Source organism: Pseudomonas sp. 5Vm1k, assembly GCF_056161485.1.
The window spans coordinates 229738-287408 of record NZ_JBSPCZ010000002.1 but is presented as its reverse complement, the minus strand read 5'-3'; the positions used below and the strand labels follow the sequence as shown (position 1 = coordinate 287408).

Sequence of the window (57671 nt, the reverse complement as noted above, 5' to 3'; positions counted from 1 at the left end):
CGCACAAGTGGGCGGATGCTTTAGTGCCGGTTCCTGTTGGTGCAGGTGTTTGAGTCCAGGAATGACTTTCGAGTCACGGTGACAGGCAGGTTTACCGCGTTATCGTTCTTCGCGGGCAAGCCTCGCTCCTACAGGGGATCTGCGTCGTGCACAAACTGTGTGACCGACGCGATCCCTTGTAGGAGCGAGGCTTGCCCGCGAAGGGGCCCTATCAGGCGATCACAATCCCTGAGCCAGACAAACTCTCCAACCCAACCCCCACTAACGTCACCGAATCCCCGCCAAACGTCAGCACCGTGTCATGCCCGACTGCCGTGGCATGCGCCCGGTAATCATCGTTCGGCGCCACCCCTTGAACCCCGAGAAACACCAGTTTGTCGCTGGCCTGATAGCCCACCACTTTGTCCTGGCCAAACGCGCCGGTGAACAGGAAGGTATTGACCCCTCCCCCCGACTCCATCAGGTCATTGCCTGCGCCACCGACAAACACATCGTTGCCTTTGCCGCCGATCAAATGGTCATTGCCGTCCAGGCCAAACAACCAGTCACCGCTCGCATGTGCGGTCAACGTATCAGCCCCCGCACCGCCCTTCACCGTCGAGGCGTACTGGGTCAGGTTGTTGCCGACTTTCAGGCCGTCAGCCGTCACGCTGTGGGTCACGTCGTCCTTGAACACACCCCACAGGAACGCCGGTTCCTTGGTGATGATGTTGCCGATGTCGCGGGTGATGCTGATCCCGCCATTGGCATCCTTCACGTAGAGGTTGCCGACACCGTCATTGGCAAACACAAAGTTCTTCACTGACTGCTGCAAGTCCAGCACGTTGTTGCCCTTGCCGCCGAGCAGGATGTTGTAGCCGCCGCCGTCGCGGAAAGTGTCGTTGCCATCCCGGCCTTCGAGGTAATCGTTGCCCTGCCCGCCCTGGATCAGGTCGTTGCCGTCGCTGCCGATGATGAACGTACTGCCCTTGTGGGTTTCGGCGTTGCGGTTCAAATCCTGGACCCAGGTGTTGGCCTTCGCCGGGTCCGAAAGGTTGGCAACGATAATGGTCGAGTCTTTGCTGGTGAGGTCGTAGAACTTCGACTCGATCACCCGGTTCATGCCGTCGCCATAAGCGGTCGGCAAATGCGAAATCCAGGTCGGGACGTTAAGAATCGAAAACGGCAGCACGTTCCACGCCGTCGAGGCGTAATGATCGTTGAAGCTGACGATGTTGTCGGTCGTCGAGGCCTTGGCCGCATCGTGCACGCCCACGGACGCCAGGTTGAAAGTCGAGCCGTCGAGGGCCCGGAACACTGGGTCGTTTTCATAACCGACGTTCAGCACTTTATCGTTGCTGCTTTGAGTCGGTGAGGCATAAGCGATGTAGTTCGAGTCCTTGTAGAAGCCGCCCCACTTGTCATTGCTCAGGTCTGCCGCACTGTTGACTGCCAACCCGCCCAGGCTATGGCCGCTGAACAGCACGTCCTTGCCCGACAGCCCATTGGCACTGGCAAACGCCGCGACATTGCCGAGCAGTTTGCCGAAGGCCTCGCCGACGTAGTTCTTGGCGTAATCCTTGGGTCCCAATGCGGCCAGCAGGTCGTTGATCGCGTCGCCGATGGAGTCACCGATCAGGATTTCCCGCGGGCCGCTGGTGCCGCGGAAAGAAACTCCGATTTCCGTGAGATGACCCTGAGCGTCGTACTTGCCGAGAATCTCGACTTGCGCGCTGGTGAACCCGGCCTTCTCTCCGTAAAACGTTCCCCGTGCGTCGGTCTTGCCGTCATAGCCCAACTGCGAGGCTGTGATCGGCGTCCATCCAGCTTTTTGCACGGCTTGCAGCGCGAGTTTTTCGGAATCGGGGTTCCACGGAACACCAGGGATGACGCCTTGGGAATCAGTGCCCCCGATCAGCGCGGTGACCAACGTCGCCGGCAACCCGAGGCCGAAGCCATTGTGCTGATAACCGGCGGCAAAGCCGTTATCGAGGTTGTGATAGGAGTACAGCGTGATGGCCATGGCGTCGCTGAACAACGCCTTGGATTCTGCTGTGCTGAAGTTCTTGTAGTCATACACACCCATTGAAATTGCCTCTCTCTTTGTTGGAATTGTCAGAGATAGCTCACAACCAGGACGCCTCACTGACAAGGCGCCCCGGAGCATTCAGTGCATGCAGCTTTTGTTACGCGAAAGTGATGGTTGAAGCCGACAGGTTATCCAGCCCGACACCGACCAGGGTTACGGCAAAATCGCCAATCTTGAGCACCGTGTCATGGCCGGACTGGGTTGCATGTTGCTTGTAGTCATAGCCCTGCCCCGCACCCTGGACACCCAGGAACAGCAGTTTGTCGCTGCCCTGGTAGCCATTGATCGTGTCGAAACCAAAAGCACCGCTGAACAGAAACGTATTGTTGCCAGCGCCCGACGCATGCATCACGTCGTTGCCCGCGCCGCCAACGAAGGTGACGTGGCTTTTGTCGCTGCGCAGCAGGTCATCGCCGGCATTGCCGAACAACCAGTCGCCATCGACGGTGGCTGCCAGGGTGTTGCCGTAGGCATCGCCGTTGAGCGAGTGGTTGTAGTGAGTCAGCTCACTGCCGTTGAGTAGGCCGTTGGCGCTGACGCTGTAGGTGATCTCCTTGCTGGTCATGCCCCACCAGCCGCTCGACTCCTTGCTTACCAGCGCGCCAATGTCGCGGGTCAGGCTGATGCCGCCGTAGGCGTCGCGCACATACAGCGTGCCGTCGCCGTCGTTGGCAAAACTGAAGTTCTGCAACGGTTTTTGCAGCTCGAAGGTGTTGCTGCCCTTGCCGCCTAGCAGGATGTTGTAGCCCCCGTCATCGCGGAACCGGTCATTGCCGTCCCGGCCCTCGATGAAGTCATTGCCGGCACCGCCCTTGAGCAAATCATTGCTATCGGTGCCGATAATGAAGGTGCTGCCGGTGTGCGGCTCGCCGCTGCGGCCCAGGTCCTCGACCCAGGTTTTGCCCCGGGAATCGACCGCCAGATTGGAGACGATCAGCGTCGAATCCTTGCTGGTGAGGTCGTAGAACTTCGAGTCGATCACCCGGTTCAAACCGTCGGCATAGCCCAGCGAACCATGGGCCGACCAGCTCAGCGGGTTAAGGATGCTGAACGGCGTCAGGTTCTGCGCGGTGGACGCGTAGTGGTCATTGAAGTTGACGATATTGTTGGTCGCCGACGCCTGATAACCATCGTGCTTGCCCACCGATCCGCTGCTGAAGGTAGTGCCATCCAGCGCCCGAAACACCGGGTCGTTTTCGTAGCCGATGTTCAACACGTTGGTCGCGACGCTCTGGGTCGGCGAAGCGAAGGCCACGTAGTTGGCATCCTTGAAGAAACCGCCCCAGTTGCCGCCGCTCAACTCCGCCACGCTGTTGACTCCCAGGCCGCCGAGGCTGTGGCCGCTGATCAACACGTCCTTGGCGCTGACGCCATGGGCAATGGCAAACGCCGCAACGTCCTTGAGCAAGGTGTCGAACGCGTTTTTGGCGTAGTTCTTCGCGTAGTCAACCGGGCCGACTGCCGCCAGCAGGTTGTTCTTGATGTCGCCGAAGGTGTCGCTGTAGCCCAGGCCACCGGTGCCGCGAAACGCCACGCCGATGCCGATCAACTTGCCGGCCGCGTCATACTTGCCGAGCACTTCGGCTTCGGCGCTGGTGTACCCGTCCTTCTCGCCAAAGAACGAACCTTGCGCACTGACCTTGCCCTGATAACCCAGCGCCGTTGCGCCAATCGGCGCCCACCCGGTGGCGGGCAATGGCTGGCCCGTCGGCGTGTAGGCGTAAAGCGTCAGGGCGATGGCATCGCTGTACAACGCCTTGCCGGCCGTACTGCCGGCATTTTTGTAATCAAACAGTCCCATGTTTTTGCTTCCTTAGCGTTAAATCAGAACTGCCAGTCCAGGGTCAGGCCCACGCCGTGGTCCTTCTCGTTGGAACCCAGCAGTCCGTTGTAATCCAGGTTCAGGCGGGTCGCTTTGTTCAAGGCCAACCCGGCGCGCAGGCCGATCACGGCGGCATCGCGATCCATCGACACGCTCTGCACGTTGAACCCGGTGCTGCCGTTGGCGAACGCCAGGTGCTGATCGGTATCGACGCTGCTCAAGTTGTGCTGCCAGCCGAGGCTGCCAGACAGTTCGAGTTGTTTCTGGTCGGACAGCGCAATGGTTTTGCCCGCCCGCAGACCGAGGGTCGAGAGCACCGCGTCGCGATTGTCTTCACCGCTCTTGAGCGCGGCGGCATCACCCTTCTCGGTGAAGCTGTCGCTGTTCAAGTGCACGTAGGCCAGTTTGGCGAACGGTTCCAGGGCCAGGGGTTGCAGGTCCAAACGATAAGCCGCTTCGGTGAACACCTGCGCAGTGGTCGCATCGTGTTTGGTTTTCTGCTTGCCGCTGACATCGGCGAATTGCAGGTCACGTTTCGCATCAATGCGATGCCAGCTGTAGGCACCACCGACGCTCAGGCGCAGCGCATCGATTTCATGCCCCAGGTACGCACCCAAGTGGTAGCTGTCGACATCTGCCGACGAATGCGTGCCATCGCCCATGCTCAACGAGCTGTTGCTATAACCGGTAACGAAACCGAGACGGGTTTCTTCAGCAATCAAGCCATCGCCGCCCACCAGTAAGCCGCCGATTGAGCTGTTGGAACTGGCGTTGTCATTGCCGCCATCGCTCTTGCCCCAGGCGCCGAGGACTTTGACCCACAGATTGCTTTTGTCGTCGGTCGGCGCACCGGCGTCGAACAGATCACGTTCACGCAGACGATCGCTGACCGCGTCACGCAGGTAACGGCTGTCGTTGATCAGCATCGTGCCGATGGCCGGATGAATCTCGCCGGACAGTTGCTGGAATGCTTGCTGGGCGACGGCTGCGGTCGGCGACAACAGCAGGGTTTCGTACAGCGCATTGCCCGCACCCAATTGCTCGGCGGCAGCGGCCACCGCGCGTTGATTCGGGGTTTGGCCGACATCGCTGAAGGACGTTGCGTTACGCTCTACCGCCAGTTGAATACCGTTGGCCGAATAGTCGAGGGCGCCGCCGATAAACAAGTAGTTCGGCAACACTGCACCGAATTGGCCCTGGATGCCGCCCGCCGCTTGCAGGATGTTGTACTGATGGCCGAGCAGGGTTTGCGTCTCGGCGGTGGTCAGCAAGGTCGGGCTGTTTTCCAGAGACAGGCTGACGGTGGCGCCATCGATCACCGCCTTGCCACCCGCGACGATCTGGTCGCTGCTGGTGGGTGACAGTTCCACGGCGTAGGTCGAGCCTGGCTCGAAGACCACGTCGCCGGCCACTTGCAAGGTGCCGATGGAATTGCCAGGTGCCACGGTGCCGCCGCTTTTCGCGGTCAGGGCGCCGATGCGGCCGTTACCGCCGAGGATGCCACTGTCATTGACAGTGACCGCCGACTGCAGCGAACCATTGATCGCCAGTCGACCTTGATTGACCAGGGTCGGACCGGTGTAAGTGTTGGCACCAGTCATCACCAGCGTGCCGATGCCCTGCTTGGTCAGGCCGCCATGGCCAGAAATGTCGTTGCTCCAGGTGTCGAGCCCGCAGTGCACGTCGTTGCACACACGCTCGGTGGGTTTGCCGGCGTCGACAATCGCGCCGATGCCCGGCAGGTCCGCGACAAACTGGGTGGAACCGTAGGCGCCCTGGATGCGGAACTCTTCGGGGATGTCTTGCTCGGTGACGAACATCGCCGGGCCATTGATGCCTTTGCCCAGGTTGATCATGCCCCAGCCGTACAACGCGTCGACACCCGGCGCGCCGAGGTCGGTAGCAGTGGTCCGCAATACGCTGGCGACCTGTGCGCCGGTCATGTACGGGAAGCGTTCCATCAACACCGCCATGGAGCCGGCCACGTGAGGCGCCGCCATCGAGGTGCCGTTGTAGTTGGCGTAGCCGGTGCCGAGGTTATCGGCGCTGGTGCCGGTGATGATCGAGCTATAGATTTTGCTGCCCGGTGCCGACACGCAGTAACTCGCGGTGTAGCCGCAGCGCGATGAGAACACGCTGATGTTGTAGATATCGGCGCTTGTCAGGTCCGGGTTCTTTTGCAGTGCCGCCACAGTGATCCAGTTCGGCGCGATGTCCGGCACGAAATACGCCAGGCCCGCGATGGCATCCGGGTTGTTGAGGTTGTAGTCGTTACCGGCGGCGAAGATCGTGACGATGCCGCTGCGGGCCGCCGCGATGGCGCCGTCATAGGCGCCGCCCGGTTTAGTGCCGAGCAAGGGCTGGATTTCGTTGAACTGCAACTGCGCGTCTTGCACGGTGAAGTGCGGGTACGCCGGGTTTCGGCCACCGAGGTCGAAACGATCGGTAATACCAATGCCCCAGCTGTTGTTGATGATCCGCGCGCCGCTGGCGATCAGCGCATCCCAACCGGCCTTGTAGACCGCGCCGTCGTTGCCGCGAATGATCCCGTCCTCGGGGCCCGGGTCACCGTTGTCGGCACTGATGATCTGCGCGCCAAACGCCACGCCGTGCATCGGCCCGCCATCGCGGCTGCCGGCGGCAATCCCGCCGACGTGGGTGCCGTGGGCGCCGAGCTTGCCGTCGGAACCAACCGAGGGTGCGCCGTCATAGCGGAACGCATCCCCGGCTTTGACCGGGATGTAGGGGTCGGTGTATTCGCGGATGCCGCTGGTGACCAGGTTGATCACCTTGTTGGTGCCGGAGAATTCCGGGTGTTGGGCGTAGACCGGCTGGTCGAAGATCCCCAGTTTCACGCCTTTACCGGTGTAACCGGCGGCGTAGGCTTGTTGGGCATTGATCGCGCCCACGCCCCAATCGGCGTTGAATTCAGCGCTGCGCCAACTGTTGGGATCACCGAGTTTGCCGTTTTCCACGTAAGGCGCGGCGTGGGCGGTGCCCAGGCTGGCCAGGGCGCAGAGCACGGCGAAGTTGAGGGTTTTCAAAGCAAACTTGTTGTTGTTTACAACAGTCATCCAGCTACCTTCCTTAGTTGTGTTGCCAAAATCCGTATGGCCATGCGCCTGGTTTTACCTGTGGGAGCGGGCTTGCTCGCGAAGGCGGTTTTACATCCAACATCTTCGTTGGCTGACACACCGCCTTCGCGAGCAAGCCCGCTCCCACAGGGGGATCTATGCAGCCGGGTGATCCAGTCCGGCGCAGCCACTGTTTAATGTCTTAAAACTGCCAATTGAGGCTCAGCCCCACTCCGTGGCTTTTTTCGCGGCTGGCCAGTTGGCCGGTGTAATCGAGATTCAGTCGGATGTCGCGGCTCAGGGCCAGGCTGGCATGGGCGCCGACCAACGCGGCATCGCGCACCAGCGGCGAACTTTCCACCGAGAACGCTGTGCCGCCGCTGGCGAACGCCAAATGTTGTTCGGAATCGACGCTGCTCAAGTTGTGCTGCCAGCCGAGGCTGCCGCTCAGGTCCAGTTGCTGCTGGCCGGACAGGTTCACGGTTTTCAATGCCCGCAGGCCCAACGTGCCGAGCACTGCATCGCGGGTGTCGCCATGGCTTTTCAGCGCGGCGGCATCGCCTTTTTCGGTGAAGCCGTCGGTGTCGAGGTGCACGTAGGCCAGGTTGGCGAACGGTTCCAGCGCCACAGGTTGCAGGTTGAGGCGATACGCCGCTTCGCCGAACACCTGAGTCGTGGCCGCATCAACCTTGGCTTTCTGCTTGGCACTGACGTCGCCGTATTGCAGATCACGCTTCACATCCGCGCGATGCCAGCTGTAGGCACCGCCCGCGCTCAGGCGCCAGGCACCCAATTCGTGGCCGGCATACGCGCCCAGGTGATAGCTGTCGACCTGCGCCGAGGAATGCGTGCCCGAGCCCATGTTGACCGAGCTGTCGCTGTAACCGGCGACCAGGCCGATCCTGGTCTGCTCATCCACTGCGCCATCGACACCCGCCAACAGACCACCAATCGAGGTGGTGTAGCCCGCCGTGTCGTGGCGATCATCGGTCTTGCCCCAAGCCCCGAGGGCCTTGATCCAGCCGTTGCTTTGCGCACCTTTGGCGTCGTTGAGGCGTTCACCCACGGCATCACGCAGGTAACGGCTGTCGTTGATCAACACCGAGCCCAGCGCCGGGTAGATTTCCCCGGACAACTGCTGGAACGCCTGTTGTGCCGAACTGGCGGACGCCGACAGCAGCAGGCTTTCGTACACCGGATTGCCCGCGCCCAGCCCTTCCACGGCGCTGGCCACGGAGCGCTGGTTCGGGGTCTGGCCGACGCTGGCAAAACTCGTGGCGTTGCGCTCAACGCTCAGCCCGATACCCGTCGCGGAATAATCGAGGCTGCCGCCGATAAACAGGTAGTTGGGCAACACCGCACCGAACTGCCCCTGGATGCCGCCGGCCGCTTGCAGGATGTCGTACTGATGACCGAGCAGGCTTTGCACTTGTTGAGCGCTGAGCAAGGTCGGACTGTTTTCCAGGGACAGGCTCACGGTCGCACCGCTGACCGTGGCCGTGCCGCCGGCGACAATCCGGTCGCTGCTGGTGGGCGACAGTTCCACGGCGTAGGTCGAGCCGGGTGCGAACGTCACATCACCGCTGACTTGCAAGGTGCCAATGGAATTGCCCGGGGCCACCGTCGCGCCCGAGTTGGCCGTCAATGCGCCGATGCGTCCGGAACCGCCGAGGGTGCCGCTGTCATTCACGGTCACGCTGGAGGCCAGTGAACCGTTTACCGCCAGCAGACCGCCATTGACCGTGGTCGGCCCGCGATAGGTGCTGTCGCCGGTGAGCATCAAGCGTCCGGCACCGGATTTGATCAGGCTGCCTTCATAGACGCGGGTGGCCGCTGCGGTATCCCGCGCCATGCCTACTGCATAGTCAGTCTGATCCTGCTGACTGGCGCCGACTGCCAGGCCGTTTTCCCAGCCTTTATCCTTCAGGGTTTGTTGCCAGGCGCTGTGTTCGGCGGCGTCTTCGGACTGACGCTGGATCAACGCTTTGTCGCTGATGCCGTTGCTCCAGACATCGCTCTGTCCAGCCCCCAGATTGGCATCGAACGCGCCGAGCAGTTGCCCCGGCCCATGCATTGCCCGGTCGAGGTTGGCAACGCCCCAGCCGACCTGCGTGTTCGGTGCATCGGTGATCGAACCATCGAGTTGGGTTGCGGTGGTCAACAGCACTTGCAACGCCTGCTGGTTGTTCATGTACGGGTAGCGTTCCATCACCAGCGCCAGGGCTCCCGTGGCGTGAGGCGCGGACATGGAGGTGCCGGACTTGATCGCGTAACCACCACCGGGGATGGTGCTGTCGATCTTCGCGCCGGGGGTGGTGATGCACCAGTATTTGGCGATCCCGCACTGGTTGTACTTTTGCTGGTTGCCTTGATCCAGCCCCGAGACCGCCAGCCAGTGACCTTCAAGGTCTGGTTGGAAGTACGGCAGCGCCGAACGCACGCTGGCGTTGGGGTAACCGCTGTTGCCGGCGCTGAAGACGTTAATCACGCCGCGACGGGAAACGTCGGCGGCGGCATCCAGCCAGGTGCCTTTGTTGAAGTGCTGGGCGTAGGCCGCGTGCAGATCGTCGAGAGTGCGGTAGCTGACACCCGGCGGCTGGCTGCCCCAACTGTTGTTGATCGCGCGCACACCGGCATCCGCCAGCGCGTCGTATGCTGCTTTGAAATAGCGCGGATCGGGGCTGGGGCCGAACAGGAAACTGTCGGTCTTGTTGGTGTTGGCCACATAGAGTTGCGCGTTGTACGCCACGCCGTGCATGCCGGTGCCATCGCGGGAGGCACCGATAGTGCCGGCGACGTGAGTACCGTGGGAGTCGTTGTTGGCATTGAGCGTACCGTTGACGTTGAACGGCGTGCCATCGACGTAATTGCCGCTGGCCGTGACCCCGTGATAACGGTCGGTGGCGAACTCGGGGTGGGCGGAATCGAAGCCGGAATCCAGCTCACCGATTTTCACGCCGTTACCGGTGATGCCAGCAGCGTAGGCTTGATCGGCCTGCATACGGGCAAGCCCCCAATCACGTTGGAACTCAGCCGAACGCCAACTGGCGGCGTCGCCAGGTTTGCCGGTTTCAAGGTATTGAGCCTGGGCTGCCTGAGAAATTGCACAAATCAGGAGCAATAGCGTGCCGACCGAAATCGGCTTGATCTGAACGTCCATGTCTTTCTCGCTTTTTTGTTTTTGTAGGAGCTGCCGCAGGCTGCGATCTTTTGGCGTTTGCAAGATCGCTGGAAAGTCAAAAGATCGCAGCCTTCGGCAGCTCCTACGGGATAGGCGATCTTTCCTTGTGAGATTTATCGGGATTTCGGGCCCTGGCCAAACGCCTCGTCAACCTTCGCCAGATCCTGCTCATTCAACGTCCCGGCGTAGTAATGCAGCTTGGTCCACGCCATCAAGTAGTCGTAGCGTGCCTGAGCCAAATCGCGGCGGGTGGTAAATAGTTGTTGTTCGGCATTCAGTGCGTCGAGGTTGACCCGCTCGCCGCCGAGAATGCTTTGCTTGGTCGACACCACCAGCGCTTCAGCGGACGTCAGGGCCTTTTGATAAGCGCGCAGCTTGCTCACGCCCGACAGACAGGCGCTGAACTGACGGCGCAGTTCGATCAGGGTTTCGCGGGTCTTGCCGTCCAGTTCGTACTCGGCTTGCTCCATGGTGCGGCTGGCCTGACGGGTCATGGCCGAAACCCCACCACCGGCATACAACGGCACGTTGATTTCGATACCAATGGTGTTGGTGTCGTAACGCTGGTTGTAGGTGTTGCCGCTTTCCGATTCGTTCTGGCGCACCGAGGCATAGGCACTGACTTTCGGCAGGTGCCCGGCGCGGTTGCGTTCAACCTCATAACGCGCCACTTCCACGGCCTGGCGCTGGGAAGCCAGGTTCGGGTTGTTGGCCACGGCCATCTCATGCCAGGTGTCGTAGTTGGCCGGTTGCAAAGCGAAGGTCTGGAAGTTCTGATCCAGCGGGGCCAGGTCACCGATGTTGATCGCCGGCACGCCGATCAGCGCGCCCAGCTCTCGTAACGCAGCATCCTGCTCGTCACGGGCTTCGATTTCCTCGGCGGTGGCCAACTCATAGCGAGACTCGGCTTCAAGAATATCGGTGCGCGTGCCCTCGCCCTGGCGGAACATCTGCTCGTTCTGCTGGAACTGCTGCTCGAACGCCTTTTTCTTCGCCTGTGCGATGTCGATCTGATCCTGGGCAAACAACGCCTTGGTGTAGTTATCCAGCACCCGCACCAGCAATTCCTGGCTTTTGCCGCGGAAGGCTTCGTCGGCGAACAGCGATTGCGCGACGCCTTTGCGGTAAGCCGCGTAGGCCTCGTAATCGAGTAACGGTTGTTGCAGGGTCAGGGTCGAGCCGTAGCTGCTGTAGTTGCGGTCCTCGGTGAAGTCCGGCCTTCCCTCATTGATTTGGGTGACCTTGGAGGTGTTACGCCCCTTGTTGTAGTTGTAACCCAGTTTTGGCAACAGCCCGGCGCGGCCAATGATGCGGTTTTCAAGGCCCGCATCCCGTTCCTTGATGGCGCCGAGAAACACCGGGTCATTGCGCAACGCTTGTTCGTAGATTTCAAATGGCCCCAGGGCCATCGCACTGTTGCAGGTCAGCAACGCCAGGGCAGCCCCGAGCATGGAAAGCTTATTCATACAGCCGAACATCCTTATTCCTCGGTCAACGCGGAGCCTGCCCGGTCGAGCAGCGGTTTGAACAGATAGTTGAGGAGTGAACGTTCACCGGTGCGCACGAACATTTCGGCGGGCATGCCGGGCTTGATCACCAGCCCGTGGAGTTTTTCCATGGCCTGGTCACTGACGCTGCTGCGCAGCACGTAATACGGCGCACCGGTTTTCTCGTCGATCATCTGGTCGGCGGAAATCAGGCTGACTTCACCCGGTACACGCGGGGTGCGGCTCTGGTTGAACGCGGTGAACAGAATGTCCACCGGCAAGTGAGTGCCGACCTTGTCGATCAGGTTGACCGGCAAGTGCCCTTCCACTTCCAGGGTGGTGCCTTGCGGGACGATCTCCAGCAGGGTTTCACCCTGGCGGACCACGGCGCCTTCGGTGTGCACGCCGAGGTTGACCGCGATGCCGTCAGCGGTGGCAATGATCTCGCGGTGTTGCAAGTCGAAACCGGCGGAGGTCAGTTGCTCCTTCAGGGTCACGCTTTTGAGCTGCGCGTCGGCCAGTTGCGTGCGGACTTCTTTCTGGTACTCCTCGATGTGCTGTTGCAGCTTGAGTTTCGCTTCGAGGATGCCCTGCTCTACCCGACCACTTTCACCGGTGTTCTCCGCCAGTTGCTGCTGCACTTGCGACAGTTGACGCTGGTATTCCATCAAGCGGTTGCGCGGGATGTAGCCGTTGTCCGCCAAAGGCTGAAGGTTGCTCAGCTGTTGTTGCAGTGAGCTGGCCTGGGCGGTCAGGTCGGTGCGTGCACGGCGCATGCCGGCCAGTTGCGCGCTGGCGCCTTCAATATTGGCGCGCAGCCCGCCCTGCTCACGGGCGTAGGCCTCGCGGCGGCTGCTGAACAATTGGCGCTGGCCTTCGAGGACCAGTGCCAATCGTGGATCGGCGTTCTTGCTCAGTTCGGAGGGGAACGTCACCTGCTTGAGGTTATCCCGCTCACTCTCCCAACGCGCCACGCTAGCCCAGGCCATGCGGTATTGCGCCTGCAACGAATCAACGTCGGCGGCAGCCTGGGTCTGGTCGAGCTGGAACAGCGGCTGGCCCTGTTTCACCACTTGGCCTTCGCGTACCAGAATCCGACTGACCACACCGTTGCCAATCGACTGCACGGCTTTGCGCTTACCGGATACGACCACGGTGCCTTGTACCGGGATCCCTTGATCCAGCGGCGCGAGACTCGCCCAGGTGAAGAAACTGCCCGCGCCGACAATCGCCAGAATCCAGCCCATGCGGGCAAAGAACTTCGCGTCGCGTTCAGGGCGTTCGGCGATGTAATCGTGTTCCATCGTTGCTTCGTTTTCAGTGTTCATGCGTGCGCTGCTCATACACCCGAATTCCTTGTCGTGGGCTGATACTGCCGGCTCATGCTGAGCCCGCCCGGTGCCTGCGCCGCTTTCTGTTCCTGATTCGCCGATTGATTACCGGACAACGCCTTGAGCACTTCCTGGCTTGGGCCGTAGGCCTGCAAGCGACCGTCGTTGAGGACCAACAGTTTGTCCGCCTGAGCCAGCGCCGAGGAGCGATGGGTGACCAGAATCACGCTGGTGCCACTGGCTTTCATGTGTGCGATGGCGCCGGCCAGTGCCGCTTCGCCGACGGTATCGAGGTTGGAATTGGGTTCATCCAGCACCACCAGGCTCGGGTTGCCGTACAGCGCACGAGCCAGGGCCACTCGCTGTTTCTGGCCGCCGGACAAACCGCTGCCGTCTTCACCGAGCACCGTGTCGTAGCCTTGCGGCATGCGCAGGATCAATTCGTGGACGCCTGCGTGTTGGGCCGCTTCAACGACTTTCTGCGGATCGGCTTCACGGAACCGCGCGATGTTTTCCGCGATGGTGCCGCTGAACAGTTCGATGTCCTGAGGCAGGTAGCCGATGTACGGGCCGAGGTCGTCGCGGTTCCAGCGATGGATGTCGGCACCGTCGAGCCGTACCGTGCCGCCGAGGGTCGGCCAGACGCCGACCAGCACCCGGGCCAGGGTCGATTTGCCGGAACCGGAGGCGCCAAGCACGCCCAGCACCTCACCGGCACCGAGGCTGAAGTTGACCATGTGCAACGTCGCGGCACGCTTGCCCGGCGGGCCGGCGCTGACTTGCTCAAAGGTGATCTGGCCTTTCGGTGCGGGTAGCGCCATGGCTTCGTCGCTGGGCGGAAAGGCTTGCAGCAACGCGTCGAGGCGACGGTACGCGAGTTTGGCACCGCTCCATTGCTTCCACACGGCAATCAATTGATCGATAGGGCTCAGTACACGGCCCATCAAAATCGAACCGGCAATCATCATCCCGGCGGTCATGTCGCCCTTGATCACCAGCAAGGCACCCAGCCCCAGCACCAGCGATTGCAGGCACAGGCGCAGGGTTTTACTCAGGGAGCTGATGACCGCGCCGGTATCGCTAGCCTGATTCTGTAAACCCAGAAAACGCGAATGCACCTGGAACCAACGTTTGCGTAAAACCCCGAGCATGCCCATGGCCTGAATGGTTTCGGCGTTATGCAAGTGGCTGGTGGCCAGTTGGCTGGACTTCTGGGAAAACCCCGCGGCTTCGCCCAACGGCTTTTTGGTCATCGCCTCGTTGAGGCACGCCAGGCCGATGAGGATCACCGCGCCGGCCGTGGCCAGCACGCCCAGCCACACATTAAAGAGGAAGATCACAAACAGGTACACCGGGAACCACGGCGCGTCGAAGAAGGCAAACAGCGCCGGGCCGGTGACGAACTGGCGAATGTGGGTCAGATCCCCGAGTGATTGCCCGGCGTTGCCCTCGCCCTTGAACAGGTTGCGTTCGAACGCGGCCTGATACACCCGCAGGTTGAAGCGGCGCTCAAGTTGGCTGCCGATGCGGATAACGATGAAACTGCGGACGATTTCCAGCAAGCCGATAAAGGCAAAGAAACCAACGACCATCAATGACAACATTGCCAGGGTAGTTTCGTTTTGCGAAGACAGTACCCGGTCATACACCTGGAGCATATAAATCGACGGGACCAGCATCAGCACATTGATCAGTGCGGTAAAACACCCGACGCTGATCAGGATGCTCTTATAGTCGCCCAGTGCCTTGAATAACGGTGCGGTGGCTGGGGCCTTCGCCATCTTCATTGGTTTTTCCTGAAATAATAGGCCTCGCCATTCATTGGCGAGATTTCAATTAACTGTCCGCACACGGGCCGAGACATTCTTTGCCAGTTATGGCTTACACATTAACAACAACTCTTTTTAATCTAACCAGAGTTCCCGCTATTGATGGCCTGCTTATAACTGCAATAACGGGCTTTATATTCTGCGCCTGTCGTCCGTCCTGTTTTTTTGCTTAATGCGCCAGACGCTCAAGCGTTACGTTCAGACCTGACTTCAAGGTGCTTCGGTAAAGCCCTTCACGCTGTCGGCTGAAAAACACAATTCTTGAGCCTTCTTTGCCGGTAATCGATATGCCATCGGGTTCCGGAAACCAGCCAATGGGCAGCTCGTCCAGCCACGCGCCGAGGCACTCGGCGCCCTTGCCCAGAGTCTGATTTTGTTCAAGGTCAAGGGTGCAAACGTTCGATGGCTTGTCTTGCAGTGCCTGGGACTCGGCAGTGTCTTGCGGGGCGCTCAAGGTGAGTTGCCAAACGCCTGCAAGCTCTGCGGGGTCGGCTAATTTCAGGCTGCTTGCCATGGCTACATCTCCAAGAAACATCATCAGCGTTGCCAATAGCCACGCGGTTGCTTTGTAGGTAAAGGCTTTATGGGTCATAGGACGTTTTACTCCGGCGTGTAGCCTTACCCACTGCGACCATCGATGCAAGGACAGAGAGCGGCGCATCGAGCGCCGCCCTCCTTTTTGCCTTGAATCAGGCCACGATGTCCGTGGTTGCTGCCTGGCCAACGGTGCTGACCAGGAAATCAGCCACGCCGTGCCCGGAGAAGTCCACCGACAACAGGCTGTTACCGCCCGAAGAGGTCAGCACCGCGTCGCCTGCCGCACCGGTGAACGAGTTCACGAAATGCAGGCCTGCGCCTTTGGTGATGCCGGTCAGGTCGATTTTGTCCAGACCGCTGACAAAATCGAGAATCTGATCGGCTGCACCAGGCTTGGAATCAGTGCTGGCGGCAAATACGAAGGTGTCCGAACCCGAACCACCCCACAGTTTGTCCGCACCGCCCGCGCCGTAGATCAGGTCGTTGCCGGCCCCGCCCTTCAGTTCGTTGGCCACGCTGTTGCCGATCAGCAGATCGTTGCCCGAACCGCCGATGGCGTTCTCGATGATTGCGCCTTTGGCAATGGACACGTTACCCACCATGCCGCCAACGTCGGAGAACGAGGCGTCATTGAGGTTGATCTTCTGGTTTTGGGTGAAACCGGAGAAGTCCAGGGTGTCTTTGCCGCCCGCATCCCACACCGAGAACACCAGCTTGTCGGATGACGATGACGCGCTCAGGAAGTCGCGACCGGAATTGGAGTTGAAACCGTAGGTGGTGTCACCGGTACGGGTCTCCATGTTGGCGCCGTAAAGTTTCTGGATCGCCGCAATATCGTCCATCAGCGGGCCGGACGAATAAGCTTCGACGCCGCCCTTGCTGAAGTTCTGGCTGGTATTGCTTTCACTCCAGTAGCTCATGAGGCTGTAGCCACGGGTGTCCTGGCCGTAGGACGCGTCGTTATAGGTCGGGTTGCCTTCACCGGCGTTGTAGTCGCCGGGGTGAGACAGGCCCAGGGTGTGGCCAATTTCGTGCGTCAGGGTTTGACGCCCGTAATTGCTCAGGCCCGGGGTTTTGTTGACGTTGTAGCCACTGCCGGTCAGGTACCAGGACTGACCGTCATAACCTGGCTCGGTGCCCGGCAGGAAAGCGAATGCCGCAGCGCCTTCCTGGCCGCCGCTGTAGTTACCGAAAGTCATGTGGCCATCGCCACCCTTGGACGCTTCGGCAAACGTAACATTGGCCACGTCGGCCCAGGATTGCATGGCAAGCACGGCCTGGGCTTTTTGCAGGGAGCTGAACTGACTGAAACCGGTGACGCCCAGGCCGCCGAAATTCGACGTCTGAGAAGTCAGAAAGGTGTAGGTCAGTTCGATCTTGCCGCTACCGTTGAGATCGTGCCAGGAAGCACCATCACGCAGCAGTTGAGTGGCAGCTTGATCCACCGAGAAGGAGGGTTTGCCATTGACCGTGAGGTTGCCGCCACGATCATATTGATGGCTGAAGCTATTGATCTGGTTGAACGCAGAACTCGGCGCGGCCAGTGTTTGCAGTGGCTGGAAGGCCAGTTCGGCGGAATCAATGGCTTTGGCTTTTACTTTCGACATAAACACACTTCCTTGTTAAGCAATGGAACAGTTTTTGTCCGATAGCGACAATCTCTGGCGAGATCGTCCTATCACTCGCCCAATGAAGGCGTAAGAAACCTGACACAATTGGAAATCAAACGTCTAGTAATTTTTTCAGGCCAAATTGGTGCACTCCAGCAAGTGCCCGGAAACAATGGATGCGGGGTCGAAATATAGTTTTTAGTTCGAGGTTTTGAACGGATTGTCCGACAACTTAATATTTAAATATTAAATATAGGTAAGTTAGTTTTTGTCGAGGACGTCTCACTTTGCTGGACTTATTAATATAAGTGCCAGTGCATTGCCATCAACTAAATTAAATACTTGGTGAATTAACATTATGGCGCGTGGCACCTGTAGCAGCTGCCGAGCCTGCGAGGCTGCGTTCGGCTGCGCAGCAGTCGTCAAACCTGTACACACCTTTTTTAACGAATCACCACAGCGCCTGATTTCACGAGCGCTGCGCGCCCGAACGCAGGCTACGCCAGCTGCTACAAAAAGCACGCCGTACGCCAATCTATTGCCATCAACTAATTAAACAATCGGTGAACACTCCTTATGGCGCGTGCCACCTGTAGCAGCTGCCGAGCCTGCGAGGCTGCGTTCGGCGGCGCAGCCGTCGTAAAACAAGCGATGCAATACATCAGAGCCAACGCGCATCCCAAAGCGGGTAATCATGAACTCGCTCAACGAGCCCCGCGCGTACGGGGTTGTGAACTACGTATCGCGCAAGATCCTTCACATCTTCCTCATCGCGAACTGCTCGGTCGTGATAGCCCTTCTGCCATAACCGCCCTCGCCGCCCCAACGCCTGATTAACCGCTAAACTGCTACGAGATTTGATGCGGCACACCACGTCGGCCAATGTTCTATCCCTTAGCTGTAAGAGGCAGTGCATATGATCCGGCATCACAACCCAGGTCAAAAAATCCGCCCAACCCTCCTCCTCCACCTCGCGAAGCTGCCTGACGACCAGCCGCCCCAGTCTCCAATCAGCAAAAAACGGCTGTCGCTGGTGAGCGACAGCCGTTATCAGATAAATACGTCCGGGTTCGGAAAAACGGCCAATACGCAGACGACCAGCATTCGTACAGACAGGCATTCCATTGCCTCCTTATCCATTGAACAGGAAGCCTCGAATCTACAACGCTGCCTCTAAACTCGATAATCGCCAATAGCGACTAAATTTGAGCCATCAACTCCCCGTCCGAATCTTGTTCCACACCCGCGTCCGAACCCGGTCGATATTCAGCGGCATCGCCTCCAGCGCAAACAACTTGCCCATCATCTCCGGGCTTGGATAGACCTTGGTATCACTCTTGATCGCCGGGTCGATCAGGCTGTCGGCTTGTTCGTTACCGTTGGCGTAGTGTACGTAGTTGCTGATGTCGGCCATGACGTCCGGGCGCAGCAGGTAGTTCATGAAGGCGTAGCCGGCCTTGTCGTCCGGGGCATCGGCGGGCATGGCGACCATGTCGAACCAGATGGCGGCACCCTCCTTGGGAATCGAGTAGCCAATGTCGACGCCGTTCTTGGCTTCCTTGGCGCGGTTTTCCGCTTGCAGGATGTCGCCGGAGAAGCCCACCGCCACGCAGATGTCTCCGTTGGCCAGGTCGCTGGTGTATTTGGAGGAGTGGAAATAGCTGATATACGGCCGGACTTTCAGCAGCAGTGCTTCGGCCTTTTTATAATCTTCCGGGTTTTTACTGTGGTGCGGCAGGCCCAGGTAATTCAGCGCGGCTGGCAGCAGTTCCGGGCCGTTGTCGAGAATGGCGACGCCGCACTTTTGCAGCTTCTGCATGTTTTCCGGTTTGAAGATCAGGTCCCAGGAATCCACCGGCGCGTTATCACCCAGTACTGCTTTGACCTTGGCGATGTTGTAGCCGATGCCGGTGCTGCCCCACAGGTACGGAAAGCCGTGTTCATTACCCGGATCGTTGGCTTGCAGGGCTTTGAGCAGCACCGGATTAAGGTTTTTCCAGTTCGGCAACTGGCTCTTGTCGAGCTTCTTCAGCGCCTTGCCTTCAATCTGTCGGGCCATGAAGTGGTTGGACGGAAACACCACGTCGTAACCGGATTTGCCGGTCATCAACTTGCCATCAAGGGTTTCGTTGCTGTCGTAGACGTCGTAGGTGAAACCGATGCCGGTTTCTTTCTGGAAGTTCTTGGTGGTGTCCGGGGCGATGTAGTCCGACCAGTTGTAGATTTTGACCGTCTCGGCCGCATGGCTAAGGGTCGCGACGAGCGCAAGGGGCACCAGAGTCAGTGTCTTTCGGATCATGAGTCGATTCCTGTAGGGGTTTGTTTTCTTTTTTGTTGGGCTGGCAGGCAATCAAAAGATCAAAATCAAAAAATCAAAACGTAGGTCTTGCGCACGGTTTCCTGGATATCCCAGATACCGAGACTGTTGGCCGGCAACATCAGTGCATCACCGGCTTCGATGTGCAGGGTTTCACCGCCGTCGGGGGTGAAGGTGCAGCGGCCCAGGATGAAGTGACAGAACTCCTGGGCCACGATCTGCCGCCGCCAGCGGCCGGGGGTGCATTCCCAGACGCCGGTTTCGACACCGTCATCGCGTTCGACGCTGGTGGTCGAGGCCACCGCCACCGGAGTTCCCAGTGGCACGGCGACGGGGTTGGATTCGTCCAGTTTCAATGTTGCGGTATTTTTGAATTGCGTGATGCTCATGGGGATACCTGTCTCTTATAGGAAACGCCGTTTACTGCATGAAACCTTCCATGAACCCCGCCATACCGCTGGCCAGTTTGCGCCGCCAAGGGGCGGTGGCCGGGTTGGCGAGGGTCTGGTCTTCGTGGACGAAACTGCGAATGATCGCGTTGTAGCCGAGCCAACGACACGGTTCTGGCTCCCAGGCCCGCAACGCGTCGAGGCCGCCCTGCGGGATAACCCAGGGCTGGCGCACCAGCTCGGTGTCGCGCTCCAGAATCAGATCAGCCAGGGTTCGCCCGCCTAGATTGCTGGCACCAACACCCTCCCCGCCATAACCGCCGGACAAGGCGATACCACTGGCGCGGTCGCAGAGCATGTGAGGCTTAAAGCGTCGGGACATACCCAGATTGCCGCCCCAGGCGTGGGTAATGCGCACGTTCTTGAGTTGCGGGAACAGCTCGCCGAACAGATAACGCCGCAGCTCCACTTCGCTGGTGGTCAGGTCGAAGTCATGGCGCAATTTGCCGGCAAACTGATAGCCGCCCCGGGCGCCGAACACCAGGCGATTGTCGGCGGAGCGCTGGCCGTAGGTGACCTGACGGCTGCTCTCGCCGAAGGCCTGGCCCTGGCTTAGGCCGATTTCGTCCCAAGTGGCGGCGGACAGCGGCTCGGTGGCCACCAGCAAGCTTTGCACCGGCAACTGATAACGGCCCAAGGGCGGCAGCGTGACCGAATAACCTTCTACCGCTGGCACCACCCAGCGGCTACGCACCTGGGCATGCGCCGTGCGCAGACTGCCTGACTGCCAGTGAGTGACCGGGCTGTTCTCATAAATCTTGACGCCCATGCGTTCCACCGCTCGGGCCAGGCCACGCACCAACTTTGCCGGGTGAATGGTCGCTACGTGCGGTGCATAGATACCGCCATAAGGCTTGGCAATTCTGATCTGTTGCGCCAGTTGCTCGGGGCTGAGCCAGCGGTAATCATTTTCGGTCAGGCCTTGGCCGTACAGGTTGTCCAGATAACTGCGCAGGCTGGTTTCCTGCTCGGGATAACGGGCTGCGCAGTAGAGCACTCCGCCCTTGCGGTAATCGCAGTCAATACCTTCGCGTTCGAGGATGATCGCCACTTCATCCGGGATGCTGTGCAACAGATCAAACGAGGCGCGACGTTGTTCAGGCGCCAAACCAGCGAGCAAGCGATCCTCGCCCAGCAGGTTACCCATCAGCCAGCCGCCATTGCGGCCCGAGGCGCCAAAACCGGCGGTTTGTGCTTCTACAATCGCAATATCAAGGCCTGGCGCCTGGCGCTTCAGGTAGTAAGCGGTCCAGAGCCCGGTGTAGCCAGCGCCAATGATGGCCACGTCGACGTCCAGGTCCTGTTCCAGGGCGGGGCGCGCCAGCAACGGCTCGTCGAGTTGATCCATCCATAAACTGATGTTGCGCCACGCCGACATACCAGACTCCACCACTCAAACTTCGATGGCGTCGATCCTAGAGCGTGACCTCAGAGGCTGTCTTGCGCGCGTGCACGCAAAGAAATTTGTTTGACGTAGGCCTTGGGCGACTGGCCGGTGTGCTGGCGAAAACAACTGTAGAACGCCGACAACGAGTTAAAGCCGGCGGCAAACGCCAGCTCATCGACCCGCAATGGCGGCGTGGCCTGGCCCAGCGCCGCGAGCAAATGCTGCAAGCGTGCCTGGTTGACGTAGCGGTAGAAGCTTTGCCCGAGCACCTGGTTCAGCAAGTAGGAAATCTGATTGCGGCTGTACCCGCACTCCTTCGCCACCCGCTGCAAGTCGAGCTCGGGGTCCAGATACGGTTGTTGGCGCTGGAAGTACTGTTGCAGATCTTCAGCCATGAAACTCAGCTGTCGCGGTGACAAACCGAGCCGACTGACTGCCGGACGCAAGTTGCTGCTGGTTTTGCTGGCGGGCTGTTCGCGCACGAGGGACGCGTATTCGTTGACGCGCCAGATCAGTCCGTCACGCACAGTGATCGCTTCGCTGGAGCGGAACGACACCAGCCCTTCGCCACCGCGCAAGGTCATCTGGTATTGAATGAACGCGGTGTTGCCGTCCAGTCGAATGCGGTCCGAGTGTTCCAGCGCTTCGCCGGGATTGCGCGGCATGCTGTCGCGCACGTACTCACGCAACTCGTCCAAACCCATCACACGATTCTGAAAAAAATCACTGTACTGGATGTCCGGGTGATATAGCGCCATGACGCCGTCCAGGTCCCGGTGTTTCCAACACAGGTGGTAGCGCATGACCGTTTCACCCGTGGCCAGGGTTTGCAGCGGACCATCATCATCGGCATGCATAAGGGGGCTCGGTGAAATAAACGGAGCTTGCCCAACTTACGCTTCAGCTTCAATGGTCGATCGATGATGGCCCTTTGGCGATAAGTTTCCGTGACGTGACCCATATCAAAAAAAATTGAACCAATCGCTAAACGGACTGAAAAAATCCACATGGTTTTCACATCTGGATGCTACTTTTAAATGCATCCACCGGTTGAGCCAATGAAGGCTCTTCCCTCCTCACATGAGCTAAAGGAAGCGCTCGATGACTAAGGCGGGCAACACATGAACAAAGGGTCATTCAGCAAAGTCACCTTTCCCAACGCCTGCCAGCTGATGCGCTGGCATTTTCATCCCATGGGGTTCGAGGCGAGCATGGACGCACCGGGCAGCATGATTGCCCGTCTTTTTGATCGTGCCAGTGGCGAAACCATGATCGCCATTGCCGGCATTCCGTGTGCGACCGTGATGAATGCGGCGGATGTCGAACGAATAATCGAAGCGGTGGAAGATGAACTCGAAGCGTTCATTCCGCCGGTGGCGCTCAGGAGTTATGCCTGAGGACTGTTCCAGATAACAAGAAGCCCACAGGATGTGGGCTTTTTTGTGGGTGAAAGATCAAAAGATCGCAGCCTTCGGCAGTTCCTGCAGGGGATTGGATACACCTGCCGAAGGCTGCGACTTTTTACAAATCACACCGTTTTTTGAACTTGCCGATGATCCGCAAAGAACACCTTGCCCTTACCTATCTTGTCTGACGCCTTGGGCATATTGACCGCCTGCCCGTCCTGGCCATCGACATACCAGTAGCAATGACTCACTGCTCGGGTGATACCGACATAGGCCAACCGCAGAATCTCGTCTTTTTGCGCGGTGTCGTACGCTTCGCTATCCCCAGCCTTGCCGAGTCCAGCCATGCGATACACCTGGTTCTTGTAGGGTGAACTGGTCAGATGCTGGCAATCACCCAGCAAGAACACCGCGTCGGCCTGAAGCCCCTTGGCGCTGTGATAGGTCAGTTGCTTGAGGCGCCGAGCTTCATACGGCAAGCTAGAATCCACATTAACTACAGGCTGAATATGTTGTTCTATCAATGACTTATCGCTGCTTTTTCGATAAAGCATCAAGATTGAATCGCCCCGCTTGTAGTGCTCCATTAACCGTTGCGCCATGCCTTGATCATCACGATCCAGCACGTTTACCGCCTGCAAAGGCTTGGGCTCGCCGCTGGCTTTGGCTTTTTTGCCAGGGATGGCCGGTGCGGCACGCACAATGTGTTCGGCGGCATCAATGATGTGCTGATGACTGCGATAATTATCGCTGAGCATCACGCGGGTGGTGCTGGGCGACGGGAATTCCTTGTTGAACTCCATGAAGTACGTCGGCGAACTGCCACGCCAGCCATAAATCGACTGCCAATCATCGCCGACACAGAGCAACGAAGAACGCTGCGCGCCTCGCCCCACATGCATGGCAGGGCCACGGCTGCGGATCTCGGCGAGGCTGGCGCGAATCCAGGAAACGATTTGCGGCGATACATCCTGAAATTCGTCGATCATCAGGTGCGACAACGGTCTGAGCAGCTCATCGCTCAACAGCTTGAGATTCTCCGGCGAATGTTCGCTAAACAGCGCAAACATTCGGTTATAGGTCATCACCGGCGGCTTTTGATCGAGCAAGTGGTCTTCCAACGCGCGCCAGTACAGGCTCAAGGCTTCGAAGAAAAACCGGTCCGGATCATCTTTGGCAAAGCTCATCTGGCCTACGGCATTCGGCACGTCCAGGCCCAGGTTCTCGATAAACCCGGCAGCGGCGACAAAACAGTCCAGTAATGGCGCAGAACCGAGCTCGCCCTTGACCTTGTAATCGAAGCCCGGCCCGGCGCTGGCATCCCCCGCCAGCGAGGCCAAAACACGCTTGGATGACTCATAACTATCAAGCCATATCAAAGGCTTACGACAGAAAGCTTGAAACAGAGTGCGCTTTACCGCCCACTCGGCACGCACTGTCAGCTTGGCATTCGGGCGGCTGACCTGCGGGTTTTCACGCGGATCGAAACCGAGCACCACCCAGGCGTCCAGCGTCGGGATATAGCCATGACAATGAAACGTCGAACCGTTGATATCGAAGGTCTGACGGTTGGGCTCGATGCCCTTTATCGGCCAGGCTCCGGCACGAAACCACAGGTCTTCTACGGTGTCGCAGAGTTCTTCATCGCGCTTGGCCGCCAGCTCGGTCACGGCCATGCGTTTTTGCACGTCCGGGTGATCGCGTTCCAGCTCCTTGAGCTGCAAGGCGTGGCGAGACAGTGGCTGGATCAACTCGCGGAAGCGCTCGTTGGTGGTAAACAAGGCGTGATAGCAGGCGTTGAGCTGCTGGCGTTGGGCGTCGTTGATTCGCAGGTCGAACGGATTGCTGTCGACTTCCTCGTCACCGTTTTGTGGGCGATGGCTGAGGTTTTCGAAGGCTTGCAGGCGTTCGAAACCCGGCAAGCTGCGAACCATCGGCAGGATTCGTGAGTGAAAGGTGCGTACCAAGTCCCGTGCCTCTTTGAGGCTGAGCGCCCGGCCCCACAACCCAAACAGTTCGATCAGCTTATTAATGAAGTCTTTGCGCGATTCGCGGGTGAAGGTCACCACCGTCATCGAACTCAGCTCGAACCCCAGGTAGTGCGTCAGCAATAGAATGCGCAGGACCAGCGTCGTCGACTTGCCTGCGCCCGCCCCGGCGATCACTGAAGTCGATGGCGTATCGCTGAAGATCATCTTCCATTGCGCGACGCTGGGCTGTGCGTGCGCTGGCAACAGACGCGCGACATCAGCCTTCATGCGTTTCTTGATCTCGGCATTTAATGGCAGCCGCCAGTCATCGAACAGGTTGTCATCAACATTCGGCGGTCGGTGCTCGGTGGAACGCGAGTCGCGGATCAGCAACACCTGCCGGCCTTCTTCCAGCCCTTCGAGCTTGCCTTCCTTGAACCCGTAATCCACCCCGGCGCTGTGACCGCTGCGAAAGCCGTCAGCTTGCCCGTGCAGCCAGGACGCACGGTGTTGCGCACGCATCTGGGTCAAGCCATACCCAAAAAACCGGGCGGCCAGGCGCTTGAGCCAGGGCATCTCGGCGAGGGGACGAAGTTCAGGAGGAAGATCGGGGGTGTGTTGCGGCACGCGGACGGACTCCAGGGTGTGAGGCTGTTGAGGCCTATGGTGTCTGCATTTGCCGTTCAGTTCTAGTGAAATGCTTACAGGTCATCGGCTTATGCGATGAAGTGAAGGCTGGGTGAGAATGTTTCGAGGTTATTTAACATCAACTTATTAGATTGGATTGAGGCACTTTTTACGCTTTTTATCGATTATCGCCTGATAGATGATGCACGCCATCAACCACCGGTTCTTGTTTCGTGGCTCAGGCGCACCGCCCCATGACGAACCTATTCAGGAGACGATCATGCTTGAACTCAGACCTTTCAACACCTTGGGCGGCGCCCACCATGGCTGGTTGGATGCCCATCACCACTTTTCGTTCGCCGAGTACCACGACCCCAAACGCATGAACTGGGGCAACCTGCGGGTGTGGAACGATGACGTGATTGCCCCGGGCACGGGCTTTCCACAGCATCCGCACCGCGACATGGAAATCATCACCTATGTGCGTGAAGGTGCAATTACTCACCAGGACAATCTGGGCAACAAGGGCCGCACCGAAGCCGGCGACGTTCAGGTCATGAGCGCTGGCACCGGGATCGCCCACAGCGAGTACAACCTGGAAGCCACCGAAACCCGGATCTTCCAGATCTGGATCATCCCCAACGAAGCCGGTTCGGCACCATCGTGGGGCGCCAAGCCTTTCCCGAAAGGTCAGCGCGAAGGTTTCGTGACCTTGGCCAGCGGCAAGACCGGCGACGATCAAAGCCTGCGGATTCGCGCGGATGCACGATTGGTGGCGGCAAACTTGAAAGCCGGGGAATCGGCGGAATATCGCCTGGACAATGGCCGTCGCGCCTATCTGGTTCCGGCCACTGGCGTGATTGAAGTCAATGGCTTGCGTGCACAAGCTCGAGACGGTGTGGCGGTTGCCGATGAGCAGGTGTTGCGCGTGACGGCGATTGAAGACAGTGAAATCGTGTTGGTGGATCTGGCTTAAATACCGGGCAAAAAAATGGGCGACCTTGTGGTCGCCCATTTTTGTTTGATTTGAATTCTGCTGCGTTCGTGCTGCCGCCTTCGCGGGCAAGCCTCGCTCCTACAAGGATCGTTCACAAATCATGTGATCGACACCGCCCTGTAGGAGCGAGGCTTGCCCGCGAAGGGGCCCTCAATCACTTCGCAGAAATTGCGCCATCCACCAACGTCTGGGCCTCAGCCACCAACTGCTTGAGGTGCTCGTCGCTGATAAAGCTTTCCGCGTAGATCTTGTAGATGTCTTCAGTGCCTGATGGGCGCGCCGCGAACCAGCCGTTTTCGGTCATGACTTTCAAGCCGCCAATGGCCTGATCGTTACCCGGCGCATGGCTGAGGATGCTTTGAATCGCCTCGCCCGCCAATTGAGTCGAGGTGACCTGATCCGGAGACAGTTTACTCAGCAACGCTTTCTGCTCTGGGTTGGCCTTGGCATCAACCCGAACGGAGAACGGTTCGCCGAGCTCATCGGTCAGTGCGCGATAAGCCTGGCTTGGGTCGCGCCCCGTCCGAGCGGTCATTTCTGCCGCCAACAACGCCGGGATCAGACCGTCCTTGTCAGTGCTCCAGACCCCGCCGTCTTTGCGCAGGAACGAAGCACCGGCGCTTTCTTCGCCACCAAAGCCCAGCGAGCCGTCGAACAGGCCATCGGCAAACCATTTGAAACCGACCGGCACTTCGTACAGGCGACGACCCAGACGCTTGGCCACACGATCGATCAAACCGCTGCTGACCACGGTTTTGCCCACGGCAGCATCGGCGCGCCAGTGCGGGCGGTTCTGGAACAGGTAGTCGATGGTCACCGCAAGGTAGTTGTTCGGCGCCAACAGGCCACCGGACGGCGTGACGATGCCGTGACGGTCGTGATCCGGGTCGCAGCCGAAGGCCACGTCAAAACGATCTTTCAGACCGATCAAACCTTGCATGGCGTGCGTGGACGATGGGTCCATGCGGATCTGCCCGTCCCAATCGACGGTCATGAAGCGGAAGGTCGGATCGACCTGGGTGTTGACCACTTCCAGGTCCAGGCGGTAATGCTCGGCAATCGCCGACCAGTAGCGCACCCCTGCTCCGCCCAATGGATCGACACCCAGATGCAGCTTGGCGTTGCGAATGGCGTCGAAGTCGATGACGTTGATCAGGTCGGCAACATAGGTGTTGAGGTAGTCGTGACGATGGGTGGTGCTGGCTTTCAACGCCTGCTCGTAGCTGATGCGCTTGACGCCGGCCAGCTTGTTGCCGAGCAGTTCGTTGGCCTTGGCTTCGATCCACTTGGTGATGTGGGTATCGGCCGGGCCACCGTTGGTAGGGTTGTATTTGTAGCCGCCGCTTTGTGGCGGGTTATGGGACGGGGTGATGACGATACCGTCCGCAAGGCCCGAGGTGCGGCCGCGGTTGTAGCAAAGAATCGCATGGGAAATGGCCGGGGTCGGCGTGTATTCGTCGCCTTCGGCGATCATCACGGTAACGCCATTGGCCGCCAGCACTTCGAGGGCACTGGCACCGGCCGGGGTCGACAGCGCGTGGGTGTCGATGCCGACGAACAGCGGGCCGTCGATGCCTTGGGCTTCACGGTACAGGCAGATGGCCTGGCTGATCGCCAGAACGTGCCATTCGTTGAAACTCAAGTCGAACGAGCTGCCTCGGTGACCGGACGTGCCAAAGGCAACGCGCTGGGTAGAGATGGCGGCATCAGGCTGGCCGGTGTAATAGGCCGTTACCAGTCGCGGGATGTCGACCAACAATTCTGCCGGTGCCGGTTTGCCCGCAAAAGGACTGAGTGTCATGCAAAACCTCTGAAAAAGAGTGGTTCAGGAATAGGAACGCAGTTTACTGGCAGTTTGACCGCAGCGCGATGGTAACGATCCGCGCCATCCACGACCTTTTTTAACGCCGCTCAATCAACCGTTTCCAGACGCAAGGCATCCCCCAACAAACCCAGTGCTGCAGCAAGGTCGTGCTCGCCGCTGAAGGTATGGCTCAGACGCAAGTGCTGATCATGCAGACCCTGCAGACTGAACAGCTCACCGGGTGCAATCACCACTTGCTGTTTGAGCAGTCGCTGGAACACCCGCCTCACATCGACCTGACGCAACGAGCGCGCCCAGATTGTCGCCCCACCCTGCGGCTCCACTGGCTGCAAGGCGTCCCCCAGGCGTTCGTGCAAAAGCTGGATCATTTGCACCTGACGATCTTTTAGCAGGCGCCTCAGCACCTGCAGATGCTGGTCAATACGCCCATTGCTGTACAGGCGGGCAATAGCTTTCTGGCGGATCGGCGACAAGCGAAACGCACGCAGCAAAAAATGCCGCTGCAGCGCTTCACCCAATTGTCGCGAGAGCAGATACCCGTAGGGCGCTTCCGGCCCGATGATTTTCTCGAAGGTGGAAAATACGATCAGCCGATCGGGGTCCACAAGATCGCGAAACCTCGGCCCGTCGAGCTCGAAAGCGAGTTCGCCATAGCAGTCGTTCTCCAGTACCCAACTGCCATAGCGCGCCAACAGCTGCGCAATTGACTGCCGGTTGTCGTGGGGCACCTGGCTGCCCCGGGGCATGCTCAGCCCCGACGAAAGCATCACCAGCCGCACCGATTGGGTTTCCAGCACTTCTTTAAGGTGCTCCAGATCGAGCGCGCCGCAAGTTTGCAACGGCAGCTCGATCACCCGCACATACGCCGCCTCGAACAACCGCAGAATCACCCAGTCGCACGGTGACTCGACCACCACCGTGGCGTCCTTGAGGTCCAGGACAGCGATCAGTATTTCCAGCACACCACGCAGGTCGGCGCCAATGTAGACCTCGTCGGCATGCCAGCAACGCGCCGGTGACGTGGTGTAGCGCGCCGCGAGGGCCGTGCGCAATTCCAGTTCGCCGCAGGGTTGCGAGACCGATCGTGGCTGGCGCGGATACTGACGCAACAGTTCTCGCTCGAGCATCAGTAACGGGCTGTCCAGCGACTGCAACAAGGCTGGTTCGTCAGCGCTCAACACCAGCATTTCAGGACGCCGCGCATTGAAGTAGACGGTTTCCAGCAAATCATTGCCGCTGGTCAACGGACCAATGGCGGCAACCGGCAGTGAGTAATAGCCCGATTTGGCCACCGAATACACCCGCCCTTCCTTCTCCAGCAATGAATAGGCGTACTGGATGGTCGATATCGACACGTTCAGTCGCCCCGCCAACTGCCTCAATGAGGGCAGGCGAATAGGCGTATCGCAACCCGGCTCGTTGATGAGGTGGGTCAGGTATCGGTAAACCGCCTGGTAAGCAAAGTCGGTTTCTCTGGGTCCTTTCATCGATTAAGGCCGGACACGGTGCAAATGTGCGATGGAGCGGTTGTGGATCGCGGTTGCCTCGGCACCTTCAATGCCCCGCTGACAGTTCGCCAATCTCGGCTATATCGTCATTTTGCGGATATTCGTCGGGAATACTTGCCTCGACGGCCACCGGCCCCAAGCGGTACAGCGTACCGATCAGACTGACCGGCAATCCGCTGACATCGACCATCCATTGCACGACCTGTTCCGGCACTTGATGGCCCTGCATCGCCTTGTGCAGGTCCGGCATCGCCACGAGCATGCCGGGGTGGCAACTGCGCAGAAACCGCTCCAGCCCCGCGCCGCCATCGACAAAAGGTGCAAAGAGCAGGCATACCAACTGGGCCTCGGTAAGCCCGAGGGTTTTCTGAGCCTCGGCCGCCGCCAGCAAGCGCCGTTCGACCATGGCTGCCGGGTTGCCGAACGACTCCAGCGCCAGTTCGCAAAAGCGGTCAGGCACCAATTTGCGACGCATCATCACCAAGGCTCGCTGCAAGTATTCGGCGACCCCTGTTTCGTAACTGTGGCCGGACACAAAGCATGCTTGCAGCCCCCGCAGGTGCGCCGCGATCACGGGACTGACGTATTCGCTATCGCTCAGGTGCGCCGCCATCTCGTCGAGCTGGACACCCAGAAACTCCGTAAGCAGCGGCCAGCGCTCCTCCAGCTTGCCGACCACCATGTCGTGAATATCGATGCTGGTCGTGCGACGGCAGGCTTCGAATCCACCCACCGGGCGCCAGGGAGCGCGCCCTTGGTCGGCGTAGAACTCGCGGTAGTAGTCGCTGCCCAAGTCATCGAGCACGGCAAACAACACCTCGAACCCCGCATTGTTGCAGGTAGAGGCCTTGAGGCTGGCCTTTTGCGCTGCGCGCCTTAATCCATCGAGGAACTGCTTCTGCTGGCGAGGCGTTTCGCTGCAGATCAACGCATCGACCCCATTATCCCACCGAGCGATCTGCCCGTAGAACTCGCCTGTTGTCAGGTAGCCGTCATCCCATAGATCGAGAGGGCCGTCCCAGGGCCGGCGATGGCCGACCATCAGGAGGTTGAGTCGGTTGGACTCGCGCCCGGCCTCGGAGACCGGTGCCAAATGGTTGAACGCAAGGACTTCGCGGTTATCCACCATCAACAATTCGACCCGAGGATCGTCGTAGAGGAACAATGCCGCATTACTGCGATGGATGTTTTCCAGCGCCGTAGAGCCGGTGCCGCTCTGGCGCAACGTCGCCACGCGCAGCTGGAAGGTCGCCGGGGCGCGGCTGGCGATGCTCAGTTGAGCCGCGCGCAACAACGCCAGGGTGTAACAATTGTCCAGCGTGCCGGACTGAATCGACATGACCTTGAAGTCGCCGATGCGCTCCATGCCGCCGGCCGACACTACCAGACGCTGAATCATAAGCTGCAAGGCAGTGCGCTCGGCGCGTGAGAAAAAACTCAGCAGCCTTTGCAGTACTTGCTGATAAACATAGTTCATTGCCTGATCGTGGATTGTGGTCATCAGTGTTTTACCTGGTATACGGAAGTTCAATGTCACGCAAACAGTAATAGGTACTGCGCGACCGATTCACGGTGATGAAGTGCTGGATCCTGTCATAAAATGCTAGCACTTAAGTTTTGGGTAATTATTTGAAATGTTTGTACTCTGCCTAGGCCAAGGCGACAGGCACCTCCCCGCAAAGCCCAGCGGGGCAAGGCCCTCCAGGCTTAGCGTGACGTCTTAGGAAACTTCCGACAGCGTCCCACAGACATTGAGTACAAAAAATAGAGAAAAAAGACGCTGATATGTCGTGGTCAATTAAATGCTGTGACATTTCCCTGCTAGCTGCCGTAAACAGGCACTGATTAATATCAGCCGAACGCCCACTCATGACTCATTCCTTGAGATGAAAGTAATCATTCAATTATCAGGGCTTAGATAATGATTAGAAGATACAGATCAAAAGCAAAAACCGGTTCAGTTGCTGAAACGGGCCCTCCAGATACGACAATGCCCTCGGTGCAAGGAGCACAGAGGGCATCGGGGATGCATTCAAAAACAAGAGTCCGCGAGGACACGGAACTCTTGCAGCAGGTTTACACCGGTTCGACCTGCAGGGCGACCCGCTCGCGGCATGGGCATTCGTCCATGTAGCGGTGTGCTTCGACGAACTCGGAAAACGGGAAGACCCGAGTCTTGAGTGGCAGCAGCACACGGTCGGCCGTCAACTGGTTGATGTCGCGCAACGCTCGTTGCAACGCCACCTGATCCTGAATGATGCCCAGTTCCGGCTTGCCGGTGAAGTTGCCGATACAGTGCACAAAGAACTGAATGTTCTTCTGGAACGCTGCACAGGCCGGGAATGGCGTCTGGTTACCACCTTGCAGGCCGTAAAGCACCAGGCTGCCGCGAGGCGCCAGCACGTCACCGAGCATCGACATCTGTGGACCGCCAAGCCCATCGAACACCACGTCGACGCCACGGTTGTCGGTGATTTTGTTGATCTGCATCAGCAGATCCTGTTCTTCGGTGACGATGACTTTCTCGGCACCGAGGGACAGCAGGTTTTCACGCTCTTCTGCGTTTTTGGTCGCCGCGATCACTCGCACACCCAGGGCTTTGCCCAGTTGTACGAAGGACGGCCCAGCACAATGGCTTGCGTCGGTCACCAGGGCGAACTGCCCTGGCTTGACCCGCGCCAGATCAACGTAGGCGAAGTAGGCGATCAGCAGCGGCGTGTAATGCACGCTGGCTTCGATCGGGCTGAGCACGTCCGGGTAGCGGGTCAGTGCCGAGCGCGGCAGAACAATCTGTTCGCCGTAGACCGGATAATCGTTAGGGCTCTCGGCCGGGAAGCTGGCGACCTTGTCGCCCACCGCCAGGTCATCGACACCGTCCCCGACGGCCGTCACGACACCTGACATTTCATGGCCAAGGCCTGAAGGCAGACGAGCGTGTGACGAAGCCAGGTTCTGGCGCCAGAGAATGTCGTACCAGCTGATGCCGATTGCTTCGACGCGCACCTGCACTTCACCTGGTGCAGGCAGAGCGGCCGCATGCTCTTCGCATTTGAGCACCTCGGCTGGACCAAACTTGTGAAAACGGATCGTGCGGGACATCGCAAACCTCGTCAAAGTAACCTCTAATGCCCCGAACTCTATCTGGGCTTTCTACCCAAGACCATCAGTGGCTATTAATAGTCGACATGCCTGTCATTGATTCCGCAGCGCCGGCGACATCATCAGATGCCGTAAAAAACCGAAGCAGCCATTTAAGTAAAAATTGAATTACACGGTGCAGAGTAGCAGCCTTTGCCCGTAAGATTCATGCCGGCCATTGTTCTCATATGGTCGCCCACGTCAAGTTTGCTGACTCTGCCAGGACTCCAGATGAATCGTAATGACCTGCGTCGTGTCGACCTGAACCTGTTGATCGTTTTCGAAACATTAATGCATGAACGCAGTGTGACCCGCGCTGCGGAGAAATTGTTCCTCGGCCAGCCGGCCATCAGTGCAGCGCTTTCACGCCTGCGCGGGCTGTTCGACGATCCATTGTTCGTGCGTACCGGCCGCAGCATGGAACCGTCGGCCCGAGCGGTGGAGATCTTCGCCCTGCTCTCTCCGGCGCTGGACTCGATTTCCACGGCAGTTAGCCGGGCGGCGGAATTCGACCCGGCCACCAGCACTGCAGTGTTTCGTATCGGTTTATCAGACGACGTCGAATTCGCCTTGCTACCCATGCTGCTCAAACGCCTGCGCGCCGAATCACCGGGCATCGTGCTGGTGGTGCGCCGGGCCAACTACATTTTGATGCCAAGCCTGCTGGCCTCCGGCGAAATTTCCATCGGCGTCAGCTACACCGCCGATTTGCCGGCCAACGCCAAGCGCAAAGTACTGCGTCGCAGCATGCCGAAGCTGTTGCGGGCCGACACCGTTCCGGGACCGCTGAGCCTGGACGACTTCTGCGCGCGGCCCCATGCGCTGGTGTCGTTCGCCGGTGACCTGAGCGGCTTCATAGATGAAGAACTCGAGAAGCTCGGGCGCAAACGCCACGTGGTACTCGCGGTGCCGCAGTTCAACGGGCTGAGCACACTCATCAGCGGGACGGATATTGTCGCCACCGTGCCGGACTACACCGCTGAAGCGTTGACGGCCGCCGGCGGTGTGCGGGCGGAAGATCCGCCATTGCCGACGCGCAGCTTTGAATTGCACATGGCCTGGCGCGGGTCGCAGGATAATGATCCGGGTGAGCGTTGGTTGCGGTCCAGGATTCAGATGTTTTTTGGGGACCCCGATAGCCTGTAATGGAATTCCACTAAAATCCATAAAACCATTTTATAACAACGACTTATTGATAATTTAAGTCCACTGCCGTCTGTCTAAATCCAATGGATTCCACGACTCATGGGGGCATAATTGGGGGCAAATTTCGGTTCCTTAAAAAGGATGCCCCCACCGATGCCCCCAGATAATGCGGTTGTTTTCAAACGAAAACTCAGCGATGCCTTGATCCGCTCACTGACCGACCCCGGCAAACACGCCGATGGCGAAGTTCCTGGCCTCTACTTGGAGGTAAGGGCGTCGAGCAAGGTCGGCAAATCCCCTTCCAAGGTTTGGCGATTGAAGTATCGGCTGCATGGCAAGGAAAACCGCTTCTCCATCGGCGCTTACCCCGACATTGGCCTCAAGGAGGCGCGCGACATTGCCCGCGGCGCACGCCGCGACGTGGCTAACCACACCGCTCCGCTCAAGGCCAAGACCGCCAAGATCGAGGCACAGTTGCTCAATGAAGAGCGCACCTTCGCGTACGTGGCCGAGCAATGGTTGGCATTCAAGTCTGCCGAGTTGGTGACCAAATCCATCTCGGGCTTTACCGGAGCGCTGAACAACCACATCTTGCCTGCCATTGGCAAAAAAACGATCAGCGAGATCAAGCTGGAGCACATCACCACGATCATTACCGAGCTGCGCCGCCAGCGCACAATGGCCATGGCCCGGCGCGTGCGTACCATCATACGCGCCATCCTGGGATTCGCCGAAGGTCGCGGCTGGGTGGAGCGCAACGTGGCGCTCAGCAACATCGAGGAGTTGAAGATTCGCCACGTTGTGACCAGCAACCCGGCGATAGAAAGGCCGGCGGACCTGGGCAGGTTTTTGCTACGCCTTGATGACTGCAACGACGGCAGCGTAGCCACCGCAATGCGGCTGCTGGTCATGTTGCCGGTTCGCCCCGGCGAACTGGTGCAGATGCGCTGGGAAGATGTCGACTTGGTGGGCGCCGATTGGCGTTATGTGGTGAGCAAGACCAAGCACCTGGACAAGAGCAAACACATCGTGCCGTTGCCTGAGCAAGCATTGGTCCTGTTACGCGAACTACATAAAACTCGCGTGGTGGATGTAGAAGGCAAAGGCTGGGTGTTCGTCTCTCCGGTCTATCCGGGACGTCCCATAAACCCGACCTCCATGCTCAAGTCCTTTCAGCGTATCTGGCCGGAGTACAACATTACTGCCCACGGCTTTCGCGCCACCTACCGGACCATTGCCCACGAGCATTTGGGCATAGATCCTATCGTGCTTGAACTGTCGTTATCCCACCGAATGCCAGGTGCGCTCGGGGCAGTTTATGCGCGCGCGCAACTCCTAGCGCAGCGCCGGGAGGCGGCTCAACAATGGGCTGATTACTTAGACCAATTGCGACAAAATTCGGTAGCCGTGACGACAGATTGATTACACAGCGAAAACAATCAGAGGATTGGAGCTGGAAACGAGACTCGCATCTAGCGTCCGACCCATTGAAATTTATGGGGTTTCTTTTCTTGCCAAAGCAGGAAAAGACTCATTTCTGGACTTGTTTTTAGGGTGTTTCAAGATTTGAAAAAGGAGTAATTCTAAGCAAGGCTACTGGGTTCTACCCATCGCCAATCGGACGTTGGATCATCAAGCCGACGGTGGCAGTCCTGAGTACTTCGAAAGTGCCTCACTTTGAGCCAGAAAAGTATCTACGGTGCCGGGGGCGATTCATAAATCCAGTCCGGGATACGACTAACGCCCCTAATATTTGAGGCTTCAATCGACACGAATCTGTTGCGTGACCCGCGGTAACTGAATGCGGCTTAATGCCCGCGGACGAAAAGTGAGAGTACCCACTTACATCGATTTGACCGAGACTACTTCCACAAACCTGAATTTTTTTCTGGCCGTCTTTGTAGCTTCTTGTTCTGCAACTAGGGAGCTCAGCGTATCGGCCTCATGCACCATCTCGTGCATCTCGCCTTCAAATTCGTTTCCCACACGGAGCGTAACTCTCAACCTAGGAGTGAAGCCTTTTGAGACTGCCTTTTTCTTCGCTGCCTTCACCGGTTGCACGATCACAACATCCGGGACTGTGTCCTGTACGTCTGAGTTAATTGCCGGCGAAGAGGGCTCAGAATCACCGAATAGCGCCCGGCGCATCTCATCTTCCATCAATTCCGTATTCATACCATTTCTCAGAAGGGTGTTATCTATAACCTGATCGATTCTATCAGGATGGCCGGACTCTGTAGTAAAGCGTCGTTGGGTCTGACACTGAAGTGACAAAGGCCGGCAGAGCAGATACCGGCGAGCGTCAGCATCTGTCCATGTGCCTATCATGGCGGGCAGCGGTCGACCAGTATCAGCCAAAGAGAGATAAGCTAGGCTTCCGGCATCATTCCTCAAGGACGAACGCCATGCCAGATAATTCAGATTGCAAGATCGCCACGGCGGACGCTCTGACATTGCTCCTCCACAGCCAGCATGCCTTAAGTGCAGCTATAGAAGAAATAACCAAGTGGCTCTCAGAAAATGGGGTAGGCAGTGTCGCCGCTAATGCGATGTCGGCCATGGAAACGCTGGACACTAATGCTCAAGCCATCACAGATTCCATTTTGAGGATACGCCAGTCATAAATTACTCAGCGCAAGACTGCCTTCTGATTTGAATGCCTCCCGATTTTGTAGACACAATTGACTGGCGGCTATGGGAAGGATAGCGACGGTCTAACATCGACCGTCGCAGTGAATGGTCAGACTTCCGTCTGCTCCGCCATTTCCAAGGCATCATCGACCTCGATGCCCAGGTATCTAACAGTGCTTTCAAGCTTCGTATGGCCAAGCAGGAGTTGTACGGCTCTCAGGTTCTTCGTCCTGCGATAGATCAATGAGGCCTTAGTTCTCTGTAGCGTGTGGGTACCGTACATGGTTGGGTCAAGGCCGATAGCTGTCACCCACGCTTTGACTATTCGAGCGTATTGCCTGGTGGAAAGATGGTCTGAGGCGTGCAACCGGCTCGGGAACAAGAAATCCTCGCTGCGGAGACGCGCCTGATGCATCCAAGCCTCCAAAACCGTTCGGGTTTGCTCAGTGATTTCAAATTGCACTGGGTGCTGAGTTTTCTGCTGCATCACGATGGCCCGTGACGACACATGCTCCCCATGGGCGATGTCTCGGACTCGCAACTTGGTTAAGTCACAGGCACGCAGCTTGCTATCGATGGCCAAGTTGAAGAGCGCCAAATCACGTGTCTTCTCAGCAAGCTGAAGTCTTACGCGGATAGCCCAGATATCTCTGACTCGAAGCGGAGCTTTCTGCCCGACAAGCTTTCCCTTGTTCCAAGGCTGATGTTGGTATCTAGCAATAGTGTTCATGGCTCGTCCTCCACGTGGTGGAGGACAAGGGTGGATCAGTCACAGTGCGCCGTTATCGCTACTCGACCCATATCTGACGGTGGCGACAGGCAGAAAGCGGCCAGGAGCGGTCCGTCGAAGCCTGGTCCGAAATTGCTGACGATCACTAGGCTGAGAATTCTTCCAGCCAAGCGATTTGCGCGCGTGGTCGCGTGTCACCGATCGGTACGGCGTGTCACGATTTCGCCACCTTCAATCCCGAGCGCTCTCCATGTTTCGTCCTGCCCTGCAGATCGTCGCCGTGCTTCTGTTCTGGATGACCGCCACCACGGCGCTGGCCGATCCTCAGTACTTCCACAAGACCTTCGCGGGCCGCATCGGCGATCGCGATGCGTTTACGATGAATCTCAAGAATGTCGATGGCAGGCTGACGGGAAGCTATCGCCATGCCGGCAAGCGCAATGATATCTACCTGAGCGGCGAGATCGCCCCATCAGGGACCTTTATGATGAACGAGTTCGGGAGTGCGGGCCAACGTACCGGCACCTTCACCGGCAAGGTAGCCAGCGACACGCTCGACGGCAACTGGGCATCGGCCCATGGCGACCGGCGCTTGCCCGTTGACGCGCATCAGACCTCGGAAATCATCATTGGCTCGAAGCACGAGATTCTCACGCAGGCGATCGGCACTTATGCGCTCGACAGCGTCAGCGGCGTGGGCTGCCCCAGCGGCGTGTGGGAGTCGTGGCGCGACAAAGGCCGATGGAAATCGAATTTCTCGGTCGTCGAGGATGGGTACAGCGAGGTCTCAGACTTGAGCCTGACACGCGGGGACTTGCACCGGCTCAACAGCATGACGGTCACTTTGGACACCTCGCTCGCCACGCGCCTGAGCGTCGATGGCAAGCTGCTGCTGTCGATCCCGTACCGCGACGCTGGCATCGAGTACGAGATCAGCCAGCCCCTCAACAGCGTCATGGAGGATCACCTGAAGACGCTGTCGCCCGCCACCACCGTCTATAATGAGCATCTCTACCTGCTCGCTCGCGACGCGATCGATTTCGCGCCGGCAATGTAAGGCAATTATCTGTCCAACGACGTGGGCGTCGTGACGGTCAGCTACGCCGTCGTCGGCAAGACCTTCGACGTCTACCTGCGGGACGACAACGGCTGCAGCGGTACCGTGTTCTCCTTCCGGCGCAAGGGCCGATGAAGGCGATGCATCATGCCCCTCTAGGTAAGGCCCCTAGTGCAGCGGCGGCGCTAGTTACCCCGCCCTCCTCCAAACGACCACTCATCACCGGCCGTAGTGGTGATTACCACCATGACATCCTCCGCGTTCAGGCCCGTCGCCTGCCCCAATTTCTCGACCAGATCGCGGTAAAAACGCTGTTTGATCTCGACACTTCGAGGACGGCCTGCAGTAATCGCGATGAGCACAAAGTCATGGCTGCGTGGCCCGCCCAGGTAGTGGGGATCAAATATCAGCTCGCCGACCTCATGTTGGTGAATGGCCTGGAAGCGATCTGTCTCCGGTACTTCGAAGCTCTCGACCAAGGCATCGTGCAAGCCCTCGGACAACGCTTGCAAATACTCGACCGACTTACCGCGGTGCAGTGAAATTCGTGCAAACGGCATCAACGATTACTCCTGATGTTCTGGAAGGCAAGCCTGAAACTCACTGAGCAAATTCAGCGCCGAGGCAGCGGTTGGCCAACCGGAATAAAACGCCAGATGGGTAATGACTTCGGCCAGTTCGTCGACACTCAAGCCGTTGTCTAGTGCGCGCTGCAAATGGAATGGCAACTGCTCAAGTCGGTACATGGCCACCAACGCGGCCACCGTCGCCAGACTGCGTTCACGGGGCTTCAAATGTGGACGCGTCCACATGTCGCCAAACAATACGTTGTCGGTCAGCTCGGCAAACTTCTGCGGGTAGTTGCTTTGGTGTTCTCGCCCCGTGACCATCGATGCATTCATGATGTTTTTCCCTCTGATGTCCCAATTTGATGGAGGAAAACTATCAAGTCGCAACAATTCCGAATATCAGATTTAATTGCATCAATCATCCCAAATTAGTGGACTATTGAATGCGCCGCCCAACCTTCGATCTTGACGTGTTGCGCACCTTCATCACCGGTGTGGAATTCAACAGCTTTGCCAAAGCGGCGGATCGTCTCGGTCGGTCGACCTCGGCGGTAAGCGCTCAATTGAAGAAACTCGAGGAGCAGATCGGTACGCCGGTACTGGCTAAATCCGGTCGCGGACTGGTCTTGACCCCCACGGGAGAAGCACTGCTCAGCCATGCCCGCCGGTTGCTGGAGTTGAACGATGGTATTTTCCAGACCCTGCATGAAAGCCAGACCGCCGGGTCCATACGCCTCGGGCTTCAAGAGGACTTTGGAGAACATTTCCTGAGCGATATCCTGCGACGCTTCGTCCAGACTTACCCGAGGGTGAGTCTCGAAGTCAGGATTGGCCGTAATGCTGAACTTCTTGCTCTGGTGGAAAGCGCAGATTTGGACCTAGCCCTGACCTGGGACACCGGGCACATGTCGCCCTATGCCACGCGTCTGGGCGCAACACAGATGCACTGGATCGGAGCCCGCGATACGCCACTGCTGACTGCCCTTGATGACTCACCGTTGCCATTGATCATGTTCGACGCGCCTTGCGTATTGCGCAGTGCCGCTACCCAGGCGCTGGATGCCGCGCAAATACCCTGGCGGATCGCCCTGACCAGCCCCAGCGTCGGCGGTCTCTGGGCGGCCGTCGCCGCCGGATTGGGTCTGACGCTGCGTACCCGGATCGGGCTACCGAGCCATCTCACCGTTGTTTCTGGTCTGCCGCCCGTGCCAAGCATTGGCTATGTGTTGCACAGCGGTGGCGATGACCCGTCCCCGGCCACCCGATTCTTGGCTGCATTGATCAAGACGAGCCTGCAAGAACAGGCGTTTCGCTTCACAGCGACGAAATAATCGATGCCATCCAAGGGTTTGATTTCAGTCGACTCCAGGCCTTGGCTTAAGTCAGAAATCGGCCAAAAGCGAACGGTCATTACTTGTCCCGACCGATACCCATAAGAGGCATTCAGTTAACCGCTCTTGTAAATCCTGCGCCATGCGTACTGGTTCGTATGTATCAATCGCCGTGTTGACGGTTTACGGGACTACATCAGGCGTTTGACGCGTGTCAGGGACTATACTGTTTTCGACCTTTTAATCAGATCCACCCTTGATCACCGCACAGCCCACCAGGCAGAACACGTGAAACATTCGACACTTACTGCCGCGCTGCTCTGTCTATTACTCGGCACTCCCGTCAGGGCCGAGCAGTATCAGGTCGTTACTGAAGAGTGGGCGCCGTACAACTACCAGGAAAACAATCAGCTCACCGGCATGGCCACGGAGATCGTTCGGGGCATAATGGCGCTAACCGGGGATGGTTTTGAGGTGGTGCTGCTGCCCAGTATGCGAAGCACCCGCGCGTTGAAGACCCGGCCCAAGACTATAATGTATTCCCTATTTCGCACGGCGGAGCGTGAACCATTGTACAAGTGGGTCGGACCGATCGTGGAAGAGTCCATTCACCCCTATCAGTTAGTCAATGCGCAACAGCCGGTGAACTCCTTGGAGCAGCTAATGCATGCCTCTCAGATCACGACGAGACATGCCGGCCTTATTCCCGAGATTCTGCAGTCGCGGGGCTTCAACAACCTCGAAAAAAGTGCAACTGAGAGCCAGCAGCTCTATCGCATGCTGCTAGCCGGGCGCACCAACATCATCATAGGCGACACCGATGCGGGGGTGGCTTACTACAGCCGCCAGTTGAAGATCGCCCCCGGCACGCTGCGGCAGATTCCCATCGAGCTCTATCGCTCATCGCTGTACATCGCCTTCAGCCGGGACTGTGACGACGAACTTGTATCTGCCTGGGCCCGCGCCCTGGAGAAGCTGCGCCACTCGGGTGAGCTGAAGCGCATCAAGGATCAATACAATCAACCCATCGGGAAATGAACCGCAGAACCAGCGCAGGCCGCTTCGCACCTATCCACCCTTGCCTCACTCAACGTGGAGGATAAGCCATGAACATAATTGCTACATACAGCCATCAACCTTGGAACAAGGGAATGTTGACCCGTTGCACCACCCCAAAAACAAACAAGCCCAACACTAGACATTTTTTCAAAATGAGTGTGGATCGCTTATCAAGTATTCACTGAAAGTGATGGACACGATCAGCCGCATCAGCCATGTCTGCCTGATGGCGACCTATAACGAGTGGATGAATTCAAAGATTTATGGAGCTTCCAGAAGCTTGCCAGATGAAGAGCTCTCAGTGAACAGGAAAGCACTCTTTGGTCTATTCTAGGGACGTTGAACCACCTGGGGGCTGGAGACACTATCTGGCTAAAGCGATTCGCCAAGCACCCAGCGAACCACTTGGCTCTGGAGCCAATTCGGCAGCTTCCTGCCCCCAAAGCCTCGAGCAGTTACTGTTCTCAAGTATCCGAGAACTTTCGGCATATCTAGTGTGGCTCGTCCAGATGATTGCCGAGTGGTCTCGCTCCATTACAGAGCCGGATTTAGATTACACCCTCAATTACACAAGCGTGACGGGGGTAGCCGCGGACAGACGTTTTTATGGTTGGTCATGCATTTTTTCAACCATCAAACGCATCACCGCGGACAAGTTAGCACCTTGCTTTCACAAGCGGGTGTCGACATAGGTGATTCGGACCTGGTCATCCTCATTCCATCCGAACCCTGCACAAAGTAGAAACGCCCAGCGCTGGCGCTAGACCGGTTTTTTTCACAGCTGATCGGCTCGGCGAAACAGCACAGCCATCCGACCTGGGTGTCGATCGGAGTGATGGCAAACGGCCGAAGCGGCCTGTCAAGAGCGGCAGCAGATGAGCTCTAGCCGGAAGCAGCGGTACTATGGCTGGTTGATGGGTGAAGATCTCATGATATGAAGCCAGCGAAACTCTTGGAGCTGCATTTGATCCATGCTCTCAGAGTGAACTGGTGCCTCTTGTTGTTCGATCATAAGCGCTGGTGGAGAAAGCCATGAGAGAAGCTACAAACGATTTGCCCGAGCCCATAAAGCGGCAGGCTGAGAGGATTCTCCACGAGATTGAACTCGCAGGCTCGATGATTCTCGCGGTTAAAAGTGGCGCTAAACTCCAGGGATTCATACTGGAATAACATGCTGTGACGGCCTGCCCACAGAGCGCTGTGAACTGTTATCAGACCATTTTGACAGCATCGTGGAGCAAAGATTGAAGTCGTTGACATTAGGGCTGTAGCGGCAGCTGGATAGAAGAAGCTGTGTAGAGGAATAGGATGACGTACATCACTTTCCTTTTAACACTTGCTCTAATGGCAGGCTGCAAAACGGCACCCGTTCCGGAAGAGATCACCACTGTTTCCCAAGAGCGGCTTTTTGGTTTTACAAAAACATCTGATGCCCATCTTGTCATCTTGGCCGCGACCTTATTAGGAAATGATTGCGCGATCCGTATTTCAATAGACGAAAAGCCGGTCGCTGACTTTTTCGGCGCAGAAGTAGCCCATTTCGGGCTCACGTTTGGATCACACAACCTCTCGGCGCAAACTTCGGAGGGGTTGCTTTACGCGATGGATGCAAGAGATCAGGGGCAGTGTCAAAGCTGACGACGCCTTGATCATGCGTATCGACAAAGGGGCCTAATACGGACCGAGCTTTAAAAGCTATAAACAACCTCCTACACTGCTGAACACCCGCTCACACCGTATCTGCGCAGTCTCGCTTTCCTGCCGGCCTCTGCATCGCCTCCCATTAGGATCACCGACATGCGCCTGTCCGATTTCATTCTTGAGAACCTTGAACCGATTCTGCAGGCCTGGGAAGATTTCGCCAGAACCATTGAGACGCCAGGTGCGGACCTCGATAGTGAAGCTCTGCGAGATCATGCCGAACAGATGTTGCGGGCAATTGTAAGTGACTTGCGAACAACGCAGACGAAGCGAGAGCAAGCTGCCAAGTCTCAAGGCCAAGCCCCTTTAGATGATGAAGAAACCGCAGCTGAAACTCATGCAATGACGAGGTTAATGGCAGGTTTCACGATCGATCAAATGGTGTCGGAATATCGAGCACTGAGAACGAGTGTCGTCAGTCAGTGGATGAGGCAAGTGAAGGATGGCACGCCGATTAATGTCGACGATATGACCCGATTCCACGAGGCCATCGATCAAGCTCTCGCCGAATCCATCGCCAGTTACTCACGCGCGGTAGAAGCGTCGCGCAACGTATTTTTAGGCATTCTCGGCCACGACCTGCGCACCCCGCTTGGAGCGATCTTGCTGGGTGCCGACATGTTGAGGCGCTCAGAAGGGGCCGGAGCCCGGGCTACCAAGGTTGCCAATCAGATATATACAAGCGTGCGGCGAGCGAGCCAAATTGTTGGAGACCTACTTGATTTAACACGCTGCCAAATGGGCCCAGGCATTCCTGTCAAAACGACGGATATAGATCTCTCGCAAGTTTGCGAACGTGTTGTCGAAGAAATCCGAACGTTTCATCCAGAGGCCATGGTCTTGTTCAAGGCGAAGACTCCAGTTCAAGGGCAATTCGATGGCGCCAGAATGGAACAAGTCTTCTCGAACATAATCAGCAACGCTGTACAGCATGGAAATAATCAACTCCCTATCAAGGTGGAGTTAGATACCTCAGGAGACTGCGCTATTTTCACCGTGCATAACAGTGGTGAGCCCATACCAGAGGACGTTCTCCCGTTTATATTTAACCCCATGGGGCGTTTCTCTCTGCGATCAGTAATTGATCATGGGCCGACAGAGGGGTTGGGCTTGGGCCTGTTCATCGCGTCAGAGATAGTGGCATCACATAACGGTTCAATCGATGTCAGCTCCGACTCGAATGGAGGCACCACCTTTCTAGTCAAGCTTCCAATTACTGAGCCGCTCCTACATCAGTAGACACATTCGAGAGGCGGCTTCGGGTCGAAAGCGGGCATCCAGCAGCTCAGATTCAAGCTGGGCACCAGCAATCCTGAAGATGCCCAATATAAAGTTTGCTGAGAGTTCGTTTTCGGGCAAAAACGGCAATTCATAAAAAGACAATTGAGATATTGCCCATCGAAACGCGCTCAACTTGTTTGTACAACTTGCCGTTCGGATCGGAAGACGACTAGGTTGCTCACCCGGGAGGCCCCAGCTCTAATCGAATGCTTGGTGGTTCGGCCATATCAGGCGCGAAATGACGCGAGAGACTTTTTAGAGTACCCCCTGGCCCACACAGAGCCCTGAAGATATCCAATCTTCGGACTTCCACCCAGGTAATCGTTGATGGTGTTCGTTAAGGTGAACATCCATTGCTTTGATGAGTTTTTTTGTTGTCGCTATTTCTTCGAAGAAGTGCTCTCGCAGGGCGATGAAATCTCGTCTTGCCTCTGCGAATTGCTCGACATACACGTAGGCCTCTGCTCTTAATTCGATGGAAGCCTTGGCCACGGAGTAATTTGGAGATGGTGGGATAGGGGGCTGCTTCAATGGCGCGGCCAAATATAGCTTCGGTGACATGACGTTTCTCACCCAGAAGATCCGATATGTTACAAATTAGACCGCGCGCCACACAAGAATGTTCCTGACATTCGTGGCACAACAAACCGGCGCTGCTCCCCATGGTGACTAGGATTGAGCGTATCCGAGCGGTGGCGCAGAACTCAGCGCACCAACACAGCCCCGAAGCGATGGCGTTCCATATTACACATGGCACGAATGGGAGACGATAGCTTCTTTCTCAGTCATATCAACGTCAGTGAGTGATGTCAGTGTGGTGAATATGGGCAGTTACACTTTACCAACCAAATAATCCTGCCGAATGCCGCTCGCGACCGCGTTAACCAGTTCGTCGTAGGTCCAAGGTTTCTTCAGATAGATCGTTTGAGAGTGTGCTGTAGAGGAATCAAGCTCACGGTCGAATGTCAAAATCGCAGAGACTGCGGGCCATTTTGCCTTTACCATCTCGACGAACGCCTCACCTTGGAGTCGCCCTGGCTGCCCCTCGTTCACGATTACTAGCCGACAACCGCCATTCGTCTGCCTGAGATAAATCAAAGCAGCTTCAGCCGTTTCGAAGCACAAAGACTGAAGGCCGAGCTCCACCAAGGTCTCCACTAGCAACATTCGTAATGGTAGGTAGTCCTCTACAACGATTGCCCATCCCATATGCAGCGGGAGGTTTACCCCTTTGGTGTCCACGCGTCACTTCCTAATCGGTTCAACTCCACCCGTTGGCAGAGGAATTCCAGTGTAGGCGATTTATTTTCAGATTGATTCTTAACGGTAGCGGCGAGGTTCAAAAGAGCGAAATAAGCGATACGCCGTCCGGGCCGGATAGGAGCCCCCGTCTCTACTAGGCGTTATAATCGACTCATGTAGCCTTTCAGCACCGTCAGAATCCGGCCAAGACAAGCCATTGAGATTTGACTATGAGGGTGAGTGCAATAACCTCCCAAAGTAACCCGCGCCGTAGACGTTTAGCCTCGATCAGTGATGAGTTTACGAGTCAGCATAGCGTTAATAAAGGCTTTCCAGTTCCTGCTGATACTCATCACCAGCGCGCCTAGATCTAATTTTACCAATTGCATCAGCCGCATCTATGACAACTTGGGCATCGTCTTGACCGTTTTTCACAGCCCACTCTCTCTCCGCCTTGATGTATCCGTCCGGCCAAGTCATCTACCCAGCCCCGCAAGGCCAGGACATGGTGCACTTAAATTTAAGTGGGCACCAGTTCTAGCCTTTTAAGCGGGTATTTCATGCAGCCACAACGCCGTTCCTACTCCAAGTCCCTCAAGGCCCAGGTCATTCAAGAGTGTGCCCAGCCCGGAGCTTCGATTGCCAGCATCGCGCTCAGCCATAGCCTCAACGCAAACCTCGTACACAAATGGATTCGGGTGCAAGCGCAGAAAAGCACGGCGCTGCAACCTGCATTCATTCGGTTACCCATGCAGCTGGCCGCAGCAAATTCGCACGCAGCAACATCGAATATCTGCGTTGAAATCCAGCACCCGCGCGGCACCGTCAAAGTGAACTGGCCAACCGAAAGTGCTGCTGCCTGCGCGACTTTTCTTCGAGACCTGCTGCGATGATCCGCATCGACTCCATCTGGCTCGCCACCGAGCCGATGGACATGCGCGCCGGTACCGAGACGGCGTTGGCCAGAGTGATCTCAGTGTTCGGTGCGGCGAAGCCGCACTGTGCTTATCTGTTCGCCAACCGCCGCGCCACTCGTATGAAAGTTCTGGTACATGACGGCTTCGGCATCTGGCTGGCTGCTCGCCGGTTGAACCAAGGTTAGTTCCACTGGCTAAGCATTCACCATGGCTCTGAAATAGAGTTGGATACCGAGCAACTCCAGGCCCTGGTGTTGGGCCTGCCATGGCAGCGCGCGGGCTCCGGCGGTGCGATCACACTGCTTTAATGGCTGCCATTAGCCTATCGGTCTATCGCCGCGAATTGCCTGGTCTGGCAAAATCGGCCCCATGACTTCGCTCCCCAATCTCGATCACCTTACCCCTGAACAACTGCGCGCTTTGGCGGCGCAGTTGATACAGCGTGTCGAGACACTCGACCAGCAAGTCGAGACCATGGGCAAGAAGATCAACCGCGACCAGACGGTTATCGAGAAACTGACCCATGAGATGGCGCAACTCAAGCACTTGAAGTTTGCCAAGCGCAGTGAGCAGTTGAATCCGCAGCAGGCCAACTTGCTCGATGACTTGATCGATACCGATATCGCGGCGATTGAAGCTGAGCTTCAAGCCTTGCAAACAGCTCCTACGCCGACCGAGAAAAAGCAAAAGCCCAAGCGCACCGCGTTGCCGGCAGAATCTCCACGCACGTTGATCCATCACGAACCGGACAACACCCACTGCCAATGCGGCTGTGCACTCAAGCGCATCGGTGAGGACGTCAGCGAGAAGCTGGACTACACGCCCGGAGTAATTACCGTCGAGCGTCATGTCCGTGGCAAGTGGGTATGTGATGACTGCGAAACGCTGATCCAGGCACCCGTTCCGGCACAGGTCATCGACAAGGGTATCCCGACCGCCGGGCTGTTGGCCCACGTCATGATCGCGAAGTTTGCCGACCATCTGCCTCTTTACCGTCAGGAATCGATTTTCGGTAGAGCGGGCCTGGCGATTCCACGTTCAACTTCGGCTCAATGGGTTGGCGTGACAGGTGTGCAGTTACAGCCTCTAGTCGATGCGTTGCGCGACGTAGTGCTCGGGCAGCAGGTCATTCATGCCGATAAAACGCCGGTGCAGATGCTCGCTCCGGGTTCGAAGAAAACCCACCGCCCTTATGTCTGGGCCTACGCCACCAGCCAATTCTGCGAAACAGCGGCTGTCGTTTATGACTTCAGCCCCAGCCGCGCCGGCGAGCATGCTCGCAACTTCCTGCAAGACTGGAGGGACAAGCTGGCGTGTGATGATTTTGGCGGTTACAAGGCCAGCTTTGAACTCGGCGTGACCGAGATCGGCTGCATGGCCCATGCGCGGCGCAAGTTCTTCGAACTGCACGCCACCAACAAGAGCATGCTCGCCGAACAGGCCCTGCGCTATATCCAGTTGCTTTACGAAATAGAAAGTGACGTTCGCGACCTGGAGCCGGATTTACGCTGCCGAATACGGCAAGAAAAAGCCGCACCCGTAATGGCTACTCTGCATGCCTGGATGCTCGCCCAGCGTGATCTCGTGCCCGAAGGTTCTGCTATTAGCAGAGCGTTGGATTACAGCCTGAAACGTTGGGCAGCGCTGTCGCGCAACCTGGAGGACGGGGCCGTCCCCATTGTCAACAACTGGGCAGAGAACCAGATCCGGCCGTGGGCTCTTGGTCGCAAGAACTGGCTCTTTGCAGGTTCGCTACGCAGCGGCAAGCGGGCTGCGGCGATCATGAGCTTGATCCAGTCTGCGCGGCTGAATGGGCATGATCCGTATGCCTATTTGAAGGACGTACTCACACGATTGCCGACGCAGCGGGCGAGTGAGATTACGCGGCTGCTGCCACATAACTGGACTCCCGCCTAATAACGTAAGCTGGGATGTACGGATGCCCACGTTGAAATTCCACATGGAAGACTTGGAATGACTCGAATTATTGAAATCCTGATGTACACCTTAAAGCCAGGATCGGGATTGGATTTTCATAGAATAATGCAGAATGTAAGTGTTCCGCTTCACCTAGAAGCGGGCATAGATGTCGTTTCTTATGGCGGCTCATTACATGATTGTGACAGTTATCACCTGATTCGCTCCTATGAAAGCGAGAGCCATCGCCTAGCATCTCAAGAAACTTTTTACGCAAGCGCTGCCTGGAAACAGGGCCCGCGAGCAGAAATTATCGGTCGGATTGAAGTCAGTACAACGACAGTTATGGCGCTCACTCAAGACGTGATTGATGCCATCAGAGCTTCCGTAGATCTATCTAGAGCAGATGCTCAATCAGCGTAGCCATCGGCAAAGACAGACCCCGTAGTCTTAAACGCTGGGATCAGGAAGGTGTGTTGGCCGGACGCTTACGCCTTGATGACAGACACTTCAGTGGTTTTCATAACTGAGCTTTCAAACGGGGCGTTATCCCACGGCTCATATTCATGATCCAATACAGACTGCCAGGTTGGTGGCGTCAGGCCAGGAATATCAATCTTCCTGGTTTCTACCCGTCGCTGGTGTTCATATTTATCAGAGCAAATCACTTGGATATTCACTAATGGAGCACCAGAGTGAGTAGCAATTTCGCTCCACGCCTTTCGGCTTTCGATTACTGGGTTAACACAGTCGACTATGACAGTACTGCCGAAACGAAGATTGCTCAGAGCAAGCTCATTAGCGACCATATAACCGCTCCGCCCCACGTCTTGTGCCAGAGCACCGGAATTTCGGATAGCCTGCTCAATCGTATCGATCCGCAGATACACCGCACTTGTTCTGGTGGCAAGGTCACTTGCTATAGTCGTTTTTCCAGTACCTGGAAGGCCGCTGAAGACAATAAGCATTCTATGTCCTTCGATTGGTGAGATGACCCAGTCTAGGCCAATAGCTGCCGAAGCCAATGGCAGCTATTGGCTGTGGATTCAACCGGTTGAATCCACAACCCAAAGCGGTCAGTCGAGAGACACGGCACCTAGCTGCGTGACAGATACGTGATTTTCGCTGTTAACACCCTACTTAGCGTGGCCAACGGTAAGCGTCCGGCCAACACACCTTAGCAAGCGAAGAAAACCGTGCGCCTCGCGGTATGATGCCTTCTCACGAAATTCTGGTGCGGAGTTATTGATGAACCTAAGCGTTTTGTATGCGTTGGCCGCTGCCGCGTTATTTGGTGCCAGCACGCCGCTTGCCAAGTTGCTAGGTCTCAACATTCCCCCTGTATTACTTGCAGGCCTCCTTTACTTGGGCAGCGGTCTGGGCCTGACAGTTGTCCGTTTTGTGCGTGACCATGGCTGGAAACCGGCCGGCCTCGCGCCATCTGAATGGCCTTGGCTTCTCGGCGCAATCGCGTTCGGGGGAGTGCTCGGGCCCGTTGCGCTGATGTTCGGATTAACCAGGACATCCGGCGCCACCGCTTCTTTGATGCTTAACCTCGAAGCTGTGCTTACGGCGTTATTGGCTTGGGTAGTATTCAAGGAAAATGCTGATCGGCGCATCGTATGGGGAATGATAGCCATCATTGCCGGCGGTATGGTTTTGGCGTGGCCTCTGGAAGCCATGCAGGCTAATGACTGGCTTGGGCCGTTGGCAGTCTCTTTGGCCTGTTTCTGTTGGGCCATCGATAACAACCTGACGCGAAAAGTGTCTGCATCAGACGCGCTTTTTGTGGCAGGCTTCAAAGGCTTGGTAGCTGGCGTAGTCAATTGTTCGTTGGCCATGCTCCTTGGATCTAGCCTTCCTGAGTTTTCGGTGCTTGCACCGACCTTAGGGCTTGGTTTTCTAGGTTATGGCGTCAGCCTGGTGCTCTTTGTACTGGCGCTGCGCGGCCTCGGTTCGGCACGTACAGGCGCGTACTTTTCGACTGCGCCATTTCTAGGTGCCGCCATCGCAATCGTAGCTATGGGCGAGCCTGTGTCTTTGTCGTTTTGGGCAGCCGCTGTGCTGATGGGAATTGGGGTATGGCTTCACCTTACTGAAAGCCATGCGCACGAGCACCAGCACGTACCGTTGACGCATGGGCATCGCCACGTTCACGATGAGCACCACCAGCACGAACATTCGTTTGAGTGGAGTGGGACGGGTGCGCATAGCCATATTCATGAGCACGTGCAGATCCGCCATAGCCACCCACACTTTCCGGATATCCACCACAGGCATACCCATTAGATGCTTGGACTGGAATACACACAGCGGAATATGCCGGAGCCTCGAATAAGGCTTGCTGGCGCTAAGAAGTGGCTTCCGCCGAAGACACCTTGCAAAGATCAGTCAGGCATCCACTGATGCGGCAGCAGTTGCTCGATCTCGCTGGCCCGCTGCGTCGGCAGCCGCGTCAGTACATCCTTGAGATAAGCATACGGATCGTGCCCGTTCACGCGTGCGGACTGGATCAAACTCATAATCGCCGCCGCCCGTTTGCCACTGCGTAGTGATCCGGCAAACAACCAGTTCGAGCGTCCGAGGGCCCACGGCCGGATTTGGTTCTCTACTCGGTAGTTGTCGATGGGCACAGCCCCATCTTCCAGGTAGCGCGTCAGCGCTACCCAGCGTTTGAGGCTGTAATCCAAGGCTTTGGCCGTTGCTGATCCATTGGGCACCAGATCGCGCTGGGCCAACATCCAGTCATGCAGCGTTTTGATTAGCGGCGCTGCCTTTTCCTGACGTATTCGCCAACGATCCTTACAACTCATATCCCGTGCTTGGCGTTCAATTTCGTACAAGCCGCCAATCGAGTGCAGTGCTTGTTCGGCCAACTGGCTTTTATTCGCGACATGCAGATCGAAAAACTTGCGGCGGGCGTGAGCCATGCAGCCGATTTCGGTCATACCTTTCTCGAACCCGGCTTTGTAACCAGCAAAGTCGTCGCACACCAATTTGCCGTTCCAGGAACCGAGGAAGTTGCGCGCATGCTCACCTGCTCGGCTTGGACTGAAATCGTAAACCACGGCCTTGAGTGCCGAAAACGGCGTGCTGCTGTAGGCCCAGACATACGCGCGGCGGGTTTTCTTCTCACCCGGCGCGAGCATCTGCACCGGGGTTTCATCGGCGTGGATTACACCCTCGGCCAGTACCGCTTCGCGCAGCGCATCGACCAAAGGCTGAAGCTGTACGCCGGTTTGTCCAACCCACTGCGCCAGCGTCGAGCGAGCGATCACCAGCCCGGCGCGGCCAAAGATTTTCTCCTGCCGGTACAGCGGCAAGTGGTCAGCGAACTTCGCCACCATCACATGCGCCAGCAGGCCTGCGGTCGGGAGACCCTTGTCGATTACCTGCGCCGGAACCGGTGCCTGGATCAGTGTTTCGCACTGGCGGCAGGCCCACTTTCCACGCACATGTTGCTCGACTGTGAACACGCCAGGTGTGTAATCGAGCTTCTCGCTGATGTCCTCGCCGATGCGCTGAAGTTGGCAGCCGCAGGCGCACTGGGTGCTCTCAGGTTCGTGGCGGATCACCGTGCGTGGAAACTGCGGCGGCAGCGGCGCACGCCTGGGCTTCTGACGTGGCTCGGCTGGTGCAGGTGGCGGATTGACCGCCTTCAACTCGGCTTCGATGGCCGCGATATCAGTGTCGAGCAGGTCATCGAGCAAGCTGCCTTGGTCGGGACTCAGCTGCTCGCTGCGCTTGGCAAACTTGTGCCGTTTGAGGATGGCGATCTCATGAGCGAGTTGCTCGTTGACCGTTTCGAGGCGATGGATTTTCTGACCCATGGAGTCGACCTGGGACAGCAACTGCATGGCCTGTTCAGCCAAAGCGCGCAGCTGTTCCGGTGTCATCTGGTCAAGATTGGGCGAGGAAGTCATGCCACTGATTGTGCCAGAGCAGGCGTTCAGCGGCGATAAACCAATAGGCTAATGGCAGGTGCTAGAGCACTGTGATCGAGCCGCCCGCGCCGACCCGCTGCCAAGGCAACCCCAGCACCAAGGCTTGAAGTTGCTCGTTATCGAGTTCGACTTCCGATCCGTGGCGGATGCCGGGCCAGTGAAATTTGCCTTGGTTTAGTCGTCGCGCTGCAAGCCAAATACCTACGCCGTCATGCACCAGGACTTTCATTCGGTTAGCGCGGCGATTGGCAAAGAGATAGGCACAGTGCGGCTTCGCCGCACCGAATACGGCAATAACTCTGGCCAACGCGGTCTCGGTGCCGGCGCGCATATCCATGGGCTCGGTGGCGAGCCAGATGGCGTCGATGCGGATCACTGGGCAAGCTCGCGGATAAAACGGGCGCACCCATCAGGATCTGAGGATGGCCACTTCACGGTGAGTTTCTGCGGCCCAAAAGGAACCTCGATGCTGACGGACATTTGCTGAGCGGGCTGGGTTCGGGATTCTAGTTTCATCGGAACGAAAGCGGGTAACGCCGGCGCCTGACGATCACGATAAGCAGGTATCCACTTTCGGACGAGGTTGGCATTAATGCCGTGGCGCAAGGCTACGCTGGCCATCGACACGCCAGGCTCTAGGCATTCCTGGACGACCTGGGCTTTAAAGGGTTTGGGATAAGAGGTGCGTTGGCGCATGGCAATCCTGACGATAAGGGTGATGGTGTCCACGTATTTTTAAGTGGACACCATCGCCCTTATAGCTGGGATCGGGTAGGTGACTTCGCCGGACGCTTACGGCCAACGTTCCTACATAGAGGCACTGGACTAGTTGAAATTAGCCGGGAGTGGGATAGGGCCGCTCGCTAGTGAAGCGAGCGGCGTCCGAGCAGACTTACTGTGCAGGTTGCCCCTTCATTTTTTCCGCAACTTTATCGTCCACAGCAGCACGAATCTGATCAATGCTGAAACTGGCCGGTTTTTGACTCGGCGGGTAGTCGATGAAGGTTTGCAGGAACTTCGCGGCTTTGCTCACCGCTACCGCAGCGAGATAAATATTCTTACTCGACCAATCGTAATACTGGTCAGACACCACGTCCGCACGCTCGTACAGGTCCATGCGCAGGTTGAGGATCTTCGGTACTCGCAGGCAGACGAAGGGCTCGCTCCAGACCCGGAAACTGCCAGGTTGTTGTTGCTCACAGAACACCACTTTCCAGTTGTCAAAGCGCATGGACATCAGCACTCCGTCATCGTTGAAATAGTAGAACTCGTGACGTGCGCCAGTCGGTTGTTGGCCGGTCAGGTATGGCAGCTGGTTATAACCGTCGAGGTGCACCTTGAAGCTATTGCCACCGGCAGTCGGAGCCCAGCCCTTGAGTAGCTTGTCCTTTACGTCTGCGTCGCCTGCGGCCGCCAACAAGGTCGGGAACCAGTCCATGCCCGAAAACATGTCATTGGACACCTCTCCTGCCTTGATCTTGCCCGGCCAGCGGATCATCGCAGGCACCCGAAATGCGCCTTCCCAGTTCGAGTCCTTCTCGTTGCGAAACGGTGTGGTCGCCGCGTCGGGCCATGAAAACTGATTCGGGCCGTTGTCGGTGGTGTAGACCACGACGGTGTTGCCGGCAATGTTCAGATCGTCGAGGGTTTTCAGCAGCACTCCAACATCGTTGTCATGTTCAACCATGCCGTCGGCGTACTCGTTGCCGGGCATGCCGCTTTGGCCTCTTATCGAGTCGCGCACATGGGTGAATGCGTGCATGCGCGTGGTGTTCATCCAAACAAAAAACGGTTTGTCAGCCTTGGCCTGTTTCTCGATGAACGCTTGCGCCGCAGCGGTGGTTTCGTCGTCGATGGTCTCCATGCGTTTGGCGGTGAGGGCGCCGGTGTCTTCAATCTTTCCGTCGGCGAAGCTATGGATCACGCCGCGCGGCGCGTAGCTCTTGATGAAATCAGGATCGTCTTTTGGCCAGTACGGGCGCTCTGGTTCTTCTTCAGCGTTGAGGTGGTACAGGTTGCCGAAGAACTCGTCGAACCCGTGGGCGGTGGGCAAGTATTCGTCACGGTCACCCAAGTGGTTCTTGCCGAACTGGCCAGTGGCATAACCTTGGGACTTAAGGGCCTGGGCAATGGTGATGTCGCGTTTTTGCAGACCCACAGGCGCGCCTGGCATACCCACTTTTGATAGACCTGTACGCAGCGGTGTCTGCCCGGTGATGAACGAAGAACGTCCAGCGGTGCAGCTATTCTCCGCATAGTAATCGGTGAATAGCATGCCTTCATGGGCAATCCGGTCGATATTGGGTGTCTTGTAACCCACCACGCCCATGGAATAGGCGCTGATGTTGGTCTGGCCTATGTCATCGCCGAAGATCGGCCAAAATGTTGGGCTTTTCAGCGGCGCCAGCCGTTGCCGAAATAACCATCACCGAGATAGCCACCAGGGCAAATCTCGGTAGCCATTTGTGTTTGTAGATCATATTGACTGCTCCCTTAAGCCCGCGACGGGTTAACCACCGATTTTGTGTGGTTGCACTAACTCAAGGGCATTAGCGTCAATGCGACCAGACAGGTGCATGCAGGCACCTTTTCTCACGGTAGACCAAGTGAGCTTTTTAGCTTTTCTTTGCGATGGCAGGCGTTCTGCTAATTGGTAGGACGCATGCCATTTTTCGAGTGGGCTAGACTCATTCGAATGGCCGCTTCAGCCGAAACCAGCCTTTCGCCCCCACAACAATCGACCCATTGCCCCATCGCTATCTGGCGCCCTGCTGGTATTCACGGGGCGTACAACCAAACTCGCGACGGAACACCGTGTGCAGATATTGTGCGGATTTGAAGCCGCAAATGCGGGCTACGTCTGCAATCGCGGTGTCGGTATCTTCCAGCCCGCTCGTAGCCGCCGCCAATTTGAAACGCAGAATCTCGTCATGCACGCTACAGCCTCGCACGGTGCGAAAGTGTGACTCCAGCGATGAGCGCGACACGCCGACATAGGCCGCCACTTGCGCGGCCTTGATGCCCTGGCAGGCATATTGGCGGATAAACAGCAGCGCTTGCATGACGTAAGGGTTGCCCAACGGTTGGTGCAAACTCGACACCTGTACGTTGATTGCATCTGGCGGGATCAGGATGTGCGTGCCCGTGGACGGCATGCCGTGCAGCATCTGGTGGAGTAATTGCGCAGCGGTGCGGCCCATGGTTTCAGTACCCTGAATGACCGAACTCAGGGGGACCCGGGTCAGGCTGCGTGTCAGGGGGTCGTTGTCGATGCCAATCAACGCCACCTGCTCCGGTACGGCGATTCCGGCGGTCAGGCAGGCTTGCAGCAACTGCCGGGCGCGGGCATCACTGACGGCGATGATGCCGATGGGCTTGGGCAGGCTATGCAGCCAGGCGATCAGTTGTTCGACGGCGCTGTCCCAGAGCGGTGCGCTGGTGCCCATGCCGCGATAGACCTCAGCGTGCAAGCCGTCACGTTGCATCAGTCGCCGAAAGGCTTTTTCCCGCTCCTGGGCCCAACGATTGGCCTGCGCTTCAGGCAGGCTGAAGCAGGCAAAACGCTGCAATCCGGCCTCGATCAAGTGCGCGTAAGCCAGGGTGATCAGTGCGTTATTGTCGGTAGCAACGTAAGGAATTCCTTTCGGATAAGCGCGCTCATCCTGATAAGAGCCACCCACCGCCACCACCGGCAACTTGATGTCGGCCAGCGCCTCGCCAATCAGCGGGTCGTCGAAGTCGGCAATGATCCCGTCACCTTGCCAGCGCTCGATCCCTTTCAACCGGCAGAGAAAATCCTCTTCCAGGAACAGGTCCCAGGACGCGCGGGTGCTGCTCAGGTAGTTGCCGATGCCGCTGATGATGCCTCGGTCATAGATCTTACTCCCGTTGAACAACAGTGCGATGCGGTGAACAGGCGGTACTGTTTTCATTGTTTTCAGGCTTGTTCCGGGGCCCCTTCTCACGGAGGCGGTTTGCACAGACTAGGCGCGCAGACGACGAATCTCAATACGCAAAATCGCACCCTATGTTGGTGATTTTCATAATCAGCAGGCATGAGGCCGTTGCTAGTATCGAGACACCGCTAAGAACAACAAGGACATTGCCAATGCCGTACTTCCCCGATGTCGACAAGATTCGCTACGAAGGCCCTGCCAGCGATTCTCCCCTCGCCTTCCGTCACTACGACGCCGACAAAATCATCCTCGGCAAACCCATGCGCGAACACCTGCGCATGGCCGCCTGTTATTGGCACACCTTCGTCTGGCCGGGTTCCGATGTGTTCGGCGCAGGAACTTTCAAGCGCCCGTGGCAACACGCCGGCGACCCGATGGAGCTGTCGATTGGCAAGGCGGAAGCCGCGTTCGAGTTCTTCTCCAAACTGGGTATCGACTATTACTGCTTCCACGACACGGATGTCGCCCCGGAGGGCAATTCGCTGAAGGAGTATCGCAACCACTTCGCGCAAATGATTGATCGCCTGGAGCGACACCAAGAAGAAAGCGGGATCAAGCTGCTGTGGGGAACCGCCAACTGCTTCAGCAATCCGCGCTTTGCCGCCGGCGCCGCCAGCAACCCAGACCCCGAAGTGTTTGCCTTCGCCGCTGCCCAGGTGTTCAGCGCCATGAACGCGACCCAACGCCTGAAAGGCTCCAACTACGTGTTGTGGGGCGGTCGCGAAGGCTACGAAACCCTGCTCAATACCGACTTGAAACGTGAACGCGAACAACTGGGCCGCTTCATGCGCATGGTGGTCGAGCACAAGCACAAGATCGGTTTCAAAGGCGACCTGCTGATCGAACCCAAGCCGCAGGAGCCGACCAAGCACCAATACGATTACGACAGCGCCACTGTGTTTGGCTTTCTCCAGCAGTTCGGCCTGGAAAAGGAAATCAAGGTCAACATCGAAGCCAACCACGCAACCCTGGCAGGTCATAGTTTTCATCACGAGATTGCGACGGCCGTCTCGCTGGGAATTTTCGGCAGCATCGACGCCAACCGCGGTGATCCGCAAAACGGCTGGGACACCGATCAATTCCCCAACAGCGTCGAAGAAATGACCCTGGCCACCTATGAAATCCTCAAGGTCGGCGGGTTCAAGAATGGCGGGTACAACTTCGACTCCAAGGTTCGCCGACAGAGCCTCGATGAGATCGATCTGTTTCATGGTCACGTCGGCGCAATGGACGTCCTCGCCCTGTCCCTGGAGCGGGCAGCTGCCATGGTCCAGAACGATCAACTTCAGTTGCTCAAGGATCAACGCTACGCCGGTTGGCAGCAGCCGTTCGGGCAGGCAGTGCTGGCAGGTGACTTCAACCTCCAGTCATTGGCCGAACATGCATTCGCCAACGAACTGAATCCGCAGGCCGTCAGCGGCAGGCAGGAAATGCTCGAAAACGTCGTCAACCGGTTCATCTATCGCTAATCGCCAACGGAGTCTGCGGGCGTAATATCGCTGTGACATTCGCACGACAAATCTGTGTCCGCTGCGTCTGCCGATTCTCTACAGTTCTACCAGCCCGAGACTCATCGCCAGGCAGTGTCTTTCAAACAAAAATAAAAGGACGCACCACCATGAAGAAT

General features: G+C 57.6%; 48 protein-coding genes and 1 pseudogene (1 of these 49 running past the window's edge). 18 read left to right on the top strand and 31 right to left on the bottom strand.

Translation table 11 applies throughout. The annotated features are described in order from the left end of the window. Positions 1-211: 211 nt before the first annotated feature. The 14 genes from ACWIKB_RS05050 to ACWIKB_RS04985 form a co-directional block, all read right to left on the bottom strand. Entirely contained in the window at positions 212-2065 is a 1854-nt protein-coding gene (locus tag ACWIKB_RS05050) for a polyurethane esterase (RefSeq protein WP_475265607.1), read from the bottom strand. A gap of 100 nt (positions 2066-2165) precedes the next feature. Further along, on the bottom strand, positions 2166-3869 hold the full coding sequence (locus ACWIKB_RS05045; RefSeq protein ID WP_475265606.1) for a polyurethane esterase: 1704 nt from the start codon (positions 3867-3869) through the stop codon (positions 2166-2168). A gap of 23 nt (positions 3870-3892) precedes the next feature. After that, positions 3893-6964, bottom strand: a complete 3072-nt coding sequence (locus tag ACWIKB_RS05040; RefSeq protein WP_475265605.1) for an autotransporter domain-containing protein — start codon at positions 6962-6964, stop codon at positions 3893-3895. 202 nt (positions 6965-7166) lie between these two features. Continuing rightward, positions 7167-10124: an autotransporter serine peptidase EprS gene (gene eprS / locus ACWIKB_RS05035; protein WP_475265604.1), complete on the bottom strand. Its 2958-nt coding sequence runs from the start codon at positions 10122-10124 to the stop codon at positions 7167-7169. 134 nt (positions 10125-10258) lie between these two features. Then, a complete protein-coding gene (locus tag ACWIKB_RS05030) occupies positions 10259-11623 on the bottom strand; it encodes a TolC family outer membrane protein (RefSeq protein ID WP_475265603.1) in 1365 nt (454 codons plus the stop codon). 2 nt (positions 11624-11625) lie between these two features. Beyond that, complete coding sequence (locus ACWIKB_RS05025) at positions 11626-12975, bottom strand: HlyD family type I secretion periplasmic adaptor subunit (protein WP_475265602.1); 1350 nt, start codon at positions 12973-12975, stop codon at positions 11626-11628. Further along, positions 12972-14750, bottom strand: a complete 1779-nt coding sequence (locus tag ACWIKB_RS05020) for a type I secretion system permease/ATPase (protein WP_475265601.1) — start codon at positions 14748-14750, stop codon at positions 12972-12974. The genes ACWIKB_RS05025 and ACWIKB_RS05020 overlap by 4 nt, the downstream gene beginning before the upstream one ends. A 211-nt stretch (positions 14751-14961) precedes the next feature. Next, positions 14962-15384, bottom strand: coding sequence for an AprI/Inh family metalloprotease inhibitor (locus ACWIKB_RS05015; protein WP_475265600.1), 423 nt, complete (start codon positions 15382-15384; stop codon positions 14962-14964). Positions 15385-15481: 97 nt separating this feature from the next. Further along, on the bottom strand, positions 15482-16936 hold the full coding sequence (locus ACWIKB_RS05010; protein WP_475265599.1) for a serralysin family metalloprotease: 1455 nt from the start codon (positions 16934-16936) through the stop codon (positions 15482-15484). Positions 16937-17600: 664 nt separating this feature from the next. Next, on the bottom strand, positions 17601-18059 hold the full coding sequence (locus tag ACWIKB_RS05005; RefSeq protein ID WP_475265598.1) for an REP-associated tyrosine transposase: 459 nt from the start codon (positions 18057-18059) through the stop codon (positions 17601-17603). A gap of 93 nt (positions 18060-18152) precedes the next feature. Next, positions 18153-19238 (bottom strand): polyamine ABC transporter substrate-binding protein, encoded by a 1086-nt coding sequence (locus tag ACWIKB_RS05000; RefSeq protein WP_475265597.1) that lies wholly within the window; start codon positions 19236-19238, stop codon positions 18153-18155. Positions 19239-19303: 65 nt separating this feature from the next. Next, positions 19304-19645, bottom strand: a complete 342-nt coding sequence (locus ACWIKB_RS04995) for a cupin domain-containing protein (RefSeq protein ID WP_475265596.1) — start codon at positions 19643-19645, stop codon at positions 19304-19306. A 31-nt stretch (positions 19646-19676) separates the two neighbouring features. Continuing rightward, on the bottom strand, positions 19677-21083 hold the full coding sequence (locus ACWIKB_RS04990; RefSeq protein WP_475265595.1) for an NAD(P)/FAD-dependent oxidoreductase: 1407 nt from the start codon (positions 21081-21083) through the stop codon (positions 19677-19679). Positions 21084-21133: 50 nt separating this feature from the next. Next, positions 21134-21949, bottom strand: coding sequence for a helix-turn-helix transcriptional regulator (locus ACWIKB_RS04985; RefSeq protein WP_475265594.1), 816 nt, complete (start codon positions 21947-21949; stop codon positions 21134-21136). A 264-nt stretch (positions 21950-22213) separates the two neighbouring features. Here ACWIKB_RS04985 and ACWIKB_RS04980 point away from each other — a divergent pair, with 264 nt between their 5' ends. Next, the gene (locus ACWIKB_RS04980; protein ID WP_027923219.1) at positions 22214-22489 is read left to right on the top strand and encodes a DUF1652 domain-containing protein; all 276 of its coding nucleotides are present in this window, start codon (positions 22214-22216) and stop codon (positions 22487-22489) included. A 131-nt stretch (positions 22490-22620) separates the two neighbouring features. Here the strand turns inward: ACWIKB_RS04980 and ACWIKB_RS04975 are convergent, their stop codons facing one another. Next, positions 22621-25095, bottom strand: coding sequence for a UvrD-helicase domain-containing protein (locus ACWIKB_RS04975; protein ID WP_475265593.1), 2475 nt, complete (start codon positions 25093-25095; stop codon positions 22621-22623). 280 nt (positions 25096-25375) lie between these two features. Here ACWIKB_RS04975 and ACWIKB_RS04970 point away from each other — a divergent pair, with 280 nt between their 5' ends. Further along, positions 25376-26071, top strand: a complete 696-nt coding sequence (locus tag ACWIKB_RS04970; RefSeq protein WP_475265592.1) for a pirin family protein — start codon at positions 25376-25378, stop codon at positions 26069-26071. 175 nt (positions 26072-26246) lie between these two features. Here the strand turns inward: ACWIKB_RS04970 and pgm are convergent, their stop codons facing one another. The 4 genes from pgm to ACWIKB_RS04950 form a co-directional block, all read right to left on the bottom strand. After that, entirely contained in the window at positions 26247-27893 is a 1647-nt protein-coding gene (gene pgm / locus ACWIKB_RS04965) for a phosphoglucomutase (alpha-D-glucose-1,6-bisphosphate-dependent) (RefSeq protein WP_475265591.1), read from the bottom strand. 110 nt (positions 27894-28003) lie between these two features. Further along, positions 28004-29404: an aminotransferase-like domain-containing protein gene (locus ACWIKB_RS04960; protein WP_475265590.1), complete on the bottom strand. Its 1401-nt coding sequence runs from the start codon at positions 29402-29404 to the stop codon at positions 28004-28006. Positions 29405-29471: 67 nt separating this feature from the next. Continuing rightward, positions 29472-30926: a hypothetical protein gene (locus ACWIKB_RS04955; RefSeq protein WP_475265589.1), complete on the bottom strand. Its 1455-nt coding sequence runs from the start codon at positions 30924-30926 to the stop codon at positions 29472-29474. Between the two features lie 575 nt (positions 30927-31501). Continuing rightward, entirely contained in the window at positions 31502-32524 is a 1023-nt protein-coding gene (locus ACWIKB_RS04950) for a zinc-dependent alcohol dehydrogenase family protein (RefSeq protein ID WP_475265588.1), read from the bottom strand. Between the two features lie 270 nt (positions 32525-32794). On the opposite strand from ACWIKB_RS04950, the gene ACWIKB_RS04945 reads away from it, so the two are divergent. Together ACWIKB_RS04945 and ACWIKB_RS04940 are read left to right on the top strand one after the other, a co-directional pair. Continuing rightward, positions 32795-33709 carry a LysR family transcriptional regulator gene (locus ACWIKB_RS04945; RefSeq protein WP_475265587.1) on the top strand — a complete coding sequence of 305 codons (915 nt, stop codon included), beginning with the start codon at positions 32795-32797 and terminating at the stop codon, positions 33707-33709. A 153-nt stretch (positions 33710-33862) separates the two neighbouring features. Then, complete coding sequence (locus ACWIKB_RS04940; protein WP_475265586.1) at positions 33863-35131, top strand: tyrosine-type recombinase/integrase; 1269 nt, start codon at positions 33863-33865, stop codon at positions 35129-35131. A 420-nt stretch (positions 35132-35551) separates the two neighbouring features. Here the strand turns inward: ACWIKB_RS04940 and ACWIKB_RS04935 are convergent, their stop codons facing one another. Continuing rightward, positions 35552-35884: a hypothetical protein gene (locus ACWIKB_RS04935; RefSeq protein WP_475265585.1), complete on the bottom strand. Its 333-nt coding sequence runs from the start codon at positions 35882-35884 to the stop codon at positions 35552-35554. 230 nt (positions 35885-36114) lie between these two features. Here ACWIKB_RS04935 and ACWIKB_RS04930 point away from each other — a divergent pair, with 230 nt between their 5' ends. Next, positions 36115-36333: a hypothetical protein gene (locus ACWIKB_RS04930; RefSeq protein WP_475265584.1), complete on the top strand. Its 219-nt coding sequence runs from the start codon at positions 36115-36117 to the stop codon at positions 36331-36333. Positions 36334-36449: 116 nt separating this feature from the next. On the opposite strand, the gene ACWIKB_RS04925 is transcribed toward ACWIKB_RS04930, so the two are convergent. Further along, positions 36450-37070, bottom strand: coding sequence for a tyrosine-type recombinase/integrase (locus tag ACWIKB_RS04925; RefSeq protein ID WP_475265583.1), 621 nt, complete (start codon positions 37068-37070; stop codon positions 36450-36452). 250 nt (positions 37071-37320) lie between these two features. Here ACWIKB_RS04925 and ACWIKB_RS04920 point away from each other — a divergent pair, with 250 nt between their 5' ends. After that, positions 37321-38127, top strand: coding sequence for a hypothetical protein (locus ACWIKB_RS04920; protein WP_475265582.1), 807 nt, complete (start codon positions 37321-37323; stop codon positions 38125-38127). Between the two features lie 185 nt (positions 38128-38312). On the opposite strand, the gene ACWIKB_RS04915 is transcribed toward ACWIKB_RS04920, so the two are convergent. After that, on the bottom strand, positions 38313-38687 hold the full coding sequence (locus ACWIKB_RS04915; protein ID WP_475265581.1) for a tautomerase family protein: 375 nt from the start codon (positions 38685-38687) through the stop codon (positions 38313-38315). 6 nt (positions 38688-38693) lie between these two features. Further along, the gene (locus ACWIKB_RS04910) at positions 38694-39029 is read right to left on the bottom strand and encodes a carboxymuconolactone decarboxylase family protein (RefSeq protein ID WP_475265580.1); all 336 of its coding nucleotides are present in this window, start codon (positions 39027-39029) and stop codon (positions 38694-38696) included. Positions 39030-39139: 110 nt separating this feature from the next. Between ACWIKB_RS04910 and ACWIKB_RS04905 the strand changes: the two genes are divergently transcribed. From ACWIKB_RS04905 to ACWIKB_RS04885, 5 genes are all read left to right on the top strand, one after another. Further along, positions 39140-40027: a LysR substrate-binding domain-containing protein gene (locus ACWIKB_RS04905; RefSeq protein ID WP_475265579.1), complete on the top strand. Its 888-nt coding sequence runs from the start codon at positions 39140-39142 to the stop codon at positions 40025-40027. A 288-nt stretch (positions 40028-40315) separates the two neighbouring features. Continuing rightward, positions 40316-41065 carry a substrate-binding periplasmic protein gene (locus tag ACWIKB_RS04900; RefSeq protein WP_475265578.1) on the top strand — a complete coding sequence of 250 codons (750 nt, stop codon included), beginning with the start codon at positions 40316-40318 and terminating at the stop codon, positions 41063-41065. Positions 41066-41582: 517 nt separating this feature from the next. Beyond that, positions 41583-41828 (top strand): DinB family protein, encoded by a 246-nt coding sequence (locus ACWIKB_RS04895; RefSeq protein ID WP_475265577.1) that lies wholly within the window; start codon positions 41583-41585, stop codon positions 41826-41828. A gap of 566 nt (positions 41829-42394) precedes the next feature. Beyond that, positions 42395-42724, top strand: a complete 330-nt coding sequence (locus ACWIKB_RS04890) for a hypothetical protein (protein ID WP_475265576.1) — start codon at positions 42395-42397, stop codon at positions 42722-42724. A gap of 159 nt (positions 42725-42883) precedes the next feature. Next, on the top strand, positions 42884-44026 hold the full coding sequence (locus ACWIKB_RS04885) for an ATP-binding protein (protein WP_475265575.1): 1143 nt from the start codon (positions 42884-42886) through the stop codon (positions 44024-44026). Positions 44027-44899: 873 nt separating this feature from the next. Here ACWIKB_RS04885 and ACWIKB_RS04880 read toward each other — a convergent pair. After that, the gene (locus ACWIKB_RS04880) at positions 44900-45310 is read right to left on the bottom strand and encodes a response regulator (protein WP_475265574.1); all 411 of its coding nucleotides are present in this window, start codon (positions 45308-45310) and stop codon (positions 44900-44902) included. Positions 45311-45628: 318 nt separating this feature from the next. Further along, positions 45629-45790: a hypothetical protein gene (locus ACWIKB_RS04875; protein WP_475265573.1), complete on the bottom strand. Its 162-nt coding sequence runs from the start codon at positions 45788-45790 to the stop codon at positions 45629-45631. An 80-nt stretch (positions 45791-45870) separates the two neighbouring features. Here ACWIKB_RS04875 and tnpA (ACWIKB_RS04870) point away from each other — a divergent pair, with 80 nt between their 5' ends. The 4 genes from tnpA (ACWIKB_RS04870) to ACWIKB_RS04855 all read left to right on the top strand — a co-directional run bounded on the left by tnpA (ACWIKB_RS04870) (position 45871) and on the right by ACWIKB_RS04855 (position 48567). After that, the gene (tnpA, locus tag ACWIKB_RS04870; protein ID WP_475265572.1) at positions 45871-46203 is read left to right on the top strand and encodes an IS66-like element accessory protein TnpA; all 333 of its coding nucleotides are present in this window, start codon (positions 45871-45873) and stop codon (positions 46201-46203) included. Continuing rightward, on the top strand, positions 46200-46412 hold the full coding sequence (tnpB, locus tag ACWIKB_RS04865; protein ID WP_475265571.1) for an IS66 family insertion sequence element accessory protein TnpB: 213 nt from the start codon (positions 46200-46202) through the stop codon (positions 46410-46412). Before tnpA (ACWIKB_RS04870) ends, tnpB (ACWIKB_RS04865) begins: the two co-directional genes overlap by 4 nt. Before the next feature lie 184 nt (positions 46413-46596). Then, complete coding sequence (tnpC, locus tag ACWIKB_RS04860; RefSeq protein WP_475265570.1) at positions 46597-48144, top strand: IS66 family transposase; 1548 nt, start codon at positions 46597-46599, stop codon at positions 48142-48144. A 57-nt stretch (positions 48145-48201) separates the two neighbouring features. Further along, on the top strand, positions 48202-48567 hold the full coding sequence (locus ACWIKB_RS04855; RefSeq protein ID WP_475265569.1) for an NIPSNAP family protein: 366 nt from the start codon (positions 48202-48204) through the stop codon (positions 48565-48567). 65 nt (positions 48568-48632) lie between these two features. Here ACWIKB_RS04855 and ACWIKB_RS04850 read toward each other — a convergent pair whose 3' ends face one another. Beyond that, the gene (locus ACWIKB_RS04850) at positions 48633-49112 is read right to left on the bottom strand and encodes a P-loop nucleotide/nucleoside kinase family protein (protein WP_475265568.1); all 480 of its coding nucleotides are present in this window, start codon (positions 49110-49112) and stop codon (positions 48633-48635) included. 280 nt (positions 49113-49392) lie between these two features. Between ACWIKB_RS04850 and ACWIKB_RS04845 the strand changes: the two genes are divergently transcribed. Further along, positions 49393-50433 (top strand): DMT family transporter, encoded by a 1041-nt coding sequence (locus ACWIKB_RS04845; protein WP_475265567.1) that lies wholly within the window; start codon positions 49393-49395, stop codon positions 50431-50433. A gap of 98 nt (positions 50434-50531) precedes the next feature. Here the strand turns inward: ACWIKB_RS04845 and tnpC (ACWIKB_RS04840) are convergent, their stop codons facing one another. The 5 genes and pseudogenes from tnpC (ACWIKB_RS04840) to ACWIKB_RS04820 all read right to left on the bottom strand — a co-directional run bounded on the left by tnpC (ACWIKB_RS04840) (position 50532) and on the right by ACWIKB_RS04820 (position 56020). Beyond that, complete coding sequence (gene tnpC / locus ACWIKB_RS04840) at positions 50532-52067, bottom strand: IS66 family transposase (protein ID WP_475265566.1); 1536 nt, start codon at positions 52065-52067, stop codon at positions 50532-50534. A gap of 61 nt (positions 52068-52128) precedes the next feature. Then, complete coding sequence (gene tnpB, locus ACWIKB_RS04835; protein ID WP_150783597.1) at positions 52129-52464, bottom strand: IS66 family insertion sequence element accessory protein TnpB; 336 nt, start codon at positions 52462-52464, stop codon at positions 52129-52131. Then, positions 52461-52784, bottom strand: coding sequence for an IS66-like element accessory protein TnpA (gene tnpA / locus ACWIKB_RS04830; protein WP_475265565.1), 324 nt, complete (start codon positions 52782-52784; stop codon positions 52461-52463). The genes tnpB (ACWIKB_RS04835) and tnpA (ACWIKB_RS04830) overlap by 4 nt, the downstream gene beginning before the upstream one ends. A gap of 196 nt (positions 52785-52980) precedes the next feature. After that, positions 52981-54568 (bottom strand): annotated as a pseudogene (locus ACWIKB_RS04825) (arylsulfatase). A 276-nt stretch (positions 54569-54844) separates the two neighbouring features. Next, positions 54845-56020, bottom strand: a complete 1176-nt coding sequence (locus ACWIKB_RS04820) for a XylR family transcriptional regulator (protein WP_475265564.1) — start codon at positions 56018-56020, stop codon at positions 54845-54847. A 176-nt stretch (positions 56021-56196) separates the two neighbouring features. Between ACWIKB_RS04820 and xylA the strand changes: the two genes are divergently transcribed. Together xylA and xylF are read left to right on the top strand one after the other, a co-directional pair. Further along, positions 56197-57513: a xylose isomerase gene (gene xylA, locus ACWIKB_RS04815; protein WP_475265563.1), complete on the top strand. Its 1317-nt coding sequence runs from the start codon at positions 56197-56199 to the stop codon at positions 57511-57513. Positions 57514-57662: 149 nt separating this feature from the next. Beyond that, positions 57663-57671, top strand: the start of a protein-coding gene (gene xylF, locus ACWIKB_RS04810) for a D-xylose ABC transporter substrate-binding protein (protein ID WP_475265562.1). It continues 993 nt past the right edge of the window; 9 of the gene's 1002 nt are visible here — the first part of the coding sequence; it begins with the start codon at positions 57663-57665; its stop codon lies beyond the right edge, outside the window.

Excerpts from the sequence above, each read along its gene's own strand:
- ACWIKB_RS05050 (WP_475265607.1), bottom strand. The coding sequence starts at position 2,065 with ATGGGTGTGTATGACTACAAGAACTTCAGCACAGCAGAATCCAAGGCG.
- ACWIKB_RS05045 (WP_475265606.1), bottom strand. The coding sequence starts at position 3,869 with ATGGGACTGTTTGATTACAAAAATGCCGGCAGTACGGCCGGCAAGGCG.
- ACWIKB_RS05040 (WP_475265605.1), bottom strand. The coding sequence starts at position 6,964 with ATGACTGTTGTAAACAACAACAAGTTTGCTTTGAAAACCCTCAACTTC.
- eprS (WP_475265604.1), bottom strand. The coding sequence starts at position 10,124 with ATGGACGTTCAGATCAAGCCGATTTCGGTCGGCACGCTATTGCTCCTG.
- ACWIKB_RS05030 (WP_475265603.1), bottom strand. The coding sequence starts at position 11,623 with ATGTTCGGCTGTATGAATAAGCTTTCCATGCTCGGGGCTGCCCTGGCG.
- ACWIKB_RS05025 (WP_475265602.1), bottom strand. The coding sequence starts at position 12,975 with ATGAGCAGCGCACGCATGAACACTGAAAACGAAGCAACGATGGAACAC.
- ACWIKB_RS05020 (WP_475265601.1), bottom strand. The coding sequence starts at position 14,750 with ATGAAGATGGCGAAGGCCCCAGCCACCGCACCGTTATTCAAGGCACTG.
- ACWIKB_RS05015 (WP_475265600.1), bottom strand. The coding sequence starts at position 15,384 with ATGACCCATAAAGCCTTTACCTACAAAGCAACCGCGTGGCTATTGGCA.
- ACWIKB_RS05010 (WP_475265599.1), bottom strand. The coding sequence starts at position 16,936 with ATGTCGAAAGTAAAAGCCAAAGCCATTGATTCCGCCGAACTGGCCTTC.
- ACWIKB_RS05005 (WP_475265598.1), bottom strand. The coding sequence starts at position 18,059 with ATGCCTGTCTGTACGAATGCTGGTCGTCTGCGTATTGGCCGTTTTTCC.
- ACWIKB_RS05000 (WP_475265597.1), bottom strand. The coding sequence starts at position 19,238 with ATGATCCGAAAGACACTGACTCTGGTGCCCCTTGCGCTCGTCGCGACC.
- ACWIKB_RS04995 (WP_475265596.1), bottom strand. The coding sequence starts at position 19,645 with ATGAGCATCACGCAATTCAAAAATACCGCAACATTGAAACTGGACGAA.
- ACWIKB_RS04990 (WP_475265595.1), bottom strand. The coding sequence starts at position 21,083 with ATGTCGGCGTGGCGCAACATCAGTTTATGGATGGATCAACTCGACGAG.
- ACWIKB_RS04985 (WP_475265594.1), bottom strand. The coding sequence starts at position 21,949 with ATGCATGCCGATGATGATGGTCCGCTGCAAACCCTGGCCACGGGTGAA.
- ACWIKB_RS04980 (WP_027923219.1), top strand. The coding sequence starts at position 22,214 with ATGAACAAAGGGTCATTCAGCAAAGTCACCTTTCCCAACGCCTGCCAG.
- ACWIKB_RS04970 (WP_475265592.1), top strand. The coding sequence starts at position 25,376 with ATGCTTGAACTCAGACCTTTCAACACCTTGGGCGGCGCCCACCATGGC.
- pgm (WP_475265591.1), bottom strand. The coding sequence starts at position 27,893 with ATGACACTCAGTCCTTTTGCGGGCAAACCGGCACCGGCAGAATTGTTG.
- ACWIKB_RS04960 (WP_475265590.1), bottom strand. The coding sequence starts at position 29,404 with ATGAAAGGACCCAGAGAAACCGACTTTGCTTACCAGGCGGTTTACCGA.
- ACWIKB_RS04955 (WP_475265589.1), bottom strand. The coding sequence starts at position 30,926 with ATGACCACAATCCACGATCAGGCAATGAACTATGTTTATCAGCAAGTA.
- ACWIKB_RS04950 (WP_475265588.1), bottom strand. The coding sequence starts at position 32,524 with ATGTCCCGCACGATCCGTTTTCACAAGTTTGGTCCAGCCGAGGTGCTC.
- ACWIKB_RS04945 (WP_475265587.1), top strand. The coding sequence starts at position 32,795 with ATGAATCGTAATGACCTGCGTCGTGTCGACCTGAACCTGTTGATCGTT.
- ACWIKB_RS04940 (WP_475265586.1), top strand. The coding sequence starts at position 33,863 with ATGCCCCCAGATAATGCGGTTGTTTTCAAACGAAAACTCAGCGATGCC.
- ACWIKB_RS04935 (WP_475265585.1), bottom strand. The coding sequence starts at position 35,884 with ATGAATACGGAATTGATGGAAGATGAGATGCGCCGGGCGCTATTCGGT.
- ACWIKB_RS04930 (WP_475265584.1), top strand. The coding sequence starts at position 36,115 with ATGCCAGATAATTCAGATTGCAAGATCGCCACGGCGGACGCTCTGACA.
- ACWIKB_RS04925 (WP_475265583.1), bottom strand. The coding sequence starts at position 37,070 with ATGAACACTATTGCTAGATACCAACATCAGCCTTGGAACAAGGGAAAG.
- ACWIKB_RS04920 (WP_475265582.1), top strand. The coding sequence starts at position 37,321 with ATGTTTCGTCCTGCCCTGCAGATCGTCGCCGTGCTTCTGTTCTGGATG.
- ACWIKB_RS04915 (WP_475265581.1), bottom strand. The coding sequence starts at position 38,687 with ATGCCGTTTGCACGAATTTCACTGCACCGCGGTAAGTCGGTCGAGTAT.
- ACWIKB_RS04910 (WP_475265580.1), bottom strand. The coding sequence starts at position 39,029 with ATGAATGCATCGATGGTCACGGGGCGAGAACACCAAAGCAACTACCCG.
- ACWIKB_RS04905 (WP_475265579.1), top strand. The coding sequence starts at position 39,140 with ATGCGCCGCCCAACCTTCGATCTTGACGTGTTGCGCACCTTCATCACC.
- ACWIKB_RS04890 (WP_475265576.1), top strand. The coding sequence starts at position 42,395 with ATGACGTACATCACTTTCCTTTTAACACTTGCTCTAATGGCAGGCTGC.
- ACWIKB_RS04885 (WP_475265575.1), top strand. The coding sequence starts at position 42,884 with ATGCGCCTGTCCGATTTCATTCTTGAGAACCTTGAACCGATTCTGCAG.
- ACWIKB_RS04875 (WP_475265573.1), bottom strand. The coding sequence starts at position 45,790 with ATGACTTGGCCGGACGGATACATCAAGGCGGAGAGAGAGTGGGCTGTG.
- tnpA (WP_475265572.1), top strand. The coding sequence starts at position 45,871 with ATGCAGCCACAACGCCGTTCCTACTCCAAGTCCCTCAAGGCCCAGGTC.
- tnpB (WP_475265571.1), top strand. The coding sequence starts at position 46,200 with ATGATCCGCATCGACTCCATCTGGCTCGCCACCGAGCCGATGGACATG.
- tnpC (WP_475265570.1), top strand. The coding sequence starts at position 46,597 with ATGACTTCGCTCCCCAATCTCGATCACCTTACCCCTGAACAACTGCGC.
- ACWIKB_RS04855 (WP_475265569.1), top strand. The coding sequence starts at position 48,202 with ATGACTCGAATTATTGAAATCCTGATGTACACCTTAAAGCCAGGATCG.
- ACWIKB_RS04850 (WP_475265568.1), bottom strand. The coding sequence starts at position 49,112 with ATGCTTATTGTCTTCAGCGGCCTTCCAGGTACTGGAAAAACGACTATA.
- ACWIKB_RS04845 (WP_475265567.1), top strand. The coding sequence starts at position 49,393 with ATGAACCTAAGCGTTTTGTATGCGTTGGCCGCTGCCGCGTTATTTGGT.
- tnpC (WP_475265566.1), bottom strand. The coding sequence starts at position 52,067 with ATGACTTCCTCGCCCAATCTTGACCAGATGACACCGGAACAGCTGCGC.
- tnpA (WP_475265565.1), bottom strand. The coding sequence starts at position 52,784 with ATGCGCCAACGCACCTCTTATCCCAAACCCTTTAAAGCCCAGGTCGTC.
- ACWIKB_RS04820 (WP_475265564.1), bottom strand. The coding sequence starts at position 56,020 with ATGAAAACAGTACCGCCTGTTCACCGCATCGCACTGTTGTTCAACGGG.
- xylA (WP_475265563.1), top strand. The coding sequence starts at position 56,197 with ATGCCGTACTTCCCCGATGTCGACAAGATTCGCTACGAAGGCCCTGCC.